A 57,671-nucleotide genomic window follows, 5' to 3' on the forward strand; every position below is an offset into this window, starting at 1 on the left:
TATTTTCCCAATCCTTATAACAGTATATTCGTGCTATTAAATGGAAAACTCACTTTTGTTTTAGTAAAAGCTATACAAAAAAGAAAGGAAGAATTCTTCCTTTCTTTCATACTGCTTTAAATTAACGAGTATACCCGCCACCAAGCTGTTGTTCTGCCATAGCTACAAGGCGTTTTGTGATTTCACCACCTACAGAACCATTCGCACGTGAAGAAGTATCGGCTCCGAGTTGTACACCAAATTCCTGTGCAATTTCATACTTCATTTGATCAAGAGCTGCTTGTGCTCCGTTTGATGCTAACTGATTTGAATTACGATTTCTAGCCATTACCGTTCACCTCCTTTATATATTAAAATGTTTAAAAATCACAAGTTTTATACTTGGTATTTATTGGTAAAAAAGTATACATTTTTTAATTCTGTAATAAAAGTCCTAGTATGAATACACCTTCCCATGGGCTAAATACATTCGTAAGCTGAAAACTTCATATTTTATTTTTATTCAATCCTACAATACAATAACAACAACTGTTAACATAATATAATTATTTTATTATGTTAAGCTCTTATACAGACTTTTAATATTTCTCCAACAATATGCTGTTTCTTCTACATCTAACCTTTTCAAAAATTTTGTATCAATGAGTTCTGGTCTAAATTTTTCATAAAAAAGCTTAGAAGGATTACTAGAAACAACCCATACTAATACAGAAGACATATCATTTTTTATAAATTCTGACACAAGTTCTTGAAATAATCTCTTTCCTAATTTATTTCCTTGATATTCTTTCAATAAGTAAATCGCATACAGTTCTCCGTCACAATTATACTTTCCTGTTCTTTCATGACCACCATCAATAAATCCTATAATTTTCTGATCAAACGTTTCTGCCACATACCTATATTCATTTCCTACTGCTTGTTTAAAGATATTTTCCCATTGCTTTTCCCGACTTTCATACGTTGCATTGTCTATGATTTCATCAGATATTATTCCTTTATATGTTATTTTCCAACTATCAACATGCACTTTTGCGATCCCTTTTATATCCTTTTCTGTTGCCTTTCTAATTGTTATATCCATTTCCTCTCCCCCTCTTGTCCCTCATTATACCAAAGGGGAACATAGGATCTATATCAATTAAGCAAATCATTTAATATTTCCCTTTCTTCCCTATATAATTAATTTCCTATGGCAATTCATATCAAAAACATTTTAAAGTTGGAATAGTTGGAACAAATACAATCACAACTAGATCTATCGAAGATTCACGTATATTATAAGACTTTTCTCTTACAGCGGTTTATTCAAGGTTAAAGCAAAAAAATTATGGGAGGCTAGACAACAAATCGGTCTTGTTTTCCCTGCTGATAAAGTGGAATTTTAATCATGGGAGGTTCTTCATCTTTCGCTTAACTTCTTTATTTTTTCTAAAACTAAAGGATGGTTATTACTACTCATAATAGTGTAAAAAAACAATACTTTTCAAATAAAAAAGGGTGAATTTCATCACCCTTTTTTGATTTAATCTTGTTTCACTCATTAAACTTTATAATTATCTACTTTCAACCTCAACCGAAACAATATGATCAATTTCCTTTAAGGAACTGTATAATTCGGTTGTATATAAATCTTCAGGTGCTAATATAACCATTTCTAATTGCTGAGATTCACTATCAATATCTTTAATTTTCACGCGTTTCACTTGCATGTTTAAGTTTTTAATTTGTTTAAAAATGCCATCTAATTCTCGGTGCTCTTTTACGATAATTTTAATCGCTAAATCCCTTTGTCTTAAAGAATAAGGACCTGCTATTTTAACAAGGTGTGGCAATACATTTATAGCCAATATAATTAAAATCATCGCAACTATTGCTTGTATATAAAAGCCTGCCCCAATTGCAATCCCTAAAGCAGATGCTGCCCAAACCATTGATGCTGTTGTTAATCCTGAAATCACATCATTATTTCTTCTTAAAATTACACCTGCCCCAAGGAAACCAACACCACTTACAATTTGTGCTGCTAAACGCATTGGGTCCATATTTGTATGTCCTGGTGAAGAGTAAACATTCACAGATTCAATCGAAACCATCGTAATTAAACAACTTGCTACAGAAATGACCATACTTGTTTTCACACCGAGTGGTTTATTCTTTAGTTGCCTGTCAATCCCTATAAATAAACCTAAAAAGAGTGCCAAACCTAATTTGAGTAAAAATTCATATGTCATTTTTCATTCTCCTTACTTATATGATGTTCATCATTTCTTTTCTGAAACATCTTTTTTCTCCTTAAACATTAAACTATAACTCTTTTAGAATTTCATTTCCAGTCTTTTCTGTCCTACAAGTTAAAAAAACCGAAAAACATTATATTTTAAATGTCTTTCGGCTTTTTTGTCTATATTATTTGATTAAGGTATTTCATTACCTTTTCGCATTTGAGCCTTACACCTTAAATTTACGTATTACCTAACATCATACTATATAAATCCACTTTGATTTTTCGACATATAAATCGCTGCTACAAAGAAAATAGGTGACTTGCACTCGTTTTCTCTCTCTGTTTTCACTTAGCATGGGGCAAGAAGAGGATCTGACCACTTCTATGCATGGCCGGATGCTCTCTCCCCCTAAAAAGAAAGGATTTATGGCAGTTTTTTAATTTGGATTTATGTACTTTATTTTTGTTCCTTAACCTTAATTTTCGCTTCCTTATAGAATGCTAGTTTTCCTTCATTATACTCTTTTGTATATCCATTGAACTTCTCTTTTTCTTTTTGCATTTCTTCCGTTAATTGATTTACAGCTTTCACTTTCTCGCCGATTTCTTTTAACTTTGTTTCTTTTACTTTTAACTCCGCATAAAGTTCTTTTTCAATCGCCATTGATTTCATATAGCTTTCGTTCATTTTTTGAAAAGCATCATAACGATTCTTATAAGCTTCTTCTACTTTTTTCGCTTGTTTTTGTATTTTTTTATCTTCAATTTTCTCTACATTACTTTGAACTGAGTTCGTCTCTTTCTGTGCTTTCTCTAATGCATCTTTTTCATTTTTTAATATTTTTTCACGCTCGCCCACATTTGAAACTGCTTGGTCTAATTTTTGGGCAACAGCCTCATTATGCTCTTTTCCTTCTTTTATAATTTGAGCATATAATTCCTGTCCTTGTTTTTCCAGCGTCTCTAATTTTTTCGCATCTTCAAACAATGACTTTTCTTGTTTAGCTGCGTTTTCAAATGCAACAAATAGATTTTCTTCTGGCTTTTCGCCAAAACAACCTGATAATAATCCTACTGATAATGCTCCAACTAGTGCTAATTTTCTATAATCCAACTTCTTTTCCTCCTATGTTACATACGTTTGTCATGCCAAAAATTCAACGGGAAGTGATCACCTTCATGATACGCTTCAAATTCATAACCTTTTTCTTTTAATCCTTTTATAATTGCCGGTACTGCTGCAACAGATTGCGGATGAATATCATGCATTAAGATAACTTCTTTAGGATTCGTTGCACCTGTAATTACATTTTCAACAATTTTTGCTGAAGCAGCATCAACAGGCATTTTATTATATCTCCAATCTAAAGAGTCAATCGTCCAATCCCAAACTTTTAAGCCATCTTCTACTACTTTATTACGAAGCGCTTCATTTAAACCAGGCATAGAACCGTACGGAGGACGTGTTAATTTCGGAAATTCTCCAATAATATTTGCTATTAAGCCTTGATCTTCTTTCATTTCATTCACATACTCGCCATTTGTATACAATTTTTTGAAATCATGTGTCATACTATGCATACCCACATAATGACCTTCTGCTTTCTCACGCTTTACTAAATCTGCAAATTGTTTTACATTTGCACCGATTAAGAAAAATGTTGCTTTCGCATCATTTTGTTTTAATATATTTAGTAGTTCAGCCGTATATTTTCCTGGCCCATCATCAAATGTAAGGTAGGCAACTTTTCTGACTTGACCATTAAATTGACTTGGTGCTGTTTTATTCATCTCCACTTTTGACTGCTCACTTGCAAGCTGTAAAGAATTCGCTTGATTTGCTACTGCCCTAGCTGGTGATGTGATTGATTGAAACATAAAATACCCCACTGCGATCGCAACAACAGCCACTATTGTGACTATAATGCTTTTTACATTAAATACATTTCCCATTCTATGAAATTCCTTTCTATTAATCTTATATAATTCTTCCATTCATATTAATCTATTCAATTTCTTTTCAATCTTCTAAAATGAACATTAATAAACTATATACAAAGGAAGTTTTACCCTAATTCGTGTACTTCGTAATTTCTCACTAACTATATATATGCATTTTATTATATATGTAAACATTTTTAAATAACTCCAATAATATTTTGATTTATTTAATACCCATATATATTATAAATCAAAAAAGGTTGGCCAGGCGCCAACCTTTTACAATTAGTTTCGTGCTGCTTTTGGCGTAACACCTAGATGTTCATTCAACTTTTTAGAAATGTCTTGCACATTTTTTTCGTTTGGAATGTAGTAATAAATACCACCGATACGTTTATCCGTACCTTCTATTTGCATTTTCTCCATCTGTAAATCAGTTCCGGCCATATTTCTTGTAATGGAAAGCATATCATCAAATGTTAAGTTTGTTTTCATATTGCTATCAACTGCATCTAAAAGGGAACCTAATTTACTAATTGATTGAACAGACATTGCTTTTTTCGCAATTGCTTCAATAACGAGCTGTTGTCTTTGACCACGCATTGCATCACTATCAATTTTACGAGTTCGTGCTAACGCAAGAGCTTGCTCTCCGTTTAAATGTTGGTAGCCTTTCTCTAAATGAATCATACCTGCTTGATCTTTACTATCTTGTTCTGTAAATGCAACTGGTACATCCACATCAATACCACCAAGTGAATCTACAATTTTCACAAAGGAATCAAAGTTGAATTTCACATAATAGTCAACTGGAACATTTAAAAATCTCTCTACTGTATCCCGTGTACTTTCAACTCCACCGAATACATGGGCATGCGTAATTTTATCCAATTTCTTTTTTGATGGAATATACACGCGAGAATCACGTGGAATACTTACTAATTTTACTGATTTATCACCTTTATTAATTGTTGCCAATAATAGCGCATCCGTACGAACAGCTTCTCCATATTGTCCTTTTCGAATATCACTTCCATCAACACCCATGATTAAAACAGAAATATTATCTTTTAACGGTTCAACCTCTTTATCGCGTTTAGTTGATTTCTCAATTTTTGCATACGCATCACTTACAACCGCATTTGCTTTATTATATAAAAACGAACCATATCCTACTCCACCAAAAATGAGTAGTAAAAATGGAATCAAAATGAACCACTTCACAGATTTTCTTTTAGAACGTTTCTTTTTACTTCTTGTGTTTTGTTCTAATTCAGAGCTCATGTCTATTCTCCTCTCTTTCTCTTTTCCTAGTATACTCCATGTCTATTAATCTTCATATTGAATTTCATTTCATTCACCTTACATTTTTGTAAGGTTTCGTTGTAAAGAAGTAAAATCAATATGTATTTCATTTCACATTATACTCTCGTGTTGGATTTTAACAAGACATCAAATGATAATTTCAAAAAATTTACAATCCTGTTGTATACTAGTAAAAAAATCCCCACCAGTTTAGCACTTTCGTTACCATACCAGTGGGAACCTGCTACATTTATCACTGTTTATTTATTTCAGGTTTGTAAATCATTTTCTTACCTTCGTCAAAAATAACAGCCGATTTTGCTGGTATTTTTTTCATCTTCTACACCTCCACCACTGAATATATAGGTGGTTTGTTACAGAAATATGGCAAAGAGCATAAAAAAGAAGCCTGTCTCAAAATTCTTGTATTACGGTCGTTACTACACCAACCTAAAACAAGAAAAGAGTTCGACTCCTTTATGTCTATTATATAAGAAACTTCTCTTCTTTAATCCCTTATCTATATACTATACTTCTCTTCTGTTCTACCAGCACTTTGTTCCCTTTTCACAACTGTTCCTTCATGATCAATTTCCAGCTCACAAACTTGCATCGCCGGAAATACTTTTGCTAATTGTTCAGCAACTTCCTCGCGTTTTTCATATGGAGTCAATATAAAAAGAGATGGACCAGCCCCACTAAGTGCTGTCCCATATGCTCCAAACTTTTTCGCATACATCCGAACTGCGTGTAAAAATGGAACAAGCTGTGAACGGTATGGTTCATGAAATTGATCTCTTTCCATCATTTCACCAACAATTTCCCACTTCTTTTGGCATAACGCTGCTACTAAAACATTGCTGACTGCACTTGCACGAACAGCATCATGAAACTGAAATGTTTCTGGCAATACAGAACGACTTTTATTTGTATTTAATTCTTCATCAGGAATAAGAGAGATTACACCTAATTCTTTACTCTCTATTCTAACAACAGATACATGATTCCCATCTATCGCGCCAATAACAGTACCTCCTAAAATAGAAGCAGCTACATTATCAGGGTGTCCCTCAAAACTTGTAGCAAGATGAACTTTCTCATCTGTTGTTAAATGTAATTCTCCAAGTTCATTGGCAAGTTCTATTCCTGCTACAATGGCTGATGCGCTGCTCCCCAATCCTCGCGTAAGTGGAATATTACTAGTAACTTCTATTATATAGGAAGATAACGAAGGACATACTTTAAGTGCTGTACTTACAATTAAATTTCTCTCATCATTTGGGATAGAAGAATCGAATGAATGTATAACATGCCAATGAGCTGATTGTTCCTTCACAGCCACTTCCAAATATAATGATAATGCTATTCCAACAGAATCAAAACCCGGACCTACATTTGCCGTACTAGCTGGAACACGAACTTTAAATGGAATCACGAAACAATCACTCCTTTAATATGTTCTTTTATTTGTTCCATATCGTTTGAAACACTTGCAATCTCTAGGTGATTAGAGGCAATAGCAATATCAGGATCTTTTAAACCATTTCCTGTTAATACTGCAACAACTGTCTCTCCCTTTTTGATTTTCCCTGCTTGAACATGTTTAATTACACCTGCTAGAGAAGCACTTGACCCTGGTTCTGCAAAAACTCCTTCTGTTTTTGCTAGCAACTGATAGGCACTTAAGATTTCTTCATCTGATACCATATCAATTTCACCGTTTGATTGCTCTGCTGCTTCTACAGCATAGGACCAGCTTGCTGGATTACCAATACGAATTGCAGTTGCGACTGTTTCTGGTGAATCAATGACATGACCTTTTACAATTGCAGCTGCTCCTTCAGCTTCAAACCCGTGAATTCTAGGTTTCTTGAATCCCTTTTCTTTCTCATATTCACAAAAACCTTTCCAGTATGCCGTAATATTCCCTGCATTTCCAACCGGAATAGCAAGGACATCTGGTGCTTTTTGCAACTGATCACAAATTTCAAACGCAGCTGTTTTTTGTCCTTCAATTCGATATGGATTAACAGAGTTTACTAATGTAATTGGTTCTTCATCTGCAATCTGACGTACAGCTCGAAGTGCGTCATCAAAGTTTCCTTCAATTGAAATAATCTCTGCTCCATACGCAATAGCTTGTGCTAATTTCCCATGAGCAATTTTCCCTTCTGGTATAACAATAATACACTTCAGCCCAAGACGAGCAGCGTATGCTGCTGCCGCTGCTGATGTATTACCTGTTGATGCACAAATAATTGCCTGTGATCCTTCTTCTTTTGCTTTCGCAACTGCCATGACCATCCCTCTATCTTTAAAAGATCCTGTAGGGTTAGCACCTTCATATTTTCCATATAAATGAATCCCTAATTCTTTAGAAATATTCAGAAGTGGAATGAGTGGTGTATTCCCTTCCATCAAGCTTACATCTGGTGTATTATCATTCACTGGTAAATAAGAAGCATATTGTTTTAATAATCCTTTATACATATTGTTTTTCCTCCTCAATAGCGTAATAACTTTTTATTTCATTTGCTACATTCTCTAGTAATGTTAAAACTTTCTCAAATTGGTACTTTGAAGTTTGATGCGTCACAATCACAATTTCCGCAAGCTCTTGATTTAATGGAAGTTGCACAATTTCTTCTAAGCTAATCGATTCACTGACGAAACATTCTGTAATTTCCTGAAACATCCCTGGTTCATCACGTAATAAAATGCGTAAAAAATATTTCGAGACAACTTCTTCATCCCCTTTTAGTGTATAAGGCACTGACTCTTTTAACACACCTTGACTTTTCACTATTTGATTCATATTTTTAACGATTGAAATAATATCACTTACTACAGCAGATCCTGTTGGTAATTTTCCAGCCCCTGGCCCATAAAACATAACTTCACCAACCGCATGACCGTGTACATATACAGCGTTAAATTCGTTATTCACACTGGATAATGGATGCTGACTCGGTAATAAAGTAGGTGCTACGCTTAAATTAATAGCTGAACCTTGCTTCTCCGCTTTCCCGACTAGCTTCATAGTAAAACCTAGCTTCCCAGCCATTTCTAAATCTTCTTTTTCTACATTTCGAATACCTCGAACGTGTACATCATCTAAAGAAACATTCATCGAAAATCCTAAGTTTGCAAGAATAGCTACCTTTCGTGCAGCATCCAGTCCATCTACATCCGCTGACGGATCTGATTCTGCAAAGCCTAGCTTTTGAGCTTCTTGAAGCGCCTGTTCATACGACCAACCATTTTGACTCATTTTTGTTAGTATATAATTTGTTGTGCCATTTACAATTCCCATAAACTTTTCAATATGATCAGAAGCTAAGCCGTCTACTAGCCCTCTTAAAATTGGAATTCCTCCAGCTACACTTGCTTCATAATACAACTGACAACCATTTGCATTCGCTAATTTTAACAATTCATTACCGTATACAGCCATTAAATCTTTGTTTGCAGTTACGACATGTTTCTTATTACATAACGCCCTTATAATAGCCTGTTTTGCTTCTTGAATTCCACCCATCACCTCTACTACGATATCAATATTGGGATCTTCTAAAATTTCATCTGCATCATTTGTTATCATGATTCCATCAATTGAAACATCTCGTTCTTTTTCCACATCACGTACTGCCACTGCCTTTACCTTTACTTCATATCCTGTATCAAGACTTATTTTCTCCTTGTGATCTTCCAAAATATGAACGACACCGCTCCCTACTGTTCCAAGTCCTAATACTCCAACATATACTACATTGCTCATTTTTTAATCTCCTCCTATTTTTCAAACTACTTGACCATTATCTTCTTCCTATTTGCGCAGTTAATGGTGATTCCCGTTCGGATCAATCGTTTCACTCCACTGCACCTCCTTTCAATTCAGTAATACACTTTATAAAAAAAACACACTCATCCCTATAAAAGGGACGAATGTGTTTTCGTGGTTCCACCCTTGTTCCAATCCAAATATACATTCGCTTCGGATTGCTCAAGATCAGATAACGGCTGAGACCGTCAATAATTACTAGATCACTCATTCACTATTGAAGTTCAAAGGTGGTAAGATTATTTCTCGTGTTAGGAAGCTCACAGCCTTTGGCCTCCCTCTCTGCAAACCGTAAAAATTATCTCATGTCCTTATCGTTACTTTTCGTTCATATCTATTTGTTAAATTATTATACGTACATATCATACAAAAGCAAGGAATATTTTTTATATTTTTAATTTTCAAATATTAACTTCGTATAAAAAAAACACACTCATCCCTATAAAAGGGACGAATGTGTTTTCGTGGTTCCACCCTTGTTCCAATCCAAATATACATTCACTTCGGATTGCTCAAGATCAGATAACGGCTGAGACCGTCAATAATTACTAGATTACTCGTTCACTATTGAAGTTCAAAGGTGGTAAGAGAATTCCCCGTGTTAGGAAGCTCACAGCCTTTGGCTTCCCTCTCTGTAAACCGTAAAAATCATCTCATGTCCTTATCGTTACTTTTCGTTCATGTCTATTTGTTAAATTATTATAATTACGGAAATTTTAAAAAGCAAGCCCGTTTTGAGAAAAAAAATTATACCTTTTATTCTCTACAAGATAATTACACTTTTATAACTTATTTCAAGATAATAATTTAAACTACTAAAAAAATGATTAAACCTACATAATTACCTTTTTAAAATTGGAATTCACATAAAGTGAAACTTTAATCAGTGGGGGTTTTCTTCATCCCCCACTGATTATTAGTTGAAACAATCGGGCTTTTGATTTTAAATACTGATTACCAATAGAATGAATGCTCTTTAGATTCCTAAATCATTAATTATATTTATATATTTTATCAATCAATGTACTATGCAATATTTTCAATATAATCTTTTTGTATAACTTTCTTCTAAAGAACGTGCGACTTCTTCTTCATTTGCATTTACTTTGGCATGATCAGCAAGCATTTTTGCTGCTGATGGTAATGCTTCTTTTTCTAACCAAGAATCTGGATTCCATAATTCAGAACGTATAAATGCTTTTGCACAATGGATGAAACACTCTTCTATTTCTACAACGATTCCGAGAAGTGGATTACGACCCCTTACTTGCATTTTCTCTAAAATCTCTTCGTCTTTTGTGATAGTTGCACGCCCATTTATCCGTAATGATTCTCCAAGCCCTGGAATAAAAAAGATAAGTCCCACCCGTGAATTAGATAAAATATTAAGGATAGAATCCACTCTCCGATTCCCCGGTCTTTCTGGAATTACAATTTGATTTTCATTTAAAACATATACAAATCCAGGTGCATCCCCTCTTGGTGATGCATCACAATGACCAAATTCATCTGAAGTAGACATTACTAGAAAAGGAGACTTAGATAGAAATTCACGACAATGATGATCGAGTGATGGGATCACTTTTTTCACCGCGCGTTCACTTGGATATCCTAAAATAAGACGTAATTCTTCTTCTGTTGAAATGAGCGAATTTATTTTTTTCTCGCCTAGTCCCATTCCATATACACTCCCTACTTAATTATCGTTATTTTCCCAAAATTACATACATTAATTGTATAATAAACTATGCAGAAAGGGGAATATCAATGGCAGAATGGTTAACGATATTTGATACAGAAGGAAACAAAATTGGAAAAAAACTACGTGATGATGTACATCGTGACGGTGATTGGCACGAAACATTCCATTGTTGGTTTGTAGAAAAAGATAATGAAGACATCTTTCTACACTTCCAATTACGCGCTAAAAACAAGAAAGATTTCCCAGGAAAATGGGATATTACATCAGCGGGACATATTATGCATGATGAAGATGTACGAATAGGGGGGCTTCGTGAAGTAAAAGAAGAATTAGGACTTTCCTTTCAAGCTACTGATTTAGAGTACAAAGGCATTTTTAAAATCAACCATGAAATCCCGCATTTCATTGACCGTGAAATGTGTCATATGTATTTTCATGCTGTTACAAAACCACTTCCATTTGCTCCAGGTGATGAAGTTGAAGATGTAATGAAAGTAAATGCGACTTCTTTTTTACAGCTTTTAAAAGGAGAAATCTCATCTACAACAGGCATTCCTGTTTTAAACAAAAGCACTAAATCTATTACAATAACATTTGAAGATATTTATCCATATGAGCTTGAATATTATGAATTTGTCGTAGAAAAAGGACGAGATATGCTAAAAATCAATAACTTCTAAAATTCAATTGACCCCCACTTAAATAGTGCAGGGGTCAAAACTATTTGTACTTCCTTAATAGAACAGCTTGAAAATTCCACAAGTAAAGTTTATTGTTTCTCCAGTACCTTTAATTTCTTCTCCACCCGTATAAACAAACGAATGATTAATACTATCATAAGGATTAAAATAGCAATCATTGTATGTGGGTACCAAAATAGCAATCCGATTAAACTTCCTATTAAAATCATTAAAAATCCATTTTGTTTCATAACTTCAGCGCTATATTGATTTCCAACATCCCATAAATCTTTATTTTTCATTGATCGCTTTGTTCGATATCCGTATACTGCGTTAATATCTGTTGGTGGATTTTTTTGCAATATGAGTGCGGCTAGTATAAATATAATACCGATTAACAAGCTCATCCCTATATTTACAAACGCATATGTCATCTTATTCCCTTCACATCCACACACATATTTTCAAATTTATTTGTCAGTTTATAGTTTTATTATACAACAAAAACCTATATTTCCCAAAAATAAAAATACACCACTCTTGTTTAAATGATGTACAAGCTGAATACAATATTTTATATTTATAGGTCCACCTTATCGGTCATTTACTTTCTCTGTTTCGACGTATGAAACATGTTAGGAAGCGTCACGAAACGTGACCCTTTCGCTTTCAGTTCAGGAATGATTCGATCTAGCGCATCCACAGATCCTTGCAAATGCCCTCCCGGTGTAGAATGCTGGAGTATAACACTTCCTGGAAACGCATTCCCTAACACAGTATTTGTAACCTTCTCTGCACTTACTCCTTTCCAATCAACTGTATCTACACTCCATTGTATGACCAGAAAATTCTGTTCTGTCGCCCACTCTAATTGTTTTTCACGTATTTCACCATAAGGCGGACGTATAAACTTTGGTGCATACCCTGTCAACTTCCGCAATATCTCTTCCGTTCTTACAATTTGATTGCGATATTCTTCATCACTTACTTTAACTAAATTGGGGTGATTATACGTATGATTCCCAACAGTATGACCCTCATTTGCAATTCGTTTTACTACATCAGGATATCTTTCTGCATTTTCACCAAGAAGAAAAAAAGTAGCTTTCACACCATAACTTTTTAACTTATCTAGTATTTGCGGAGTAAATACAGAGTCTGGTCCATCATCAAATGTAAGGGCAACTTCCGCTTTATTATATGGACCAGAAAATGCATAAGCATATTTTTCAACCCAAGAAAAAGGTGTCCACGAGCCTCTATCTTCTTCTGCACCTTGAACCTCATTCTTCAAACCAGCATTTAGCAAATCAGGCGTTACACTCAAATAGTTTTGATAATAAAATACATTTGAGTATGGCAAATAAGAATACATATTATATAAAGGCGTATTACGTTCTGAAACCCATTGAAAAGGAGTTAGTATCTCTGATGGATAAAAATAATACATAATTAATAAAACCTCCCTAAAATTTTATATGCAGTTCATTCTTATTTTGTCAAAATGATTCATGTTCCTGAACAGAAATAAGACCGTCCCATTTTGAACGGTCTTATTTCTATCTATCATACACTTAATAAATTGTTTGACTATCTTTTGGTAAAGATCTCACATATTTTAGATAGCTTGTCACTCTAGCATCGTCACCTTGTGGATATTCAAAACTAAAATAGCTAGCAATTCCAATTGCCGTCTCCCTAAATAAAGCTCCCATTATAAAGAACGACTTCCAAATATTTTCATAATCTGCATTTGAAAATGTCTCTATATATCGTTTCCACAAATCATCCTCAAGGTATTGTTCAAAATACTTCCCAAACTTTCCGGCGTTTACTGTAAAATTTGTTTTTATCCCAATATGCCATTCTAGCATTTGCATCAGCATATTTCGAACAGGACCTTCAAGCATTCCTTTTACATAAGGAAGTTCTTCTCTCCACAACCCTTTTGCTACATTTGTACTACACCACCAAAACTCATTACAGCAATCTGCAAATTCTTTTGCTGTTGGCCTTTTTATACAGTAATCCGAATCATTTGTTGGTGGAAATGGCTCAATAGCACCATCTTTATCAAAAAGAAGTACACTCAAACTATCTCTACCAAGAATCTCATCTATTAATTCTACTGAAACTAAAGTCAAATCGATTCGATTCCCGTCTATAAACTGCATCAAATAAGGAAATCTTCCATCCTCTTCGGGTGGAACTAAAGTGCTTTCTTCTGGCATTTGCACAATCATTATTTTTCCAAATCTATTTATCCAACTGTGATCAGATGTGAATGACTATATATCTTTCACAACATATACAATATCATAATCTTGAAAACAATCTCTCTTCACATTCGGATTCACACGAGAACCATTCATAATCACTGCGCGAATACGCTCATCTTCTCTTGCTGTATTTAATATTAAACCCATCATTTCTTTTTCACTTCTCATATTTTTATAACCTCCAAATTTTATTAGTGCATTGTACTGCATTCATTTTGGAGGAGCACGAGAAGAGTTCCCTGTTTTCCATCCATGTTATAACATATCAAACATTTTTTATTTCCCCCTCCTAGTCTAGTAGATCTATAATTGGCATCTAGACCTCATCCTTCTGTTACAAGCGCAATTACAAATCCATCATACCCCTTACTCCCTACAGTTTGGATCGCAGTAGCAGTAACACGCGGTTCAGCAGCAATTCGTTCATAAAAACGTCGTATCCCCTGTACACGAGCGTCTTCACTTAAACCATTGACCACCTCACCATCGCGCACTACATTATCACCAATAATTAAACTACCACACCTTGAAAGTTTAAGAGCCCATTCAAAATATGCAGGGTTGTTTTGTTTATCAGCATCAATGAAAATAAGATCAAATGGCTCACAGTTTTCAGTAGCCATTTGCTGCAACGAATCTATTGCCATTCCAGTACACACATGAACCACTTCACTCAAATTAGCTCGTTTGATATTAGCACGGGCAATTTCAGCATACTTTTCACTTGTTTCAAGCGTGATAAGACGACCATCTGTTGGCAACGCCCTTGCAAGCCATATTGTACTATATCCACCTAAAGTACCAATTTCTAAAATATTTCGTGCACCTTGAATTTGCACGAGCAATTGTAAGAACTTCCCTTGAGTTGGTGAAACATCATGTGCTGGCAAATTAGCTTCAGCATTTACTTGGAGTACCTCTTCAAGAATAGAATCAGTTGGGATAAGTAAATCCGCAATAAAATGATCAACAGCTTTCCATTTTTCAATATTATTCACGTAAATACCATTCCCTTCGAATTGCATGGGATAATCCTTCAATAACTTTCATCCCTTATTATAGTTCATAAAATTCAGAATTAAAAAGAAATAAATAAAAAAAGATTTGGCTTTAAACCAAATCTTTTTTATTCATATACAACTTCTTATGGATTAGTAGACCAAAGTCCTGCAGATTTAATAAATGCCACAAGTTCTCCAGTTGTTAATGCTCCACTAGAAACTCGCATTCCACCATATCCTACAATAATGACAAGTAACGCCATTAAAACAAATGACATAACTGGTGTAATTAAAGCTTGAACCTTGCCTTCTTTCAAACCAAACGGTTATTTCTAAAATTAGAATACGATATGAATGTAAACTGAATATAAACAGTCAAACGATTAATCTACTGATTTGGTAATAAAACACATCAAATCTTATCTTTACAACAGATATAATCATCTGATATTATTACCTGGTACTTAATAAAAACATTACCATTCTATAGTCTACGCAAAAAGAATTTAGAATGCTTACCCATATATAACTATAAAAATATATATTTTCATAGCATACGCATCTCACTAATCTTCATTCACCGAAAGGGGTATACCGTGCAAGCAAAAAAGAATTCTAAAAAGAAGACCATTATATTCATTCATGGATTAGTCGGAAATCGTCGTGCCTTCAAAAAAGAATATAAACGATTTTCTCCTTCTTACAATATTATAACGTATGATTTACTAGGTCATGGTGAAGACAAAGGGCAAGCAATAGACTTTTCTTTAGATCGATTAGTACAGCAATTATCAGACCTGTATGAGAAAGAAGGTATTCAGCAAGCTCATATTTGTGCCCTAAGCTATGGCTGTTACATTGCTACTATATTCGCTCACAAATATCCAGAGAAAGTATTAAGTCTTTGTCATATTGGAGGTCATTACAATAATCCCTCCCTTTTATATAACGTCTTTCGAAAGTTTTGGGACAACCGTGAAAATGAATATTCCACTTGGCTTTATCAATATGCGAGTACAATTTTCCCAAGTGGTATACTAAAAGCAAGTCCTTTTGCGGTTATTTCAAAAAACATTTATTATCGGTTTGGATTACAATTGCATTCATCGATTATTGTCGAATCGCTCAAACACCGTCTAGAATTCGATTTAAAATCTCGACTACGAGAACTATCACAACCTATTCTATGGGTAATGGGTGAACACGATCATCTCTATAAATCCTGTTTATTTGATTTAAAATCCATTCTTCCAAACGTTTTATATAAAGAAATCCCACTAGCCGGCCATGCCGCAAACTTATTCCGTCCTAGCTACTTCCATGATTTATATTCCAATTTTTTACTGGACGCATAAAGACATCTAAAACAAAAAAAGCTTTCTAGTTTCCTAGAAAGCTTTTTCTTATAATATGTAAGAATACAGTTCTTATTATGCTTTTGTGTAACCTGCTAGATGTTTACTCCAGTAAGAGTTATTTACTGAGCTAATTCTTACACCAGTTTTTTCAGTTTCTGCACTGATGAACTGACCATTACCTAAGTAAATACCCATATGAGTCATACCTGCACCAGCACCAGTAGTATCTTTAAAGTATACTAAATCACCTGGTTGTGGATTACTAGTATGTGTCTTGCTGCCCCAGTAGCCAGCAACAGTTTGACGTCCACCAGAATGACCTGCTTTATTTAATACGTAGTAAACGTAGCCACTGCAGTCAAAACCAGATGGTGTTGTACCACCATATACATATGGTGAACCATTTAGCGATTGTGCAATAGACACAATTGATGAACCATTAGCAGATGGTGTTGTCGGTTTTTCTGTTTGTGGTTTTTCTGTTTGTGTATTTCCTTGCTCACCGCCAGTAGTTGGACGAGAAGGCGTAGTTACATTTGCTGTACCACCTTTTACAAACTTAACATGGTCTGCACTTACATAGCCAGTTCTTCCTTGGTGGTTAATTTTATACCAACCGTTTTCCCCACCAATAACTTGTAATGTTTGGCCTTGTAATACGCCACCAATTACAGCATTATATGTAGCCGGGCCTGTACGTACACGTAAAGCTCCTGTATCAACAACATATGAGCCGTCTTTTCGGATTGTCATTTCATTGTTGTTTGGCTTTTCTGTTTCCGTACTTACATTTGTAGTTGTACCGCCTTTTGTTACAAAGTCTTTACTTACATAGCCAGTTCCGCCGTTGTGGTTAATTTTAAACCAGTCTTGTACTTCACCGACAACTTGTACAGTTTGTCCTTTGTCTACAGTACCTACAACTGTATGAGAAGCACTAGGACCTGTACGTACATTAAGTGAAGAAACATTTACCGTATAGTTACCTGTTCCTTGTTGAACAGCAGTTCCTGTTTTCTCACCAGTTGTTACAAAATCACTGCTTACATAGCCAGTTTTACCGTTTACATTTACTTTAAACCAACCATTTTCTTCACCAGTTACTTGTAGAACTTGTCCTTCTTGTACTTTAGAAATAATATCATTTCCTGTACCAGGACCTGTACGTACATTCAATACATCAGCTGTTACTGTGTATTTAAGGTCAGATTTTTTCTCTACTGTTTGTGTTTCAGTTACTTTCGGATCAACTGTTTGTGTTTGTTTTTGTGTTTGTCCATCGATTTCTTTTAGCGCGTCTGTTGAAACTTGTGCGTGAGCAGCATCCATTCCAGGAACTACTGCGCCGGCTACAGAAGCTGCCGCTAAACCTGCTAGTACTTTTTTCATAAGTTGTATTAACTCCCTTTCCCTACTACCCTCTTAAAAAAATGATTTTAATATCCTACCAAAATATTGGAAATGAATTCATATTAAATTCCATTTTTATACAAGGGCTTTCTTTTTCACACGTCAACTATTTTAAATTACCGATGTGAACTTCATGTGAACTTCATGTGAATTCCAACTTCATACACAGCGTTTTCGTAATAAAACATTTAATTTTTTCTATTACAAAACGAATCAAAGCTTCTAGTAGTATCCATTCTTTACTTACTCCACTAATAAAATCATGATATCTAAGTAAACAATTGGTTTTTCTACTGGTCTTACAAAATAGTTCTTTTCATGAGTCACCTTCTTATCATTACAAAAATCCCGCCATTTATCAACTATATAGTATCCTAAAAAATTATATTTATATGAAAAAGAACTTTTCTCGTTCTGGAGCAATCCAAGAATCCATGTTTTGATCGCTATCCCTTACTAAACGATTTACTAATATATCATGCCATATATAATTTTCTAGTAAATATATATGAACAGGATCATCTGTATAAAAAGCATTTCCTTTTTGTTCTATCGAGTGACCATATACCATTTCTTTTCCATCAATTGATAAGATAAACCATTTATGACCTCCAATATTATTAACGTAACTTGTTTTTCTATGAATTTCTAATCCTTGCAACGGATCGTCAACTTCAAAGACAATCCCCTTTAAACTACATTCTCTTTCTTTTTCTTGTAAGTCTACTAATAATTTTTCATACATAGTATCCCGAATTGACAAAATAATCTTTTTTTTCGCTCTTCGAATTAATATTCTGCAGAAAGCTAGTATATTTTCTTCACCTTTCAAAGTGGTTACTCTCGGATCCACCTCAGGTTCTTTTTTTTCAAATACTTTTAATTCTTTTTCTACATACGTGTATGTCTCTTCCCATTTCTCTCTTACTGCCTCTAAAAACACATCTACAGGTAAAGGAGAATATTGTACTGCTTCATTTATTTCTTCCTTCATTACAATGCCTTTTTGTTCAAGGGTATTCAATATTTCATATATTCGTGCACGAGGGACTCCAGAATTTTTGCTAACTTGATAAGCACTAGAAGCTCCCTGTTGAACTAATGAAACATAGGCTTTTGTTTCATATTGATTTAAGCCAAGCATTTGAATTTTTTGTAGTAAATCTTCCATTGAAGATCTGATTATTTGGAATCTTTATGCTTATATTGTTAAAATAACCAATATAGTTCAAATATTAGGAGGTTCATTATTATCTATGGAGCAAATTATTGATAATAGTTCGAAGCATTATATCGATTTTCACTATGCATTGGTTCGTACGCTATCCTTGGTAACGTTCAGAAAAATCCCAACCATTGAAACAAAAAAATCCGAATTAAAAGTTACTATTGAAAATCAAAGTAATAATTTATCGCACAAACAGGGAATTGCTAATAACCGCATTCCCTGTTTGTCTGTTTCATTTATTTTGAAACCACTGCGTCACATGATGGATTTCGCTATCTGTCATTCCATACCCATAATGATACCTTAAATTGAACTTCTAATGACTAGAATTCACGAGATTTTAAAAATCTTTTATTGGTCCTGTACAAAACAAAAAAGAATTACCTATATAGGCAATCCTTTTTCCATTTTATTTATGAAATTTCACACGAGTTTCTAACGACTGAAATTCTTTTTCTCCTGCTGGTGCAACTGGTTTACCAAATGGCATTTGAGCGATTAACTTCCAAGTTTCTGGAATATCCCACTCTTTTCTCACTTCGTCATCAATTAATGGGTTATAATGCTGCAGCGTTGCACCAAACCCTTCAATTTCTAATGCTGTCCAAATCGCAAACTGCAGCATTCCCGATGATTGCTGGGACCAAGTCGGAAAATTGTCTTTATATAACGCAAACTTTTCTTGAAGATCTTCTATTACTTTACTATCTTCAAAGTATAAAACTGTTCCATAGCCACTTTTAAATGCATTCATTTTTTCTTCTGTTGGTGCAAAATTATTTTCTGGTACAATTTTTCGTAATGTTTCTTTCGTAATATTCCATAGTTTATCATGTTGCTCATCTAATAAAACAACAACCCTTGCACTCTGAGAATTAAAGGATGAAGGTGTATACTTTACGGCATGATTCACTATTTCTTGAATTTTCTCATCAGAAACAACCTGCTCTTTACTAATTGCATAAATTGATCTTCTGTCTTCAATTGCTGAATAAAAATCTTTTGCCATACTAATTCCCTCCAATTTTTATTTTGAGGCTTACTAATATGTATTATGGTATATCCCGCCTCTTACTTATTAATAATAAGTTTATAACTTTATTATATCTACACAGAAAAACATTTTCAAACAATAACACTCATACTTTTTTAGTTTTTGTTTTTAATACTTTTTATATTCCCTTAAAATAAAAAACAGCTTATTTTCTACTCAATTCGAGTTTCAAACAAGCTGTCTTCCTTCAAATTAGATTCCTCACTTACTTAACAATCTGGAAGCCATAAGACATTAGTTTATGCGTTTCTGTAAAACGTTTCATTTTACTTTCCGTACCCATAACAACTGTTACGAGTCGTTTATCACCTTGTTTTGCAGTCCCTGTAAAACAATAACCTGCACTATCAGTGAAGCCTGTTTTCAGTCCATCCATTCCTTCTAAGTAAAGTCCTTGGTTGGCCGGATTCAACATTTCATTTGTACTCGTAACCGTCGTACTTTTAAATGCTAATTGACTTTGACGTAAATGGGTAACATCTAATATCTCCGGGTAATCTGTTACAAGGTGATACGCTAACTTTGCTACATCAGCTACAGTCATCTTTGTTTCACTTCCATCAGCTTCTTGCAATCCAGAAGCATTTGCAAACTTGGTTGCTTCTGATAACTCCAGTTGTTTTGCTGTTTGATTCATAAGTTGAGCAAACTCTTGCTCGGTCTTTGCTATATGTTCCGCTAAAGCAACTGCAGAATTGTTGGCAGATTGTATCATTAACGCATGATATAAATCTTTAATCGTTAATACATCTCCCGCTTGCACTGGAATTCTAGCGCCTTCTGCTTGTGCTGATTTAGCACTTATTTTCACTTGATCCTCCCAATGGACCTTCCCTTTATGTATGCTTTCTAAAAGAATATATGCTGTCATCATCTTTGACATACTCGCCGGGGCAAGTAGCTCTTCTTCATTATTTTTATACATTACTTGTCCATCACTTGCATCAATGATCATTGCTGCTTTCGCTTCAACTACTGGTACATATTTTTGTGGGATTATCTTTTCAGTTAATCCTGTTTTGGGTAACTCTGCTACTTGTAGGGGCGGACCATCTATTGTCATTTTTTCTTTTGCTTTGGAAACATTAGTACCATTCTTCTCTAGAATACTCCCTTGGAAAAAGAACCAACATGAACCCAAAATAATAGCACAGAGTATTGTTACGCTTCCCCATCCTAACCTTTTCATCAATAAAACTCCTTTTACTCTACCTATTATCATTTCAAATTTAACCATAACAACAATGTCTTTAAACCGTCAAGGTCAAACAGTAAATAATCTACGATAACTATTTTTTCAAGATTATTTGTTAAGAATATGTTATACTACCAAAAATTTAATAATATAAATTTTCAAATATTAAATCCTGAAACTACTTAAATTCCTAATCGAAACAAGAAAGGTTTGATACAATGATACTACTTAATCCCTTAAAAAAAGGAGATACTATCGGCATTTACTCTCCTTCTTCACCTGTAACATATACATCTCCCAAAAGATTTAATCGAGCTAAAAAATATTTACAAGATAAAGGGTTCTATATATTGGAAGGTCGCCTTACAGGTAAGCAGGATTTTTATCGTTCTGGAAGCATTCAAGAACGTGCTGAAGAACTAAATGCATTAATTAGAAATCCGAATGTTACATGCATCATGTCAACAATTGGCGGGATGAATTCAAATTCTCTTTTACCTTATATTGATTACAAAGCATTGAAAGAAAATCCAAAAATTATGATTGGGTATTCAGACACTACAGCTTTACTACTTGGAATCTATGCAAAAACAGGCATTACTACATTTTATGGACCAGCACTTGTTCCTTCTTTTGGTGAATTCGAACCTTTTGTAAACTCTACTTATACATACTTTGCAGAAGCTTTAATGGAAGAACAAGAAATTCCTTACAAGGTAAAGAAACCTTTATTTTGGACAGATGACTTTATAAACTGGGAAGAAAAAACAAAGGACAAAGAACTAAGAAAAAACGAGTGGATTTGTGTAAATGGCGGAAAAACAACTGGAAGACTAATTGGCGGCAACTTAAATACAATACAAGGTATATGGGGTAGCCCATTTATGCCTTGTATTAAAGAAGGAGATATTCTCTTTATTGAAGATAGCTCCAAAGATGCAGCTACCATTGAAAGAAGTTTTTCATTACTTAAAATTAACGGTGTATTTGATAAAGTTTCAGGAATCATTCTTGGAAAACATGAGCAATTCGATGATTGTGGTACAAATCGTAAACCATATGAAATATTACTAGAAGTCCTAGAGAATCGTAAATTGCCATTTCTTGCAGACTTTGATTGTTGCCATACCCATCCGATGATGACGATGCCAATTGGTGTTCAAGTAGAGCTGGATGCAACAAATAAGGAACTACGTATTCTTGAACAATGGAAAAATTAATATTTACATTCAATGATTCTATGAACATCTTTATTTTCATTATGAAAGTAAGAAACGAGTGGCTTTCAGTATAAAAGCCACTCATTTCTTTACTGTCCTAAATTTTGAACCTTATCTTTTAAATCCTGAAATTGTTGAACTGTCTGCATAAGCTCTGAGTTTTTAAATTGTTCTACATCCATTTTCCCTTCTTCTATCTTTTTCATGGTTGTATCAATTAATGCATTTAATTTTTCGTTATATCCAACAATTTGCTGATGGATGTCCTTCGCTACATCCGGGGGTGTCAATTCATTAAAAGCTGGGATATCCTTTTGAATGTCTCCGAGCTTAGTCTCTAATTCTTTTCGAGCAGCACTATCATTGATTGCTTTTTCTACTAATCCCGGCGCTTCATTTGCAAACGCACTCACTTTATTAACATAGTCTGTCGCCTTTTGAGCATAATCAATTGAATTCTTACCCTCTTCAATCATAGAGCAGCCCATTAAACCGATTGTAATTAAAAACACAAGTAATATCGTCTTTTTCAACTTCATTTTTTACCTCCTAGCTGAATACTAACCTATTGTTTCTTCTATTATATTTATAAACACTTATCCCTTTCGTTATACTGTCATTCTAAAATACTAGCTACTTCATTTTCATTTTCATTACCTCAACTTATATATTCTAGCAGGACTTTTCAATTTCCTTTTCATAATCAATTTTGAAAAACATATGGGGTTTTCATGGAACGAATTTCATATACAACAAGCTCTTTTGTTGATTTTTCTCTAGCTGTTAACACTCCTTGATTTCCATAATTGTGTTTCTAATAGTAGTATTTCTCCCATTCCATCTATTAGTAATACGGTATAACCTGTTAACGATTCAGAAATCGTACCTTCTACTACATCACACTCTTTCATGCTACCTACTGTTAGTACATAGTTTTTCAGAAACTCCTTCATTTCTTTACTTGTCGCAGTGCCCATTTCAAATTTGTATACATCCGAAAAAAGACATACTTAAGATACAATTAAGTATGTCGATTCCTTTATAATAACGTTTACTTCCCTACATATCCTATAACTGTTACAAGTTCTGATTCTATATGTACACCGATAATTTCCTCAATAATATTTGTGTATCCTTCCCCTATAGGCGCTCCATATTGTAAGGAAATTTCTTTTTTCTTATAAACTGACTGAGGTATAGTCAAAATGAATTTCCTAAGATCTCTTTCATCCACAGGTTCCATAATTAAAACTATGCCTTCTTCCTCAAACATACAATCATCCTTTCACATACATTCCTAATATGGCTCAGTATTGCCTTTACCTGCTGAGTTCTAAACCCCTTTACAAATAGTACGATACTCTTCATTCAATAAAGTGAAACTTTAATCAGTGGGGGTTTTCTTCATCCCCCACTGATTATTAGCCCTCATCAATCGGGCTTTTACGGGCAGTAATACTCCCACCTAGCTTCTTTGTATTCACTGAATCTTGAGGTGGGAGTATTACTGCCCGTTAATGCGGGATAAAACGCCCATTTCCCATAGTCATACTAATCACTCATCTAAAAATCTCCAAAATAAAAAGCACAAACCTTGAAACATCAAGAATTTGTACTTTTATTACATACGATTTCACATTCCTTTATCCATCTCATAAGGTGATATCTTCATCAACGGAAGGTTCCACCGCTGATGGCTAACTTTCACCTATCTTCCACATTTCTCTCTAAATCTCAAGGGCGGAGTTTCATGTACTATGCTCAACTTCCTTACTTTTCTCTGCCCCCTTCTTTTTTGTTATACTTCTTATTTTTTTAACCGTACCAGTTAACCCTGTTGGAAATCCTAATAACACAATAATATATAGTAACCCAAGAAAGATCGTCCATCGTTCAAAGATTGGATACTGCGTCGCAAGTTCTGATAAATAATACTTTAGAGATTCAATCATCCCGGCACCAGCGATTGCTCCAACTAATGTCCCAACTCCCCCAATCATTGTCATTAACAGAGCATTTAAAGTCATTTCAATTGAAAAAACAGTTGTATTCACAAAGCGTAATGTGATAACAAATAAACCACCGCTAAGCGCTGCTACTACTCCCGCAACTACGCTCGCAATAATTTTATAGTGGAGAATTTTATATCCAAGTGCTTCTACACGTTGCTCATTTTGCGAAATTGCCTTTAACACTTTTCCAATAGAAGATTGTGTAAATACGTGAAGCAATAGAAAGATGACGACTAAACATATGAGTGTAATATAGTAAAATGTGAAACGGTCACGAAACATATCAGGTACACGGAATGTAAAGCCATCTCCTCCATGTGTGAAAGACCGCCATTTTTCAGCAAGTACGAAGAATAGTTGGGAAATCGCAAGTGTTAACATTGCATAAAAATGACTTTTTAATCGTAAAGAAAGCATACCGATTATATAACTGATTATCGCTGATAGTACAACAGCTATCCCAATACCGATTAAAAAGCTTGCTATAGAAACCTCTTGTCGATCTAGTAAGAGTGCAACACAATAAGCACCTATTCCAAAAAACATACAATGACCGAATGAAACAATTCCTGTATATCCAAGAAGAATATCAAAACTCATTGCAAATATAGCAAAGATGAAAATTTGTGTAAACAAAATGAGTAAGCTCCGTGAATCATTTACGAAAGGGAATACACTTAAACAAATCAATACAACTAGTCCAAAATATATCCCGGCCCGATTAAATGTATTATTCACCTTTTCACCCCTTTTCACCAACGAGCCCCGTTGGCTTGACTACCAAGAAAAACAACAACATTAACATATTTATTGCGAGTGATAAATCAGGTAAATAATAAGCCGTAAACGCTCCAGCCAATCCAACAATTAAAGACGCAATCGCTGAACCTTGCACGCTTCCCAATCCTCCGATAATGACAACAATAAAAGCTAAAATTGCATACTGCATACCCATTTCAGCGAAAATAACTCCTGAATATGGGGCAAGGAGAAATCCCCCTAACGCGGCCATTCCAGCCCCTAATAAAAAGACAAATGAAAATATCGCCTTTATGTTAATACCAAGAGCTTGAACCATCTCCTTATCTATTACACCCGCACGAATCATAAGACCAATTTTTGTTTTACGTAGTAACAACATCAGGCCAATATAAATAAGTACCCCAACAATAATAACAAACAATCGATACTTTATTAATATAATTCCATCGAATGTCAAGCTTCCTTGTAACCATGTTGGTAATTTAGCACTAATTGGATTCGGTCCCCAAAATACTTTTATACATTCACTAAGTACAAGCATTCCACCAAGTGTAACGAGAAGCTGACGAACATGATTTCCATAAACAGGACGAATAAGGAATCTTTCTAAAACGAAACCAAGAAACATTCCTATCAAAATCGCACCTATTAATGCAAGTACATAGCTACCCGTCATATTGAATAACCAAACCCCTGTAAAAGCTCCCCATGCAAACAATCCACCATGGGCAAAATTGAGCACACTCATTAAACCAAAAATAAGTGAAAGTCCCGATGCTAATAAGAAAATAAGCATACCTGTTGAGACGCCATTTACAAATAAGTTAACTAACACATCCACGTTCCATACCTCCTCCGTATCAATGTTAAGAAATCCCTAGATACTTATGACATGTTTCCTTATCTTCTTTCAGTTCATTCATTGGACCGTTATGCACGATTTTTCCATTGTCCATAATGTAAAAATAATTACCTATCTGGCTTGCCATCATAAAGTTTTGTTCTACAAGCAAAACAGTCGTTTTCTCTTTCATTTTCAAAATAGCCGACATTAACTTTTCAATCATAATCGGCGCTAATCCTTTACTTGGCTCATCAATTAATAGCAATCCATCACTATTAATGAACGCTCTTGAAATCGCCAGCATTTGCTTTTGTCCTCCGCTCAACAGCCCACTTTTTTTATTCCAATATTGTTTTAAATCTGGAAATAAATCGAGCATCCATTCTACCTTTTCTGCATATTCTATCCCTTTCTTTACTCCAGCGAGAGCAAATGTTTCTTCTACCGTTAAATTATGAAAGATCCCTTGATTTTCTGGCACATAGCCCATTCCTTTTCGCGAAATCAGATGAGTAGATAGACCATTTACTTTCTCATCACAATAATAAATTTCTCCATTAGAAATCCGATTAAACCCCATAATTGAACGTAAAGTCGTTGTTTTTCCAGCCCCATTTCTTCCGAACAATACGGTGATTGTTCCTTTCTCAACCATAAAAGAAACACCTTGCAAAATATGAAACTGATCCAAATACGTTTCTATATTATCCACTTTTAATAGTGTCACCGTATAATCCCCCTAAGTATGCCGTTTGTACACGTTCATCCTTCATAATCTCTTCTGGTAACCCTTCGGCCAATAACTCGCCATGAAATAGTACAATTAAATGATCTGATAAATGTAGAACCATATCCATTTTGTGTTCAATAAGTACAATTGTATTCTCACGATTTTTCTTTATATTCTCTATCACTTGAAGAATAGCTGGGACTTCCTCAACAGAGATACCCGCTGTTGGTTCATCAAGTAGCAATACATCTGTTCTGAGTGCTAGCAGCATGGCCAGTTCTAATTTTCTCTTTTCCCCATGTGCTAAATCTTTCGCTAGCACTTCTTCTTTTTCGTGAAGCAATACTGTCTTCAAAAGACGTCTCGCCTCCCCCATCTGCTGCTTGAATCGTGAGAAGTTTGGAAAAAAACTATAATAATCTTGAACAAACGACTGTACACTTAAGCGTACATTTTCAATCACTGTTAATTCCGGAAAAATATTTGTAAGCTGGAAAGAGCGCCCCATACCAAGGCGGGTTCGCACTGGAATCGATAACTTTGTAATGTCACGTTCTTTAAAATAAATCTCACCTTTTGTTGGAGAAATCTGTCCACTTAACAAGTTAAATAGAGTTGTCTTCCCTGCTCCGTTGGGTCCAATAATAGAAATAAGTTTTCCTTTTGGTATCATCAAATTTACGTCTTTAATGACATGATGTTCTCCAAATGAGACACAAAGATTTCTAGTCTCTAACAAGTTCCTCACTCTATACCCTCCTCAAAAAATTCATATTTTCAGGGTGAAAAAGAGAAGTTGATGTAAAGAGAGATAACCTCCTCTCTTTACATCTTTTAATTCCGGGATATTCAATCTATTTATTTTGAATTGGTGGCTCTGTTTCTTTCATTGTTAATTCTCGCTCTAGAACAGGTACTGGATAATCAACACCCTCTTGTTTTTGTAACATTATAGAATAAAGCGCTTGCAAAGCTTGATGGTCTTTCTCTCTAAATTTCATTTTTCCTTTTGGTGTCTCAAATTCCATTCCTTCCATTTTCTTAATAAGCACATCAACATCTGTATCGCCTTTTGTTTTCTTTAACCCTTCAACGATGGAAATTGCCGCTGACATTCCTCCAGCTGTAAACAAATCTGGAACTGTTCCATTGAAACGTTTCTTATGTTCTCCCACTAGCCAATCGTTCACTTTATTTTTCGGAAGTGTATGATAATACACTGAAAATCCTTGCATGCCTACTAATGCATCCATCGTCTTTAATGCTGGTATATCCGGTGCCCCCGTTGAAATCTTAATCCCTTGCGCTTCTACATTCATATCTTTTAATTGCTTCCATGGTGAATTCGCACCAGCCCAAACAACAAATAAATAATCTGGTTTTGAACTAATGATGTTTTGAATATTTGCAGTAAAATCAGTAGAATTCGTATCAGCATATTGTTCATTTACAATATTTGCCCCTAGCTTCTTCGCTCCCGCTTTAAATGCAGCAATTCCTTCACGACCAAAGGCGTTATCTGGAGCAAATGTTGCAATCTTTACATCTTTCTTAGCGATGGATGCAGCACCAGCAATTGCATCTTGAGATGAATTTCTGCCTGTTCTAAAAATATATTTATTCCAGTTCTTCCCCGTAATACTATCTGCAACCGCAGGTTCAACAATCATTATTTTTTCATATTCTTCCGCTAGTGGTAACACTGCTAATGTATCACTTGAACTCGAAGATCCAACAAGAAAATCAACCTTGTCTTCCTCTAATAGTTTCGTAGCTTTTTTAACTGCTACATCCGCTTTTGTTTCCGTATCTTCTACAACAAACTTAATCTTCTTCCCTTCTACTTTCCCTGTTCCGCCTGTTGCGTAATCTAGCCCTAGTTCAAATCCGTTTACCGTTTGTTTCCCATATGATTCAAGCGGTCCTGTTAACGAAGCAAGAACACCTACCTTAATGGTCTTCTCATCATCTGTACTTGCTTTCTCCCCTGAACATCCTGCTGTTACTAACAATGAACCAAGAATACATCCCGTAAACACCATTTTTAGCCACTTACGTTTTTTTGCTGACATTGTGATCCTCCCCATACTTTACTTTCTGATAGAATCAAATACACCAAAGTAACCATCCGTAATCATGACTTTTTGTTTTTAACAATGTGAACTATGTTGTCAATAGAAATTTCTCGAAGTACCTCTACATTCGCCAGACATTTCCAAATCCCTTCCAATACATTTGTAAATATTCATACGATTATATGAATTATACATATCATTCCTTGAGCAAATACATTTAAATAACTGTGCTCTTCCTCTAATATATTAGCCCACAAAAAAAGACTAACTTCCAAAATGAATTAGTCTTTTCCACCAAGCACACTACTCTTAAGACTCTTTACGTAAAAAGTCTACTATTGCACGATAAACAGCATACATTTCGTAGTGATGTTTTTCAAAACTAGGATCAGCACTTGTTCTCACAATAACAAGGTTTTCTGGTTGGTTTATATAAATATTCTGACCCCAAATTCCTATAGCAAGAAATTCTCCGACTATATAATCTGGTCCAGGAGTCCACCATTGATACTGATAATTATCAGTGAAATGAGATTGATTATCTTTCAGTAGATTATACCTTTCAGGTATTGTTGATTCTCGAATCCACTCTTGAGAAATAATCTGTTTCCCCTTCCAATTTCCATTCTGTAAGTAGAGTAATCCAAATCTAGCAAAATCTCTCAACGTAGCATTCAAGAAAGAATAAGGTATCATGCTCCCATCACTACCTATATTCCAAAATGCATGGGACTCCATTCCAAGCGGTCCCCATATTTTCTCTTGTAAATATTGTGCTAAGTTCCGTCCAGTTGCTTTTGCAATCAGCATGCCTAACACTTGCGCATCTATACTTTTATAAGAAAATTCCCTAGAAAATTCTTTATACTTAAATTGATTTATATACTCATTCACACTCTTACTTGCAGTCAATGACGCTTGCATCAGCATATAAAAATCTGATGACAAATTATGATAATCTTCATTAAAATAAATACCAGAACACATCTGTAGACATTCCTTAATAGAAACATTCTTATATCCCGAGTTCTTTAACTCTGGCAAATAAGCAATGATTGGATCCTTTACTGATTTAATATCCCCTTCATCAATTGCTATACCTACTAAAGCAGATAAAAAAGATTTTGCTACAGACCATGAAGTATTAAGAGATTTACACGTATTTCCATGAAAGTATCGCTCATTTACAACTTTATGATCTTTCATAATGAAAAGGCCTGTCGCCATCGTGTTTTTAAGAAACTCATCAAGAGTTGATTGTTTTCCATTATAGCTGTACGTAACATTCATATCCTTCAAATCATAATCAAATCGAGAAATATGTCCTTTACGTTTCACCTTTTGGGCTGGGTATACTTTAGAAAGATTACGGAAGTTTTCAATTGTTTTTTTCTTATCAAATAGTATATGAAAATCCACAAAACGCTTCTTATTTGTAGTATTCTTATTCCTTAAATTTAGTAAATCGTTTAAACCAACGGCTATTGAAGCTGGAATCATAATAGTTCTTTTAAAACTATACTTCTTATTCATCTTATTCTCCTTGGATCAAAACATATTACTTTCAACCTTCTTAACCTATACTTAAAAAAACTCATATTCACCCTAATAATGTCAATTATGAACAACACAGAAAGATTACTCCCTAGCTAATTCTAATATAATTATAATCCACTTCAAAAACCCAAAGTATGCAGTGCGATTTATAGTTCATGTATGAATCTATTCATAAAGCTCTTAGCTGCTTTAGAATTGGCTCGGTACGGTATTGGCGTGGTTGCAGTAGCACTTCGAGCGTCATTATCGATACACCCATTATTCAATGGCTATAACGATTCATGGTTAATTGATATAATAAAAGCAACAGTAATAGGAAATAAATTAACTCAACCTGAGCAGATCGTAGATACTGTTTATCTTATTTCATGGGAAGTAGTAAATGTAATTAATGATAGAGTTGTTATGGTGGATGAAGGTTACGCTTCCTTTAAATAATATTAACTTTCCAATCACTATCATTTTTATACATGCAAAAGCAGCGTAGAATCTATAATTCTACGCTGTTTTTCTACATCAACACAAATTATGAAATCGAGTTACTCTCTAAACCACCTAATCCTTCTGCCAATTGTTTCTTATCTAAATTCTCACCAATCATCACAAGATTTGTGGGAAATCCGAAGTCCTGCTCCAGTAAAGTTGGTACACCAAATGAATATTGTAATAAGTGTGGATATTTATCCCCATGAAATTTCACAAATCCTTTTACACGATAAATCTCCTGTGGTAAATTTGAAAGCCATTCGTATAATTGATCTTGATCGATTGATTTTGTAAATTGATATGTCATCGTTTGTATATGTAAATGCTGCTTCATATGTAATGTTTCATGTTCTTCATTTTCTGTAAGTTCCACATCTTCTATATCCTCTAAAGATATATTACAATACTGTGTTTCATACAATTTCGCATGTTTATTAATTGCTGCTACTTCTTCTAAAACTTTTTTCTTCTCCTCATCTTTTAATAAATCTGATTTATTAATGAGGATATGACTTCCGTATTTGATTTGTTCATTTAAAAGTTGTTGAATATTTTTACTTAGTGTATCACGATTTAACCATCTCATCGCATCTAATACAACAACGATGGATTTCACGTCAAGATAAGGAGCTAAAATAGGTGACAGGCATGCATCTAATACTTCAATTGGGTGAGCAACTCCTGTTGTTTCTATATAAATTACATCTGGTCTCTCTTGTTGATATAAAGAATGTAACTGAATCTCAAGTTCATCTTTTAACGTGCAACAAATACAACCTTTTAAAAGTTCTCTTAAAATATTCTCTTTCCCTATAATATCTGTATCTACCGAGTATTCTCCTATTTCATTCATTAAAACAGCAACTTTTCGAGTTTTCTTCTTTTCTGCTAGTAGTAAATTTTGTAGCAATGTGGATTTCCCACTTCCTAAAAAACCACCTAGTATATGAATTTCTACTTTACTCATATGACCGACCATCCATTTCTATGCTTTTAATATACTTTAAAGCGTAATTATTACGATTTATATTTATTATTTTATTAAAATAAATGCAATTTGTAAACAAAACACTCCGATTGTTTTGTATTCCTATATATATTTCGGATCTTCTGTCTTCATAAGCCCATTATGAATAATATAAATTATCTGTTCCATTGTTAATGGATTCGGCATCCGAAGTTTCTTCTTTTAATAAGGATTACATTCAAGAAAAGATGCCCCTGTTTCATTCCCTATGATTCACAACTATATAAACGGATTTATTTTCAAATACTTGAATATCTTTTGTGAAATGGAATAAACTAGGTTAGAATCTGTAGAAGTAAGACCTGTTTTTTCTTACATATCAAAATTACTGAAATAGTGAGGAATTGTCATATGAAAAAAGGTATTAACCGTGTTGTATTAGTAGGAACCGGCGCAGTAGGATGCAGCTATGCCTACTGCATGATTAACCAAGGTGTTGCAGAAGAATTTGTTCTCGTTGATGTAAACGAAGCAAAAGCAGAAGGAGAAGCTATGGACTTGAGTCATGCAGTTCCCTTTGCTCCAGCACCAACAAGAGTTTGGAAAGGTAGCTATGAAGATTGTAAAGATGCGGATCTTGTTGTAATTACTGCTGGTTTACCACAAAAACCAGGTGAAACACGCTTAGACTTAGTTGAAAAAAACACTAAAATCTTTAAACAAATTGTTCGTAGCATTATGGATAGCGGATTTGATGGCATCTTCTTAATCGCTACAAACCCTGTAGATATTTTAACTTACGTAACTTGGAAAGAATCTGGATTACCAAAAGAACGTGTAATTGGCTCTGGTACAACTCTAGATTCTGCTCGTTTCCGCTATATGCTAGGAGAATATTTCAATATTGACTCTCACAATATTCATGCTTACATCATCGGTGAACATGGTGATACAGAACTTCCAGTTTGGAGCCACGTATCAATCGGAATTCAAAAACTACAAACGATTCTTGAAAAAGATAATGACCTTAATCAAAAAGGTTTAGATGAAATCTTTATAAATGTTCGCGATGCTGCTTATCACATCATTGAACGAAAAGGTGCAACATACTACGGAATCGGTATGTCCCTTTTACGTGTAACAAAAGCAATCCTAAATGATGAAAATAGCGTATTAACTGTATCTGCATATCTTGAAGGTCAATATGGACAAAAAGATGTTTATATCGGTGTTCCCGCAGTCTTGAATCGTCAAGGTGTTCGTGAAATTTTAGAAGTTGAATTAAGTGAAGATGAAGAATTAAAGTTCGATCACTCTGTTCAAGTACTAAAAGAAACAATGGCTCCTATACTGTAAAATACATGCTACTTATGCCCTTACAAAAAAAGCAATCCAAAATACTTGGATTGCTTTTTGCATAGCTTAAAAATTCATTCCGTATTTAGATCCGATTTCTCTCCATCGTGCACTTCAAGCACATCAAGTAAAAAGATAAAGATTGGAATTCCAATAATGAGTCCCCATATTCCTAAAAAATGCTCTGAAAAGATAAGAACCATAAACGTATAAAAAATGGGTAAATTCGTTTTTGCGGACATAAGTTTCGGATTTAAGAAGTAACTTTCAATTGCATGAATAACTGCAATAAAAATTAATATGTATACGACATATGCAATTCCACCAATATTATACGCAATGATACAAAGTGGAAATAGTGAAATAATAACACCTGCAACAGGAATTAAACCAAGCAAGAATATCATAACCGCTAATACAAGTAGCTGCGGGAAACCTAAAAATACTAGTGCAATGACAGAAAGAATACAGTTTACAACGGCAATTAAAAACTGTGCCTCAATGACTTTTCCAAATGAACGCGCAAATTTCTGACCAAAATATGCAATTTCCTTATAAAAAATACTAAGTTTACTATCCTCAAATTTTGAAGTAAAAACAATGATACGCTCTTTTTCTAATAAGAAAAATAAACTTAAAATAAGGGAAAGTAAAATTTGCAAACTTAACTTTCCAATATTCGCCAAAGATTGATAAATAACATCCACACCTTGTTCAATATATTTTGATACTTCCATCTGATTAATTACAGAAAACACATATCTTATCATTTCGTTATCAGGGGGATTTTTAAAAAACAATTTGAACTGGTAAATCAATTGTGAAATTTGTATCGTTAATACAGGTAAATATTTATATAACGTAGTAACAATAAACGTAACTACAACAATGTATAAAAAGGCGATAATCACTTTCCTATTTATCCGTACAAAACGACTAAGTTTTTCAGAAATAAATCTTTGAAAGCGATCCATTAGAAACGTAAGGATAAAGGTAATCAATATTAAATTAATCATACTTTTTAGCCCGTATAATATAAGGGCTAAAATGACTAATATAAGAAGCCTCTGAACCCCTCTACTTTGAAAGAAATTTTTCATTTGAATCATTAAGTCTCACTCTCCCCCTTCGACGGATGGAAATTCCATATATTCATGAAAGTACTAACCGTTTATTCGTTACTATATTAAGACATTTTATGAACTTCTAAAGACAATCTTTCTCACTAATTTGAAAGTATCCTCTTTTTCTTTTTAATTGTCTTATTTTCTTAATCCATTTCGAGGGGGATAACTATATCAATATGAACAGTACGTCACAAAATCCAGTCGTTTTTCATTTGTTCGTGTTACTACTCATATACACATCCTATTCAAAATACAGGACTAACTAGGCTATAAAATATAGCTTTCATGGACAATCATCTCCCTCGCTTTTCTCTAAAGTTTGAAGTGACGAGACTTACTGCTTACGAATAGCCGATTAACGTATTTATTTGTAGCTACTATGTCTTTCCTTATTTCTGCTTCATCCGCTTCGCTAATAATTCCTTTACTTGATTATACGTTAGCCCGGAATTTTTATTTAAGCGTTTTACTTCATCAATATCAGTGCCTACAACTGTATATTTCTTCTTTTTATTCATCACGACACATCCTTTTATAAAATTCTACTAAGTCGAGCACATATTATTTGTTATATTTCTTCCCTAAACTAAGAATTCATACTCGTGAAATCCTAACTGCTAAAATCATTGCATGAAAAAAAGAAGCTATTTGGCTAATAGCTTCTTTTTCTACTATATATATTTTCCATCTTAATAAAATTTCACTACATCTTCAGTAGGTAAGAACGTTCTTTCACCCGGTTGTTCATTCGGTTCACCAAATGGCATTTGTGCTACTAAGCTCCATTCTGCTGGAATATCCCATGTTTCTTTCACTTCAGCATCCACAATTGGATTGTAATGTTGTAATGACGCTCCGATTCCTTCTGCAGACAATGACATCCAAACCGCATATTGTAACATCGCACTTCCTTGGTGAGACCAATATGGGAACTGCTCTTTATATAAAGGTGCATTTTCTTGCATTTGTTTTACAGTTGCTTGATTTTCAAAGAATAATACTGTTCCTATCCCGTCACGGAAACCTTTTAGTCTTTCTACAGTTGCTTCAAAATTTTCTGCTGGCACGCGTGTTTTAAGTGTTTCTTTTACGATATCCCAGAACTTTTCATGCTCTGCATCCATTAATACAACCATACGACCACTTTGCATATTGAAAGATGATGGTGCATGTAAAGCTGTCTTTAAAACATCTTGGATTCTTTCTTTTGTGATCATAGCATTTTTTGTTACTTTACGGATTGAACGACGGTTTACGATTGCTTCTTTTAAATTTGTTGTAGTTACTGACATGTTAATTCCTCCAAGTATATAAGTTGTATAATTTATATAAACAAATAGATTTGATTCTTCAATTGAAGATAAGTATTAGCAATATCCATCAGTTGTACATTGCATTCCATCAAATGAATTTGTTTTTTCCTTTTGTATTTCTTTATCAATTACTCTTTCTAACATTTCCTTACTAGCAAGTCCTTGAATCACTTCTTCCCCAATCATTACAGTTGGAACAGCCATAATATTTGCTTCATCGTATGCATGTTGGATTGCTTGTTGGTGCTTCTCTTTATATTTACGAGTTACTAAAGCTTCTTTAAATTCAGCTTCAGTAAGACCCACTTCACCTGCTAATTTTGTTAGTACATCTATCTCTTCAATATTTTGTTCCTCCTGAAAAAATGCTGTGAACACTCGATGATGAAAAGCATTTTCCAAGCCATGTTCCTTTGCAAATTGATATCCCTCAAACGCTAAATGCGTATATGGATGAGGAGAAACACGTGGTAAACGCATCTCAACTCCTAATTTTTTCGCAGTAGGAAGAATAAAAGAATCCCAAGAACTTAATTTATCCGGCTCTTGCCACGGATCAATTTTTAAATATGGACTTGGACGTAATTCAAATGGCATCCATTCAATTTCTACATCTTTTTCCTTAGCTACTTCATCCAATGGGCCCTTTGCTAAAAAACAAAATGGACAAATAAAATCAGAGTATACTTTCATTTTTACAGTCATGTTATTACACCTTACTTTCTTTTAATTTTATAAGATGTAACAAATTAAGTTACATCAATAAGAAAAAAATATGCATTCTCTTTTTATCGAGCTTTGCATTTTTCAAGCATTCATTTTCTCTTGTAGCGATTCAAACAAATGCCCCATCGTGATATTTTTTAAAACTTCTTCCATTGCAGATTGCGCTTGAACTAAAATTACTTCTAATACGGCTTGAATATTTGCTCCAATAGGACAATCTGGATTGGGTTGTTCATGAATATGGAATAACTTATCTTCCTCAACTACATTTACTGCATGATACACATCTAATAATGTAATTTCATTGAAATCCTTTAATAATCCAGCCCCACCTGGCCCTCGATTTACATAAACAAACTTAGCCTGTTTTAAGTAAGACATTATTTTTCGAATTACAACCGGATTTGTATTTACACTCTCAGCCATAAATTCCGAAGTACAAATAGAAGATGGATTATTTTTCAAAATTGATAACATATGAATAGCTATAGAAAAGCGGCTACTAATTTTCATCGTGATCACCACCTTGATGTAATCATCATAGTTACAACTCGAAAATAAGTCAATCCTTTTTATAGATTTTATTTGAACATTATTATAGTTAAAAACAAATAAGCATCTCATTATCATATATGAGACGCTCTTTATCATTCTGCGAATAGCCCTTGGAACTCTTCAATAAATAGTTGAACAGCTAGTGAAGATTCCTTGAATGAAGGAACAGCTAAAGCAATTTCTCTCCATACTTGAGGTGCTAATTCTCTCGTTTTCACATTTGGAGGTAAATTCGTTAAAGATAATTCAGCTAATATCGCTAAACCTAACCCCTCTTGGATCATATTTAAAGACGTTGTAACAGTAGACACCGCATACTCAACCCGAAGTGGTACGCCCGCTTGTTTAAACATATCAATAATTGGCGGTTCGTATCCTCCCTTAAATAAAATAATTGGTTCATTTTCTAAATCACTTATTGTAATAGCTTCTTTTTCACAAAGAGGGTGATCATCACGCAGGACAACAACCATTTCTCCCTTCGTTAACGGCACAATCTCCATTTCTTTATTGGGCAAAATAACAATTCCAACATCAATTACACGTGATAATAGCAACTCTTCCACTTCTTTAAGAGTTCCTTCATAGAGAACCAGCTCTAAATTCGGATATTTTTCACGAAAGATATTAATCATTTTAGGCAAAAAATATGCTGATGCACTTGGAAAACTTCCGATTCGAATTGTACCAACTTCATGCCCTTTCTCCATCGCTACTTCTTGTTCTACTTTCTCAACACCATTTAAAATTTCTCGAAAATGAACTAAAATACGATTTCCTACATCAGTGAGAATCAAACCTTTTCGTTTATCACGTATGATAAGTGTCACACCTAATTCCGATTCTACACTAGAAATAGCATGGCTGACAGCTGGTTGTGTCATGTTCAAAACTCCAGCCGCCTTCGTAAAACTTCCCAGTTCAACTACTTTTATAAAAACTTGAAGTTGTGTAATGGTCATAACAAATTACTTATACTCCTTATAAAAAAGATTCATTTTATTTATCATGTTCAATATCATATCATAGTGAAATGAAATACAACAAGGAGGTACTATTGTGACGCAGCTTTCGCGAACAAAAACGGCCATAATCCTCTCATTTCTCGTTCTTATGTGGGGAATTAATTGGCCTTTATCTAAATTCGCTCTGCATTATACGCCACCCGTATTATTTGCAGGAGTTAGAACATTAATAGGTGGATTGATTCTACTTATTTTCGCATTACCAAAATACAAACAACTAAATCTAAAAGAAACTTGGCATTTATACTTTATTTCAGCTCTACTCAACATTATTTTATTTTACGGACTACAAACCGTAGGGCTTCAGTATATGCCCGCTGGACTCTTTTCCGCTATTGTATTTCTTCAGCCTGTCTTACTTGGAATTTTCTCTTGGATTTGGCTGGAAGAAGCAATGTATGGCTTGAAAATTTTTGGTCTTATTCTTGGATTTACGGGTGTTGCCGTTATTAGCTCTAGTAGCTTAACTGGACATATTTCTGTCATCGGCATCTTACTTGCTTTAGGATGTGCAATTGGATGGGCGCTTGGTACAGTGTTTATCAAAAAAACTGGAAACCGTGTAAACGCAATTTGGATGGTGACACTTCAACTTATTATCGGAGGATTTTGCTTAATTGGCTTTGGTTCAAAATTTGAAAGCTGGTCCAGCATCGCTTGGAGCATACCATTTGTAATCGTACTACTATTCATCTCAATCTTTGTTATCGCAATGGGCTGGCTTGCTTATTTTACACTTGTCGGAGCTGGAGAAGCAAGTAAAGTTGGTGCCTATACATTTCTTATTCCACTTATCGCAATTATTATAAGTTCTATTTTCCTACATGAGGCGATTACAATTAGCTTATTTGTTGGCCTTCTATTTATTGTCGTAAGCATTTGTTTTGTAAATATAAAACCGAAATCGCTCATCATGAAACTGGATAGGCTACACTGAACTAGACAAAAAAACTAAGGCCAAGTAGATTACAACTAATATATTTGAGCCCTGTTCAGTACAGGCAGGAACACCTAAAAAAATTGTCTAGTTTCGTGTTGACATACCACACGTATTTTATAGCAAAAGAAGAGGATTCATTTTGAGTAAAGTTTAATCAAAATGAATCCTCTTCTTTTCAAATAAACTTTCAGTTTTATAAAAAAGTTTGATTAAAACTTGCTCATGAAATATTCTAACGAATTACTCTTTTATAAAAAATTTAATCCGAACTCACTATAAGTCTTACTTCAAACTAGATTCAAACCAACTTAAAACAAAGAACAATAAGAAACCAATATAAGTAATGCTTATCATTACAAAATTCATTATTTTTATAAATTTAAGTATTTTATTAAATAGTTTAAGTTCTTTAAAGTGTATTATTGCCCATGATATTATATAGTATCCAAAAAGAAATTGGTTTAAAACGAAACTAATACTTAAAAACCCTAACGTTGTATGAGTTAAATGTAAAGATTCGTATAAAGACATAATTGCCCCTACACCAAGCATTGTCACAATCGAAGAAATCCAAATTAACGCTGACCCGTTTATGTATTTCTTTTGAATCAGATATTTTAATGCTAATGATATAATGAACGTTTGAAGAACAAAGAATACAGTTCTAACTGCATAATCTAATACTGTAGGTAACAATTTAATACCTTTTTTCTACCTATTTGTTTATTGCGTGCCTAGATTATATTTCAAAATGAATTCTATTGTTGTACCTTCATACAACAAAAAAAACACCCTATTATTTGTGTGATAAGGAAGTTTTTTATTAGATTTATTAGTCGGTTGTAATTTTAATTATATTCCTGTTTTAATGTTCTAAATGCAAATGCACCTGAAATGATTTGTAAAACCACTGGAAGAAATAATATAAATAATCCTAAAAACAATGAAATTATACTTAATACAATCATACAAATACCATAAGTTTTATTATTTATTTTATTAACACAACAAGCTAATACTAATAGGCCTATTTGAATAATTAAGGCGATGCTAGAAGTAATGATAATATATTCTTCAATACCTCCAGAACTAGTGTGAGAACTAGTGTAGGAAATACTACCAATTACAATAAATAAAGAAAGTAAGAGTCCTAAGATTCCTCCGATTAAGCCGATTACAAATTCTACAGTGCGTTTCAAATTACAATACCATCCTTCAAAAATATTATTTAAATTAATCCTTATATATATTTACCATTATTTCGTAATAACTAAATGTCTTAATGAGATTCTTGCTTTAAAGATCGAAATGCAAATCCACCAGAAATAATTTGAAGAATTATTGGAATAAGTAAAAGGAATAATGACATAACCAATGTTACTAATGGGAGTAATATCATACAAAGTCCATAGGCTATATTGTTAACCTTATTTACTGAACATGCTAAAACTAACAGCCCTATTTGAATAATTAATAAAATAGAATAATAAGTTAAAAGTTTATAATCAATATAACCATCCATAGCAGTTATAGCTATCATCAATATAATAAAAGAACCTATAACTCCAAAAATACCACCAATTAAACCTAGTATAAATTCAGGTGTTCTTTTCAATTCTAATACCTCCCTAACTATTAATATATTATGTATTTAATGTCCATTTATCTATATTATCAAATATAATTTGGAAAAACTATGCATAAATGTATTTGGTTTAATAAATAATTGTGCACTGAGGAGACAAAGAACGAGTTAAAAGATATGTTAGAGGACTCTCTAAACAGAAAACTTTAACAAAATATAGATTTGATATGTAAGGGAACTTCGGCTCTATTTTTATTTCCCTCCGACAGGATATGACAAAATAGCGTTATTACATTTGCTATGATGAGGTGTGAAATCTTACGTTTTATATATTCGGAGGGAACAAATATGTTTAAGAAAATGAGTACAATCGCTTTAGGAAGCGCTTTAGCATTTAGTTTAGCTGCTTGTGACGATTCCACAAATAAAGCTACTACAAACACAAATGACAAACCAAAACAAGAAGAACCGAAAAAAGGAGAGAAAAAGAAAATTACTGCTGCTGATGTAGATGCAATCAAAACTGGAGATTCTTCAACTGGTGAAGGCGGAGATACATACGAAGATTTAGTTACGAAATTCGGTGAACCTAATACAAAAGGGTACAGTTCATTCATCTCCTATAATAATAAAAAAGTTATAGAAACGAATTCTATAACTTTTTTTGGTACATATAACTACTTATTTACTCTCGCTACGTTAGAATGAATTTCACTTTTCATTCGTAAATAACTAATCCCATATCCAATAAGTCCACCAATAATAGCTGGGAAAATCCATCCGATCCCTACTTCATGCATCGGAAGAATTTGAGTGAACAGCTGATTAACTACTTGAATATTTACTCCAGCTGCACCAAGTCCATCAAATAAACTTATAATAAATGTTACAAGTAAGCTTGCTTGATAAACTTCTGATCTCCCTTTAAATAATGGATGTAAAAACGTTAAGAAGATTAATACAATTGCTAATGGATATATAGCTGTTAATACAGGAACAGAAATAGCAATTAATTGTGTTAATCCTACATTCGCAACAATTGCACTAAACACAGATAACATAATCGCGATTTTTTTGTAAGATACTTTTGGAAATAGTTTATGGAAAAATGAAGAGCATGCTGAGACAAGCCCTACACTAGTCGTTAAACAAGCTACTGTAATCATTAGTCCTAACAGTATTCCGCCATATGAACCAAAGTAGTAATTTGAAACCTTCGCTAACACTGTTCCTCCATTATCTAAATGTCCAAGCTTCGCTACGCTTGAAGCTCCCATATAAGAAAGCGCTGTATAAATAACCGCTAATGTCGTTGCTGCAATAATTGTTGCTTTTGCACAAACAACCATAATTTGTTTTTTCGTCTTTGCACCTTTTTCTTTAATAGCATTAATGATAATAATGCCAAATACGAAAGATGCAAGCGTGTCCATTGTTAAGTATCCTTCTTGAAAACCTTTAAAGAATGCGTGAGATGTATAATTTTCAACAGGTGCTTGCATATCCCCTATTGGGTGAATAAAAGCAACGATTACTAAAATTCCAATGAACGTTAATTTGATTGGCGTCAAGATTTTTCCGACAATATCGACAATTTTCGCAGGATTGAGCGAAAAAAAACATGTAATACTAAAGAATATAATTGTAAAAATGATTAAAGGCATTGAACCAAAATTCTCTGTTAGAAAAGGTTTAACACCAATTTCAAAAGAAACATTACCCGTTCTCGGTATAGCAAACAAAGGACCAATTGCTAAATACAAAACTGTTGTAAACACAACTCCGAAAACAGGATGAACACGACTTGCCAGCGATTGTAAATCCTCTTTACCTGAAATTCCAAATGCTAATACACCAAGTAACGGTAGTCCAACTCCAGTCACTAAAAATCCTGCATTCGCTGACCAAACATTCGTTCCCGCTGATTGTCCAAGCATCGCAGGGAAAATTAAATTTCCTGCCCCAAAAAAGAGAGCAAACAACATTAATCCAATAACTACTATGAACGAAAATGGTACTTTGTTCGTCATCATAAAACCTCCATTAAAAATAACGTATCTCATTTCCAAATTTAACTAATTGAAGATTCTGAATATTTAACTTAAAAGTTAGATATTCTTTTTATTTATTATAGCCCCAAGGATAATATATTGCAATACTACTTTCGAACTTTTCTTTCATTTTTAGATATACAAATATTAATAGAGACTCAATTTTCCTATTATTATATAATTCCACATCAATATTTAAGAAGGTGTTGCGTATCATCACAACACCTTCCCTCTATCGTTATATAAACAGTTCTTTACTAATAAATAGCAAAATCAACATGTTTTCCAAGTAGTAAAGATTTTTTATCTTTTATTACAAAGCAACACTTATATCTTTTTAACAAATTCAGATTTTAATTTCATTGCTCCAAAACCATCAATTTTACAATCAATATCATGATCTCCATCAACTAAGCGGATACTCTTTACTTTTGTACCGATTTTTATAACTGATGAAGTTCCTTTTACTTTAAGATCTTTGATGACTGTTACAGAATCACCATCGTTTAGTACATTTCCATTTGCATCTTTGATTACCTTTGTATCTTTGATTACCTTTGTATCTTCACTATTTTCAGTTTCTGATTCTAAAGTCCACTCATGAGCACATTCTGGGCAAACGAAAAGATTCCCATCTTCATAAGTGTATTCTGAATTACATTTGGGACAATTTGGTAAATTAGACATATTTTATTTCCTCCACTTGTTATCATTCTAATATATATGAATTATTTTCAATTTCCTTTTTACGACTTCATAAGAAAAACACTTACGAAGTTAAACTGTTTCTTATCCATTTCTCAAACTTCTATTTTTATCGAATTTCTTTCAATTTCTTAATAATCATGTTTGGTGTCGCCCATTCATCGCGATCAAAATCAGAGATAGACACTTCAATGTTTAAACGTTCATGAAATTCTACTAATAAAGATACCGTACCAAAAGAATCTAAAATCCCTTCTTCAAATAATTGCACATCTGGGTTATCTTTTACGATATCATTTTCACATACTTCTTCTAAAATGTTTAATACTTGATCTTGAAATTCAGACATTATTTATTCTCCTTTATATCCATGATTTATAATACATTTCTTCTTAAAAATCTAGTGCATTAGCTTTATTATTTATTGTATTCCCTTCCTGGGATTGCTGAGAAAGCCCGGTACATTCACGAAAAGCGAAATGCTTACACCCTATACATTTTTTCGTATTTAAATGCTCTAGAGCGTAGTTAATCGCTTCTCCTGTATGATCAAAAAAGTTTTCTTCTCCAATCTCAGCGTATAATCCATTCTTGTCTAGAGTTGTTTTTAATTCTGATTGAACTCCCGAAATGAGAAGTACGCCACCTTGTTTTTTAAAATGCTGGACAATATTCCTAAAGTATGATTCTCCTGTTGTATCAATAAAAGGAACTTTTCCCATACGTAAAATTAAAACTTTAGGTTTATAATGAATGGTTGCTAAAATGTTTTGTTCAAACGTCTGAGCAGCGCCAAAAAATAATGGGCCTTCTATTGTATAAATACTAATTTGCGGACAATCATGAGCTTTACTTACCACATGTGGTAGCAATTTTTCGTTCTTTTTTGTGTGATCAGGAAGCACTTTAGATATAACGAGCATATTGCTCATACGTTTTGTAAACAAAATAATAGCTAAAATAAGACCGATTTCTACAGCAGTTGTCAAACTAGTAAATACAGTGAGTAAAAAAGTTACAAGTAATACAAGGGAATCCCCTGTCTTCATTTTCAGTATGTGAACAAAGTGTTTTTGCTCACTCATATTCCAAGCTACTACCATTAAAATGGGAGCCATACTAGCAAGAGGAATATGCGAAGCATATGGAGCTAACAATAGAAGCGTAAATAACACAAATCCCCCATGAATCACACCTGACATCGGAGATACGGCTCCACTTTTGATATTGGTTGCTGTGCGGGCAATCGCTCCAGTTGCAGGAATTCCTCCAAATAACGGTGTAACAATATTAGCAATACCCTGACCAAACAGTTCTTTATTACTGTTGTGTTTACTATTTGTCATACCATCTGCTACGACAGCAGATAAAAGGGATTCAATACCACCCAGCATTGCAATAACAAATGCTGGACCAATTAACTGTTGTATCCGCTCTAATGTAACTTCTGGTATACCAAAATGAGGAAGTGTATTTGGAATCGTACCATATGCTGTGCCAATAGTAGGTATATGCCCTGAGAAAAATACAGCAGCAATTATAGTTGAAATAACAACACCTACTAATGAACCAGGTACTTTTGGAAAAATCTTTGGTGTTATCAATATAACAAAAAGGCAAATCAAAGCAGTTATAATACTATAAAAATTGATGGTATCAATATGGATAAAGATTTCATTTAGATTTGCTATAAATGCCTCATGCTTTTTTATACCTGTTAGACCTAAAAAACTAGCAATTTGTCCCGTAAAGATACTAACAGCAATACCTGATGTAAAACCAATTGTTACAGGGCGCGGGATAAATTTAATTAAAGATCCTAGTTTAAAAATTCCCATAAGGCATAAGATAATTCCGGCTAATAAACCGGCCAGTAGTAAATTTTCATACCCATAGGTAATTACAATCCCTAAAAGAATTGGAACAAAAGCACCTGTAGGCCCTCCAATTTGATACTTTGAACCACCAAATAACGAAACGAGTATCCCGGCAATACATGTTGTATAAATTCCATACTCCGGCTTAACACCAGAAGCTATAGCAAAAGACATAGCAAGTGGAATCGCGACAACTCCGACAATCATTCCAGAAAGAAGATCCTTTTGAAAATGTCCTAATGAATATCCTTCAAACCTTCCTGTAAATAACCCTTTCATTACAAAACCTTCTTTTCTATTTTTAATAAATCTTGCTTCTTTTCTTCTGAAAGAATATTTTCTTGTGATAAATTTGAATCCTAAATGTATGTTTCATACTTTTGTACAAGAGTTCTTTATCTCGTTACAAGAAAATATCAGTCTAGTATTGGCTATACGTTTTGCTTAAATGTCGTTCTAATTTCCCTATGTCTCCACCTTCTTGCATGTAGGATTTTAACCTTTCTGCTAAAAGTAATCCATCTCGATTATTTAATTTTTTCATATCTATAAACGATGTAACCTTTACTATATCTGGGGTAATATCTCTACGAAACATTTGCCCTGGAACTTCATTCCAGAAACGATTCCACTCGTCCAATATTCCGATTTGATCAAATAAAAAACATTGCATCCCACATAGCCAAGCTGTGCAAGCCGTATTTCTCTTTTGACATCCTACTCCTTCTTGCAAATGTTGGCATAAAAAACAACAAGAATTCCCACTTTCAATACAAACTTTACAAACGTGATGAGCTCCTATTGAGCGAAATAGTTCCATTCCGTATTGAATAATATCCTCTTTCTTAACTTCAATACTCAATCTAATCCTCCTTACTCATCACTTCACGTTCTGTTTCATCCAACTCTTCTAACATTGAAATTGTATCGATTAAATGATTGTTAAAAATTTTCTTAGCAACTACCAGTAAATCCACAATCATAGGATCTCGCAAGGAATATAAAACTCGTTTTCCATCTTTCGTACCAACAACAATGTTCTTTGAGCGTAGTACACTAAGTTGTTGAGAAACAGCTGAACCTTCTTTATTAAGAATCGTTTGCATTTCATTTACGCTTTTTTCGCCCTCTGATAATAATTCAAGAATACCTATTCGCAAAGGATGTGATAAGGCTTTAAAAAAATCAGCTTTAAATTGTTGCATTTCATTTCCCATTCAAACGCCTCCGTTATTTATCCTTAATTTGAAAAACCATCATATACATCTTCAAATGTTTGAATATGTATATGATACTTCTAAAACTTACAAGTTTCAATATAAATTTCGAAACTTTAAAAACCTAACTGTTTTTTGTACCAGAACAAAGTTCCTTATTTTAATTCGATAAGGTTTTTAGTATTAGTTTGATAGGAATTGGGACAAACAATTTATCCATTATTTTCTTTTAAATCATTGCGTCTATTCTCATTTATAATTCCCTCTAAGTAAAATATTTCAAACGAAAAAACCTCACATCCTTAATGATGTGAGGTTTTGAAATGAGGACAGTATATATTCAAATTTGACTTTGCCACGTTTCTTCTACCCTCATTTGTTGCCTAACAAGAATTTTAAATTATTCTCTACAATCTCTTATAAATCATTTCCTTTAGATTTGACTAGCCTATTATGCAATTCAACTTGTTCTTCTAAATATTTTTCAAGCTCATTTCCAAATAAATCAACACCATCTTCTTTAGAAATTAATCCATTCAATATCTTTTTCACTATAGAGTTTTACAAGTTTATGATGTAGCTCAGGAACAAATGCTTCTGCATCAATTCCTTTTGTCTCTATTGTTTCTATCATCTTTTTGATATCCATAAGATTCACCCTTTCCGAAAAGCTAACTAAAGAAAACACAAGTTAAATACTGCTGTAAATTCTATTAATTAACTTATAAGTAACATTAATTGTTCATTTCTTTTCTCCCGTTCTTCTTTAGATGCTAGGTCGTACTTTTTTAAAAGGTGAAATATTTCATTTAATATTTGCTGTGAATGATTGTTTTTTAGAAATTCATGTAAGTCTTCAACCAAAAATTCGGATAAAAAGCATTGCTGCGTTTCAAGTTTATTGATTACATCTTCAAAAGAATGATCTATATTACACATTCTATTAAAATCCCTCCTTATATCCCGCTCTTTTAAAAGTTGCGTTCTTTTACTATGTTGATATTTAATTTCCATTTGTAGATAAGATCTTGAGCTAAAGATGTAAACATCTCTCCAACAAGCGAATCTTCGTCATATACGGACGAACCTTTATTTTCTTCAGGCTTTGCAAAAGGTATTTGTGCCATCACTTCTGTTTGCAGTTGTTCTGCTAACATTTCGCCGCCACCTTTCCCAAAGAGATAATTCCTTGAACCATCTTGTTCCTCATAATATGCCATATTCTCAACGATACCTAAAATATCGTGTTTTGTATACTTTGCCATTACCCCTACTCTGGAAGCAACAAACGAAGCTACACTATGAGGAGTAGTAACTATAATTCCCTTCGCATGAGGAATCATCGCAGCCACATCAATCGCGACATCTCCTGTACCAGGAGGCAAATCAAGAAGAAGATAATCTAATTCTCCCCAATGAGTATTGGCAATGAAATTTTGAATCCATTTGTTTAACATTGGCCCTCGCCACATAACTGGGTTATTACCCTCTGTAAAAAATCCCATTGACATAATTTTAACGTCGTGGCTAACGACCGGAATCGCTGTCTGATCTATCATTATTGGCTTTTGATTAGCTTCCATCATAGCAGGGATACTGAATCCATATATATCTGCATCTAAAATCCCAACCTTTTTCCCCATACGGGCTAAAGCAGTAGCAAGGTTAATCGTCACAGTTGATTTTCCGACTCCACCTTTTCCACTTGTCACAGCAATAAAACGTACACCTGAATCTGGTCGCAATATACTAGGCATGCCGGTTTCCGTTCTAGAATTTTTCTTTAAAATTTCTGTTAATGCAGCTCGTTCTTCCGGTGTCATGGAGCCGAAAGTCAAAGAAACCTTAGAGGCTCCAATGTTCCGAAGAGAGTCTTCAATATCTTGTTGAATTTTTGCCTTTAATGGACAACCTTGAATAGTTAAAATAACTTCAAGGTAAATATGTGTGCCATCAATTTGAATATTTCTTACCATGTTTAATTCCACGATACTTTTGTGCAACTCTGGATCCTGAACATGGCTTAAAACTTTCATAATTTGTTCATGAGTAAACATAAATCTCAGTCCTTTTCATTTTTATTTGATAATTTTTAGTACAAATAAAATTATCCGTGAATTCAACACCTCATATTTAATACTGGAGATGGATTAGTGCATATTTCCTCCCTCCGGTATTAATTTGTAAACAAAAAAACCACCATGAGTACCCGAACCCAATTAAATAGGCTTGTGTACTCATGGTGGAATAGATTACTAGCAATACTTACTAATATACCAATCCAACCACTTATAACATAAATAAAAAATGATAAAATGATAACAGTCCATTATTATCATTCCATCTATTATTATCATAAGTATAGCGTTAACTTTAATAACAAACAACGCCATTTAAAAACTTTATTGAAAATGATTTTCCTCTTTTCCCCTTGAGTTGTTAATGTATGGATCACCCCTAGGTAGGAGCGCTTTTAATCTATCTAAAATCATTCGCAGATTTAATGATAGTATCCGTAAACTTCACAAAGATTTATTTGAAATTTTGAAAAGACATTAAGAATAATAATTACAACTTATGAAAAAAATCTCCGCTACAAAAATCAAACAACATTATCCTCCACTTACAGGAGGGATAAACGCAACTGTATCTCCATCTTTTACAATATCCTCGTCAATTGCAAATTCTTCGTTGATAGCCGTCAGGACTTGATCCAAAGATTGTAAACGGTAGCTATCCTTGAGCCATTCTTTTAATTGATGAACTCTTATCTCTTTTTTTCTATTATTAATAATTGGTCTGAGCCGACTTCCTCTCGCAAATTAGCGAACAATAAAATTGTAATCATCTTCTCACTCTTCCTTCTTTGGTTCCCCTTTCGGGTACGGCGTATTTTCGAGCTGATCTCCAATCCACATTGTTCCATCTTCCCAAAATTCTTTTTTCCAAATTGGGACGACTTGCTTAATGCGTTCAATTGCGTATTCATTCGCTTTGTAGGCCACTTTACGATGTGGCGACGAAACTGCAATTACAACTGCAATATCTATTATTTCTAGTCGTCCCACCCGGTGTGTAATTGCTATCTTTGCACCCGGCCAATTCTTCTTAATTTCTTCACCAATTTGAGTAAGCATTTTTACTGCCATTGGTTTATACGCTTCATACTCTAAATGCAAAGTTCTTTTTCCTTTTGTCAATTCTCTTACTGTTCCAATAAAGGTTGTAATAGCACCCGCTTCTCTTCTTGCTACCTTATTCGTTATTTCTTCGACTAAAATAGGAGTATCTACTATTTCAAATAATACTTGTCCCATCAACATGATCCTCCTCTTGTTTTAAAGCTCTATTATTTATCCCGCTATTTGCGTGCAGTAAGATTCCACCTCAAAACTCAGCGAAAACAAAAAGGTTAGGTGGGAGATCAACTGCCCGTAAAAGCCTGATTGGTTCAACTAATAATCAGTGGGGGGCCATCCCCCACTGATTAAAGTTTCACTTTATAGGATGGAATAATATTGCTCCAAGGCCATTCACTTCCTTGATTATCTTCTAATAAGAGAACATCTACAAACATCCCTTTTTTATATCCTCTTGTACCGCCTGGGAGTACGATAAAAGCGTTTGATTCTGCTAATAAAGAAACCGCACTAGACTTATCAAATCCTGATGGATAGACGATTACTTGTCCTTCGTTATATATGAGCTTTGCTCGTACAAATCTTGTAAATGGATTAGGTTTTAAAAATTTTTCTCCCAGTAATGCTTTTTCTCTTTTTAAATGTGGCTTTTCACTGAACATATAGGTACGAATGCTAGGTCTTACGAATAACTCAAAGCCTACATAACAAGCAGAGGGATTACCTGATAATCCAAATAATAATTTTTTATTTAATTGTGCTACAGTCGTCACACTGCCCGGCCGCATTGCAACTTTGTTAAAAAAAACCGATGCCCCTAGTTTTTCGTAGATAGCTGGCAAATAATCATAATCCCCTACCGAAACACCACCGGTTGTAATTAGCATATCCACTTGGCTTAACGCTTCTTTTACCGCTGCGTGACACGTATCAAAATCGTCACTAAACTTACCAAAGTATTTCACTCTTCCTCCTGCTCTTCGAATTTGAGACAATATCATGTACGTATTACTATTTCGAATTTTTCCAGGTTGTAGTGATTCATTTACATCAAGAAGCTCACTCCCAGTCGCCAATACTCCAACTACAGGCTTTTTTGCAACTGGCACTTCACTGTAACCAAATGTAGCAAGGAGAGCTGAAATGCCTGGATTAATGTAAGAACCTCTCTTCGCAAGAATCGTCCCTTTACGTGTATCTTCACCTCGAAAGGAAATGTTGTCTCCTTTTTTGAATGAGCGTTTCACTTCCATATAGGTTTTACCGACATCCTCATATTGACGAGTCAATTCTAGCATCACAACTGCGTTACATCCTTTTGGAATTTGTGCCCCCGTCATAATTCGAACCGCTTGAAATTGCCCTACCTCTTGAGCAAATATGGAGCCTGCCCCAATTTCGCCAATTACTTCAAATAAGATTGGATTCTCATAACTTGCCCAGGCAGTATCTTCTGCCTTAATAGCAAATCCATCATAGGGGGAGCGATTGAAAGATGGAACATCATGATCAGCTACTAAGTCCTCAGCTAATATACGTCCGTAAGCTACTTCAAGTGGTATAAGTTCTTTTAAACCCTGTTCAGCAAATCCCATTACTTTATGGATGGCCTCTCCAACTGCAATCGGTATTCTTTTTTCCATCATTCCCCTCACTCCTTCTGTTATCCTAATAAACGATAGTATGTTTTTTTCGCTTTTTGAATTTCATTTGTCCCGTGAATAAATACACGACCATCTTGGAAAATGACCACACGGTAATCGTCTAGTTGGCAAGATAGCAAATACGGGTTTCGCTCTACTTTCCCGTGTTTTTTTAATACTTTTTCTAAATCGTCAAAGTTGTAATGACTATTATGCATCGGTCTAATTTGAACCGTATTTCTTCCGCATAAAACAACTGTCTTCGTTTGATTTTCATAAGATAAATAAGGATAAGTTCTATGCGGTCCGCACGAAGGACAATTGTCCGTTTTTATTTTTCCTAGTTTGATAGAATGATGTTGATTACTCCATATATCAAACATTAAAAAGGTTTTTCTAATTGCTGAGTAATCTTCCACTAAAATTTTGAATGCTTCTGCCACTTGATATGCTGCAACGATTTGGACAGCCGGACTAATAATTCCAACCGTGTCACATGTCGCTCCTGTAACAGGAACACTTTTTAGTACACAATGTAAGCACGGTGTTTTCTTCGGAATAATCGTATAGCTCATGCCATACCCCCCAACACAAGAACCATAAATCCACGGAATATCATATTTTTGTGATAGATCATTTATTATAAATCGAATATCAAAATTATCTGTTGCATCGATGATTATATCGACATCATCTAATAAAGCTTCCATATTTTCTACTCTTGCATCCATCACGAAAGCATCAATTTGTACTTCTGAATTGATTTGTTTTAGACGATTCTGTGCTGCGATTGCTTTTGGCAATTGTTCTATCGCATCTTGTTCAGCATAAAGCTGTTGCCGCTGTAAATTACTCCATTCTACGTAATCACGATCAATAATCGTTAATTTTCCAATACCTGCACGTACAAACGCCTCTGCACTTGCACTTCCTAATGCACCTGCCCCCACAATCAACACATGCTTATTTCTAATCTTCCCTTGTCCTTTACTTCCAATAGGAGTGAACAACTGTTGACGTGAATACCGCTCTATCATTAGATAGCCTTCCTTTCATGTACACACTCATCATTTAATTAAAAAAACATGCTTCATATTCGATCATTTTCTCAATACATCTTTCTCTGTAGCACTTTGTTTCTGATAACAAGAAAAATAAGCAAACCCAACAAATCCAGCTCCACCAATTACATTTCCGATAAAGACAGGAACAAAGTTTTTAGCAAGATCCATCCACGTAAGATGACCAGCAAAAATAACTGCTGAAATAACAAACATATTTGCTACTACTTGCTGAAATCCAATTACTACAAAGGCCATAATCGGAATCCAAATTCCAACAATCTTTCCAATCAAATCGTTCGTTCCATAAGCTAACCAAATCGCAAGGCAAACGAGCCAGTTACAACCAATTGCTAAAATTAACGTTCTCCCAAACGATTCATGTAACTTATCTTGAGCTATCGCGATCGTTTTATTTAAATACGCCCCCTCTGTTAGCCCGCCAAGGTGGCCAAAACAATAAGCTACGAAAAGTGCACCAACAAAGTTAGTTAAAGTTATCCAAACCCAGTTATTCAACACATTTTTCAATGAAATTTTCCGTGCATAAAGTGCCATGGACAGTGACATCATGTTTCCCGTAATTAATTCTCCTCCTGCTAAGACTACGAGCATAAGACCTATAGGAAAAACCGCTCCTCCTATAAAATTCACTAAACTTCCCCATTGCTGAGGTACATTACCTAGAACGCGAATATTAAGCAAAAATCCTAACGAAATGAATGCTCCTCCTAAAAATCCAAGAATAAGCATTGCGGATAGCGATTGCCTTACCTTTTGAACACCGGATTCAATCACAAGCTCAGCGATTTGTTCCGGTTTATGAAATGACATAACCAATTCCTCCATTTTTCCAATTAAAAAAGCAGCTTCAAAAACCCTTAACATAATAAGGATTTTTGAATGCTGCTTAATCTCCCTGCATTTCTCTTACAGAGATATCAATCATCACTTTTACTATAAAATAGAAAATCTGCAAAACTTGCACACTTTCCACTACTTACTTTAACAAAAAGAAGCTACGAACATCCTTCTTTCATAGTGATTTCTCAACCACCAATATGCGACATTTCAATTTTCGGCAATGCTTTTTTATTTGTATTACTTAGCCGTTCATCTGAATAGCGATCTGAACGATTATTCCAAATGTCACGAATAACATCAGTAATCTCCTCATCGGTATATCCAGAGCGAAGTAATTCTCTAAGATCGTTTCCTTTAGAAGCAAACAAACAAGTATACAATTTTCCTTCTGCAGAAATACGAGCTCTTGTACATGATGAACAAAAAGAATCTGTTACAGATGAAATAATTCCTATTTCCTCATCGCTACCGATATAACGATAGCGAGTAGCAACTTCACCAGGATAGTTCGCTTCAATTCGTTCAAGCGGCATAACTTTATGAATCATCTCTAATATTTCTTGTTTAGAGACTACCTCGCCTAATTCCCAGCCGTTAAAATTTCCGACATCCATATATTCAATAAACCGAAGAATATGCATATTCTCTTTAAAGTATTGCGCCATCTGAACGACGTCTTGTTCATTTTTTCCTTTTTGAACAACCATGTTCATTTTAATTTTCATCCCGACTTCCGCTGCAGCCTGTATTCCTGCAAGAACCGTTTTTACTTTACTTCTATTCCCATTTAAATAAGAGAAACGCTCTTCGTCTAAAGAATCTAAACTAACTGTCACACGCGATAAACCCGCCTTATATAAATCCGGTGCAAACTTCTTAAGTAGTGATCCATTTGTCGTTAAACCGATATCCTCTACTCCATCAATTTTGTTAAGTCGCTGTATTAATTCAGGAAGATTTTTCCGAAGTAAAGGCTCTCCCCCAGTAATACGCAACTTTCTTACACCTAAAGAAACGAAAATACGCGCTACTCTTTCAATTTCATCAAAAGATAAAATTTTATCATTAGACAAAAAAGAATAATCACGACCAAATATTTCCTCCGGCATACAATATCGACAGCGAAAATTACAGCGGTCAGTAACAGAAATACGTAAATCCTTTAAAGGACGGTGCAATTTGTCTAATGTGACAGATTTCATGTTTATTGCCTCGCTTCTACTTATTTTATATTTACAACCCGCTCTGGATGCGTATATACATTTAAGGATCCATTACGAATAAAGCCTATTGTAGTAATCCCTAACTGTTCTGCTAGCTCCAGTGCTAACTCAGTTGGAGCGGATTTTGACAATATGATTTCACAACCAATTTTCGCAACTTTTAATAGAATTTCTGAAGATATACGGCCACTAAAAACAATAATTTTATCACCAATAGAAATGTTGTTTTTTAAACAATAGCCGTAAATTTTATCTAAAGCGTTATGTCTTCCTATATCCATTCGGCTTAAAACAGTCCCATTCACATCACATAAAGCTGCATTATGAACCCCGCCTGTATGTTGAAAAGTAGACGCAGATTGCTGCATATCATTCATTAACCGAAAACAATCCTCGGCAGATACTTTTACGCGAATATCATTCATTTTCTTCGCAGTCAGCGCATCATTTGCGAAAACAAATCCTTGTCTACTCATTCCACAGCATGAAGTAATATAACGTTTATTTTGCATGTCACGATAATAAGGATTGATTTTTGTCGTTTTTACATGTACATATCCTTCTTTCTCCTGTACCCATATTTCATCAATATCTTCATACTTTCGGATAATACCTTCAGATGCTAAAAAGCCTATTACCATATCTTCAATATACTCTGGAGTACTAACCATTGTAACAAATTCCTGTCCGTTCATTTTAACCGTAACAGGAAACTCTGTTACAATGCTGTCCTCTATATGCTTAAACTCCCCTTGCTCATAACGAAAAATTTCCCGTTCCACCTGTATCGATTTCACGATGAGTATCCTTCTCTCACGTTATATTTTTATCAAAAACAAACACTGAAACTGCAATATCTTCGTCCACTTTCATATCAGAAAATAGATGAACTAATTTCGCCCCAACAAGTTCCTCTAAATGTTCACGAGAGTTAACCGCATAAACCTCCTGAATCATTTTCGTTCGAGCCATATGAACCATTTCCGCACCATCCATAGTTCCCGAAATAAACTTCTCAGTAGGTGTCAAATTTCCATAAAGTGTGGCAATAGCCATATTCTCAGCAAATACAGTATGAATTCGTTCCGGTCCTTTTCCAAACAAATCTTTTCGAAGTTTTCGTATCATATCATTAAACTCATGTACCATTTTTGACATACTCGCATTCCTCCCCGATTCATTAATAATACTTTTCAAATACTACTTCATCATAAATATTTTAACAAAATGACCTTTTCGTCTAAATTATTCACTCAAATAATTAAACGAAAAGGCTCATCTTTTGGAATTATTTCAAACATGCATACAACATATGAAATAATATTATTGTTGCTTACCTATTCGTCTTTTAACCCTTTACCCATACCTTTTAAGAAATGAAGACCGAATCCGATAGCACGGTTAATATCTGGATCCTTAAGTACCTTCATAAGGTCCAGTATCCCTACTTTTTTATTACTTTGCAGATGCTGATTACCTTCATCCATGCCTGTTAATACACTACCTACAAGCTTTTTAGTAAGTTCCGGATTAAGCTCTGTTAAAGCTCCTGCAGCGCCCATCATATTATTAATTAAATTTGTAACTGGTTCACGAGTGACTTGTCCTAAAACAATTTTTGCAATTGGTTCTTTCGCTTTAAGCATAGAATTTGCAGCTTCCAGCATCCCAATATCATTCAGTTCACCTACAATATTAAACATTTGATTTAAAGCTTCTTCATTATTAGCTAGAAGTTCTTTTAAATCTTCTAGCTTTTGTTGTTTTTGTTCTTCCTCAGTTAGCCCCTGCTTCTGGATCGCCTTAATAGGTGCTGCCATATTCTTTTCTCCTCCCTAGTTATCCGTTAAATGTACGTATCCTGGACGAGCCCACTTACGATTTACCTCAATCCCATTTTGAGGATGACGCTTTTTGTTACGTGGATTCGCTTTTGGCATCGGATTTTCACCTTCTACTTGTAACACTTCCATACGAACCTTCGTTTGTTTATATGCAGGTGTATTCGTACGTTGATCGACCGCCGGACCAGTTAAGAAATTAATCGCCGATTCTTTATCAGTTGAGTTCATCGGTAAATAAAGCTCATTTTCTTTTACGCGATCCGTTACAAGTGCACGTAATTTAAGTGCTCCAAAAGGAGAAACAAGGCGCACTAACGAACCAGTTTTAACTCCACGTTCTTTTGCAAGTTCTGGAGAAACTTCAACGAATACACCAGGCACTTTCGTTTGAATACCAGTTGATTTATTTGTCATATTACCTTCATGGAAATGTTCAAGCATACGACCATTATTAATGTGAAGATCATATTCCGCTGGGAATTCAGCAGGACGTACCCAATCAGCTATCGCAAAACGAGCTTTTTTGTCTGGGAAGTTAAATCCATCTTGGAAAAGAAGCGGCGTATTCGTTCCTTCAAAGCTTCCCCAATGGAAACTATTCCAGCCTTCAAGTACTTCATAGTTTGCTTGTGCGAAAAGTGGCGATAAACTTGCCATTTCAGCAAAGATTTCACTTGGATGACTATAGTTCCAATTTGCGCCTAATTTATTGGCAACCTGTTGTACAATCCACCAATCTGGTTTCGCATCACCTAGCGTTGGAAGAACTTGATATAATCTTTGTACACGACGCTCTGTATTTGTGAAAGTCCCTTCTTTTTCAAGAGATGGTGCTGCTGGTAACACTACATCGGCATATTGAGCAGTTTTAGAAAGGAAAACATCTTGAACGACAAAGAATTCAAGACTTGATAAAACTTCATGTACATGATTTGCGTTAGAGTCTACAAGGGCCATATCCTCCCCAACTAGATACATTGCTTTCATTTTCTCTTCTTCAATTGCGTGAAGCATTTCAATGTTATTAAGACCTGGTTTGTTATCAATTTTTACCCCGTAAGCTATTTCAAATTTCGCACGTTCTACATCGTCAGTAACGTGCTGATATCCTGGAAGCCAGCCTGGGAGAGTTCCCATATCACAAGCACCTTGTACGTTGTTATGACCTCGTAGCGGATATGCACCAGCACCTGGGCGACGATAATTTCCTGTTGCAAGCAGTAAGTTTGAAATCGCAGCGGAAGTATCTGAACCGCCCGTATTTTGCGTCACACCCATTCCCCAAAGAATACACGTACCATCTGCATCACGAATCATTTCTGCCATTTTAATGAGAGTTTCTTTTGAAATGCCTGTAATCTCTTCTGCATATTCAAGCGTATATTCCGCCAGGCTATCTTTGAAATCTTCAAAGAAGTTTACATTCTCGTCGATGAACTGTTGATCATGCCAACCTTGATCAATCATATATTTCGTAACAGCCATTAACCATACTTGGTCTGTTCCTTGCTTTGGACTAATAAAGATATCTGAACGCTCTGCCAT

General features: G+C 34.3%; 63 protein-coding genes, 2 pseudogenes and 2 other annotated features (1 of these 67 running past the window's edge). Of the genes and pseudogenes, 8 read left to right on the top strand and 57 right to left on the bottom strand.

The window, feature by feature from the left end:
* Nucleotides 1-121: 121 nt before the first annotated feature.
* The 10 genes from MHH45_RS06415 to MHH45_RS06460 all read right to left on the bottom strand — a co-directional run bounded on the left by MHH45_RS06415 (nucleotide 122) and on the right by MHH45_RS06460 (nucleotide 10,992).
* Entirely contained in the window at nucleotides 122-328 is a 207-nt protein-coding gene (locus tag MHH45_RS06415) for an alpha/beta-type small acid-soluble spore protein (RefSeq protein WP_016114545.1), read from the bottom strand.
* A gap of 225 nt (nucleotides 329-553) precedes the next feature.
* Nucleotides 554-1,084: a GNAT family N-acetyltransferase gene (locus tag MHH45_RS06420; protein ID WP_016114544.1), complete on the bottom strand. Its 531-nt coding sequence runs from the start codon at nucleotides 1,082-1,084 to the stop codon at nucleotides 554-556.
* A gap of 472 nt (nucleotides 1,085-1,556) precedes the next feature.
* Complete coding sequence (locus MHH45_RS06425; RefSeq protein ID WP_003197014.1) at nucleotides 1,557-2,234, bottom strand: MgtC/SapB family protein; 678 nt, start codon at nucleotides 2,232-2,234, stop codon at nucleotides 1,557-1,559.
* 450 nt (nucleotides 2,235-2,684) lie between these two features.
* Complete coding sequence (locus MHH45_RS06430) at nucleotides 2,685-3,341, bottom strand: YkyA family protein (protein WP_088094499.1); 657 nt, start codon at nucleotides 3,339-3,341, stop codon at nucleotides 2,685-2,687.
* A 17-nt stretch (nucleotides 3,342-3,358) separates the two neighbouring features.
* On the bottom strand, nucleotides 3,359-4,180 hold the full coding sequence (locus tag MHH45_RS06435) for a peptidoglycan-N-acetylglucosamine deacetylase (RefSeq protein WP_016114542.1): 822 nt from the start codon (nucleotides 4,178-4,180) through the stop codon (nucleotides 3,359-3,361).
* A 273-nt stretch (nucleotides 4,181-4,453) separates the two neighbouring features.
* Nucleotides 4,454-5,452, bottom strand: a complete 999-nt coding sequence (locus MHH45_RS06440; protein ID WP_016114541.1) for an LCP family protein — start codon at nucleotides 5,450-5,452, stop codon at nucleotides 4,454-4,456.
* Nucleotides 5,453-5,993: 541 nt separating this feature from the next.
* Nucleotides 5,994-6,908, bottom strand: a complete 915-nt coding sequence (thrB, locus tag MHH45_RS06445; protein ID WP_088094500.1) for a homoserine kinase — start codon at nucleotides 6,906-6,908, stop codon at nucleotides 5,994-5,996.
* Nucleotides 6,905-7,963 carry a threonine synthase gene (gene thrC / locus MHH45_RS06450; RefSeq protein WP_088094501.1) on the bottom strand — a complete coding sequence of 353 codons (1,059 nt, stop codon included), beginning with the start codon at nucleotides 7,961-7,963 and terminating at the stop codon, nucleotides 6,905-6,907. Before thrC ends, thrB begins: the two co-directional genes overlap by 4 nt.
* Nucleotides 7,956-9,251 (bottom strand): homoserine dehydrogenase, encoded by a 1,296-nt coding sequence (locus MHH45_RS06455; RefSeq protein ID WP_088094502.1) that lies wholly within the window; start codon nucleotides 9,249-9,251, stop codon nucleotides 7,956-7,958. The genes thrC and MHH45_RS06455 overlap by 8 nt, the downstream gene beginning before the upstream one ends.
* 156 nt (nucleotides 9,252-9,407) lie before the next feature.
* Nucleotides 9,408-9,641, bottom strand: a binding site (T-box leader).
* A 116-nt stretch (nucleotides 9,642-9,757) separates the two neighbouring features.
* Nucleotides 9,758-9,991: a binding site (T-box leader), on the bottom strand.
* 362 nt (nucleotides 9,992-10,353) lie between these two features.
* The gene (locus MHH45_RS06460; protein ID WP_088094386.1) at nucleotides 10,354-10,992 is read right to left on the bottom strand and encodes a pyridoxamine 5'-phosphate oxidase family protein; all 639 of its coding nucleotides are present in this window, start codon (nucleotides 10,990-10,992) and stop codon (nucleotides 10,354-10,356) included.
* A gap of 89 nt (nucleotides 10,993-11,081) precedes the next feature.
* Between MHH45_RS06460 and MHH45_RS06465 the strand changes: the two genes are divergently transcribed.
* A complete protein-coding gene (locus MHH45_RS06465) occupies nucleotides 11,082-11,696 on the top strand; it encodes an NUDIX hydrolase (RefSeq protein WP_088094385.1) in 615 nt (204 codons plus the stop codon).
* An 89-nt stretch (nucleotides 11,697-11,785) separates the two neighbouring features.
* Here the strand turns inward: MHH45_RS06465 and MHH45_RS06470 are convergent, their stop codons facing one another.
* The 5 genes and pseudogenes from MHH45_RS06470 to MHH45_RS06490 form a co-directional block, all read right to left on the bottom strand.
* Nucleotides 11,786-12,130, bottom strand: coding sequence for an SdpI family protein (locus MHH45_RS06470; protein WP_088094384.1), 345 nt, complete (start codon nucleotides 12,128-12,130; stop codon nucleotides 11,786-11,788).
* A gap of 170 nt (nucleotides 12,131-12,300) precedes the next feature.
* Nucleotides 12,301-13,146 carry a peptidoglycan-N-acetylglucosamine deacetylase gene (locus MHH45_RS06475; RefSeq protein ID WP_088094383.1) on the bottom strand — a complete coding sequence of 282 codons (846 nt, stop codon included), beginning with the start codon at nucleotides 13,144-13,146 and terminating at the stop codon, nucleotides 12,301-12,303.
* A 124-nt stretch (nucleotides 13,147-13,270) separates the two neighbouring features.
* Nucleotides 13,271-14,143 (bottom strand): annotated as a pseudogene (locus MHH45_RS06480) (aminoglycoside 6-adenylyltransferase).
* A 155-nt stretch (nucleotides 14,144-14,298) separates the two neighbouring features.
* Nucleotides 14,299-14,973 (bottom strand): O-methyltransferase, encoded by a 675-nt coding sequence (locus tag MHH45_RS06485; RefSeq protein WP_088094388.1) that lies wholly within the window; start codon nucleotides 14,971-14,973, stop codon nucleotides 14,299-14,301.
* A 146-nt stretch (nucleotides 14,974-15,119) separates the two neighbouring features.
* Nucleotides 15,120-15,293, bottom strand: a complete 174-nt coding sequence (locus MHH45_RS06490) for a hypothetical protein (RefSeq protein ID WP_170927958.1) — start codon at nucleotides 15,291-15,293, stop codon at nucleotides 15,120-15,122.
* A gap of 279 nt (nucleotides 15,294-15,572) precedes the next feature.
* Between MHH45_RS06490 and MHH45_RS06495 the strand changes: the two genes are divergently transcribed.
* Complete coding sequence (locus MHH45_RS06495; RefSeq protein WP_088094382.1) at nucleotides 15,573-16,331, top strand: alpha/beta fold hydrolase; 759 nt, start codon at nucleotides 15,573-15,575, stop codon at nucleotides 16,329-16,331.
* A gap of 75 nt (nucleotides 16,332-16,406) precedes the next feature.
* On the opposite strand, the gene entFM is transcribed toward MHH45_RS06495, so the two are convergent.
* Together entFM and MHH45_RS06505 are read right to left on the bottom strand one after the other, a co-directional pair.
* A complete protein-coding gene (gene entFM / locus MHH45_RS06500; RefSeq protein ID WP_016131325.1) occupies nucleotides 16,407-17,723 on the bottom strand; it encodes an enterotoxin EntFM in 1,317 nt (438 codons plus the stop codon).
* 409 nt (nucleotides 17,724-18,132) lie between these two features.
* Nucleotides 18,133-18,915: a TrmB family transcriptional regulator gene (locus MHH45_RS06505; protein ID WP_016114512.1), complete on the bottom strand. Its 783-nt coding sequence runs from the start codon at nucleotides 18,913-18,915 to the stop codon at nucleotides 18,133-18,135.
* A gap of 85 nt (nucleotides 18,916-19,000) precedes the next feature.
* On the opposite strand from MHH45_RS06505, the gene MHH45_RS06510 reads away from it, so the two are divergent.
* Nucleotides 19,001-19,279 (top strand): hypothetical protein, encoded by a 279-nt coding sequence (locus MHH45_RS06510; RefSeq protein WP_088094381.1) that lies wholly within the window; start codon nucleotides 19,001-19,003, stop codon nucleotides 19,277-19,279.
* A 102-nt stretch (nucleotides 19,280-19,381) separates the two neighbouring features.
* Here the strand turns inward: MHH45_RS06510 and MHH45_RS06515 are convergent, their stop codons facing one another.
* A complete protein-coding gene (locus MHH45_RS06515) occupies nucleotides 19,382-19,981 on the bottom strand; it encodes a nitroreductase family protein (RefSeq protein ID WP_016114510.1) in 600 nt (199 codons plus the stop codon).
* 250 nt (nucleotides 19,982-20,231) lie between these two features.
* Nucleotides 20,232-21,215 carry a D-alanyl-D-alanine carboxypeptidase family protein gene (locus tag MHH45_RS06520; protein ID WP_016114509.1) on the bottom strand — a complete coding sequence of 328 codons (984 nt, stop codon included), beginning with the start codon at nucleotides 21,213-21,215 and terminating at the stop codon, nucleotides 20,232-20,234.
* Nucleotides 21,216-21,439: 224 nt separating this feature from the next.
* Between MHH45_RS06520 and MHH45_RS06525 the strand changes: the two genes are divergently transcribed.
* The gene (locus MHH45_RS06525) at nucleotides 21,440-22,441 is read left to right on the top strand and encodes a S66 family peptidase (protein WP_016131324.1); all 1,002 of its coding nucleotides are present in this window, start codon (nucleotides 21,440-21,442) and stop codon (nucleotides 22,439-22,441) included.
* 89 nt (nucleotides 22,442-22,530) lie between these two features.
* On the opposite strand, the gene MHH45_RS06530 is transcribed toward MHH45_RS06525, so the two are convergent.
* The 9 genes from MHH45_RS06530 to MHH45_RS06570 all read right to left on the bottom strand — a co-directional run bounded on the left by MHH45_RS06530 (nucleotide 22,531) and on the right by MHH45_RS06570 (nucleotide 30,397).
* Entirely contained in the window at nucleotides 22,531-22,980 is a 450-nt protein-coding gene (locus MHH45_RS06530) for a DUF6376 family protein (RefSeq protein WP_016114507.1), read from the bottom strand.
* Between the two features lie 237 nt (nucleotides 22,981-23,217).
* Complete coding sequence (locus tag MHH45_RS06535) at nucleotides 23,218-23,418, bottom strand: spore germination protein (protein WP_016114506.1); 201 nt, start codon at nucleotides 23,416-23,418, stop codon at nucleotides 23,218-23,220.
* Between the two features lie 74 nt (nucleotides 23,419-23,492).
* A complete protein-coding gene (locus MHH45_RS06540; RefSeq protein WP_016114505.1) occupies nucleotides 23,493-23,714 on the bottom strand; it encodes a hypothetical protein in 222 nt (73 codons plus the stop codon).
* A 475-nt stretch (nucleotides 23,715-24,189) separates the two neighbouring features.
* A complete protein-coding gene (locus tag MHH45_RS06545; protein WP_016114504.1) occupies nucleotides 24,190-25,191 on the bottom strand; it encodes a branched-chain amino acid ABC transporter permease in 1,002 nt (333 codons plus the stop codon).
* Between the two features lie 4 nt (nucleotides 25,192-25,195).
* Nucleotides 25,196-26,056 carry a branched-chain amino acid ABC transporter permease gene (locus MHH45_RS06550; protein WP_016114503.1) on the bottom strand — a complete coding sequence of 287 codons (861 nt, stop codon included), beginning with the start codon at nucleotides 26,054-26,056 and terminating at the stop codon, nucleotides 25,196-25,198.
* Between the two features lie 25 nt (nucleotides 26,057-26,081).
* Nucleotides 26,082-26,786, bottom strand: coding sequence for a branched-chain amino acid ABC transporter ATP-binding protein (locus MHH45_RS06555; RefSeq protein ID WP_016114502.1), 705 nt, complete (start codon nucleotides 26,784-26,786; stop codon nucleotides 26,082-26,084).
* The gene (locus tag MHH45_RS06560; RefSeq protein WP_016114501.1) at nucleotides 26,764-27,537 is read right to left on the bottom strand and encodes an ABC transporter ATP-binding protein; all 774 of its coding nucleotides are present in this window, start codon (nucleotides 27,535-27,537) and stop codon (nucleotides 26,764-26,766) included. Before MHH45_RS06560 ends, MHH45_RS06555 begins: the two co-directional genes overlap by 23 nt.
* 106 nt (nucleotides 27,538-27,643) lie before the next feature.
* Nucleotides 27,644-28,861 carry a substrate-binding domain-containing protein gene (locus MHH45_RS06565; RefSeq protein WP_016114500.1) on the bottom strand — a complete coding sequence of 406 codons (1,218 nt, stop codon included), beginning with the start codon at nucleotides 28,859-28,861 and terminating at the stop codon, nucleotides 27,644-27,646.
* A gap of 312 nt (nucleotides 28,862-29,173) precedes the next feature.
* The gene (locus MHH45_RS06570; RefSeq protein ID WP_016114499.1) at nucleotides 29,174-30,397 is read right to left on the bottom strand and encodes a serine hydrolase domain-containing protein; all 1,224 of its coding nucleotides are present in this window, start codon (nucleotides 30,395-30,397) and stop codon (nucleotides 29,174-29,176) included.
* A gap of 219 nt (nucleotides 30,398-30,616) precedes the next feature.
* Here MHH45_RS06570 and MHH45_RS06575 point away from each other — a divergent pair, with 219 nt between their 5' ends.
* On the top strand, nucleotides 30,617-30,859 hold the full coding sequence (locus tag MHH45_RS06575) for a hypothetical protein (protein ID WP_229161591.1): 243 nt from the start codon (nucleotides 30,617-30,619) through the stop codon (nucleotides 30,857-30,859).
* An 88-nt stretch (nucleotides 30,860-30,947) separates the two neighbouring features.
* On the opposite strand, the gene MHH45_RS06580 is transcribed toward MHH45_RS06575, so the two are convergent.
* Nucleotides 30,948-31,874 carry a CobW family GTP-binding protein gene (locus MHH45_RS06580; protein ID WP_016114497.1) on the bottom strand — a complete coding sequence of 309 codons (927 nt, stop codon included), beginning with the start codon at nucleotides 31,872-31,874 and terminating at the stop codon, nucleotides 30,948-30,950.
* 411 nt (nucleotides 31,875-32,285) lie between these two features.
* On the opposite strand from MHH45_RS06580, the gene MHH45_RS06585 reads away from it, so the two are divergent.
* A complete protein-coding gene (locus MHH45_RS06585; RefSeq protein ID WP_016131323.1) occupies nucleotides 32,286-33,230 on the top strand; it encodes an L-lactate dehydrogenase in 945 nt (314 codons plus the stop codon).
* Nucleotides 33,231-33,304: 74 nt separating this feature from the next.
* Here MHH45_RS06585 and MHH45_RS06590 read toward each other — a convergent pair whose 3' ends face one another.
* The 6 genes from MHH45_RS06590 to MHH45_RS06615 form a co-directional block, all read right to left on the bottom strand.
* On the bottom strand, nucleotides 33,305-34,339 hold the full coding sequence (locus tag MHH45_RS06590) for an AI-2E family transporter (RefSeq protein ID WP_016114495.1): 1,035 nt from the start codon (nucleotides 34,337-34,339) through the stop codon (nucleotides 33,305-33,307).
* A gap of 407 nt (nucleotides 34,340-34,746) precedes the next feature.
* On the bottom strand, nucleotides 34,747-34,875 hold the full coding sequence (locus tag MHH45_RS06595) for a hypothetical protein (protein ID WP_016114494.1): 129 nt from the start codon (nucleotides 34,873-34,875) through the stop codon (nucleotides 34,747-34,749).
* Nucleotides 34,876-35,046: 171 nt separating this feature from the next.
* Nucleotides 35,047-35,649, bottom strand: coding sequence for a nitroreductase family protein (locus MHH45_RS06600; RefSeq protein ID WP_016114493.1), 603 nt, complete (start codon nucleotides 35,647-35,649; stop codon nucleotides 35,047-35,049).
* A gap of 75 nt (nucleotides 35,650-35,724) precedes the next feature.
* Nucleotides 35,725-36,375, bottom strand: coding sequence for a DsbA family oxidoreductase (locus MHH45_RS06605; RefSeq protein WP_016114492.1), 651 nt, complete (start codon nucleotides 36,373-36,375; stop codon nucleotides 35,725-35,727).
* A gap of 102 nt (nucleotides 36,376-36,477) precedes the next feature.
* On the bottom strand, nucleotides 36,478-36,909 hold the full coding sequence (locus tag MHH45_RS06610) for an Rrf2 family transcriptional regulator (protein WP_016114491.1): 432 nt from the start codon (nucleotides 36,907-36,909) through the stop codon (nucleotides 36,478-36,480).
* A 134-nt stretch (nucleotides 36,910-37,043) separates the two neighbouring features.
* Nucleotides 37,044-37,913 (bottom strand): LysR family transcriptional regulator, encoded by an 870-nt coding sequence (locus MHH45_RS06615; RefSeq protein WP_016114490.1) that lies wholly within the window; start codon nucleotides 37,911-37,913, stop codon nucleotides 37,044-37,046.
* Between the two features lie 97 nt (nucleotides 37,914-38,010).
* Here MHH45_RS06615 and MHH45_RS06620 point away from each other — a divergent pair, with 97 nt between their 5' ends.
* A complete protein-coding gene (locus MHH45_RS06620) occupies nucleotides 38,011-38,913 on the top strand; it encodes a DMT family transporter (protein WP_016114489.1) in 903 nt (300 codons plus the stop codon).
* An 851-nt stretch (nucleotides 38,914-39,764) separates the two neighbouring features.
* On the opposite strand, the gene MHH45_RS06625 is transcribed toward MHH45_RS06620, so the two are convergent.
* A complete protein-coding gene (locus MHH45_RS06625; RefSeq protein ID WP_016114488.1) occupies nucleotides 39,765-40,115 on the bottom strand; it encodes a DUF4064 domain-containing protein in 351 nt (116 codons plus the stop codon).
* A gap of 80 nt (nucleotides 40,116-40,195) precedes the next feature.
* Complete coding sequence (locus tag MHH45_RS06630) at nucleotides 40,196-40,531, bottom strand: DUF4064 domain-containing protein (protein WP_088094379.1); 336 nt, start codon at nucleotides 40,529-40,531, stop codon at nucleotides 40,196-40,198.
* A 318-nt stretch (nucleotides 40,532-40,849) separates the two neighbouring features.
* Here MHH45_RS06630 and MHH45_RS06635 point away from each other — a divergent pair, with 318 nt between their 5' ends.
* Nucleotides 40,850-41,209 carry a hypothetical protein gene (locus tag MHH45_RS06635; protein ID WP_249922724.1) on the top strand — a complete coding sequence of 120 codons (360 nt, stop codon included), beginning with the start codon at nucleotides 40,850-40,852 and terminating at the stop codon, nucleotides 41,207-41,209.
* Here the strand turns inward: MHH45_RS06635 and brnQ are convergent.
* The 20 genes and pseudogenes from brnQ to fdhF form a co-directional block, all read right to left on the bottom strand.
* Complete coding sequence (gene brnQ, locus MHH45_RS06640; RefSeq protein WP_088094378.1) at nucleotides 41,179-42,531, bottom strand: branched-chain amino acid transport system II carrier protein; 1,353 nt, start codon at nucleotides 42,529-42,531, stop codon at nucleotides 41,179-41,181. The genes MHH45_RS06635 and brnQ overlap by 31 nt on opposite strands.
* Nucleotides 42,532-42,879: 348 nt before the next feature.
* Entirely contained in the window at nucleotides 42,880-43,239 is a 360-nt protein-coding gene (locus tag MHH45_RS06645) for a zinc ribbon domain-containing protein YjdM (RefSeq protein WP_016114482.1), read from the bottom strand.
* A gap of 127 nt (nucleotides 43,240-43,366) precedes the next feature.
* The gene (gene dltC / locus MHH45_RS06650; RefSeq protein ID WP_016114481.1) at nucleotides 43,367-43,606 is read right to left on the bottom strand and encodes a D-alanine--poly(phosphoribitol) ligase subunit DltC; all 240 of its coding nucleotides are present in this window, start codon (nucleotides 43,604-43,606) and stop codon (nucleotides 43,367-43,369) included.
* 43 nt (nucleotides 43,607-43,649) lie between these two features.
* A complete protein-coding gene (locus tag MHH45_RS06655; protein ID WP_016114480.1) occupies nucleotides 43,650-45,413 on the bottom strand; it encodes a SulP family inorganic anion transporter in 1,764 nt (587 codons plus the stop codon).
* Nucleotides 45,414-45,555: 142 nt separating this feature from the next.
* A complete protein-coding gene (locus MHH45_RS06660) occupies nucleotides 45,556-45,996 on the bottom strand; it encodes a hypothetical protein (RefSeq protein WP_003196901.1) in 441 nt (146 codons plus the stop codon).
* 1 nt (nucleotide 45,997) lies between these two features.
* Nucleotides 45,998-46,351 (bottom strand): ArsR/SmtB family transcription factor, encoded by a 354-nt coding sequence (locus MHH45_RS06665; RefSeq protein WP_003196899.1) that lies wholly within the window; start codon nucleotides 46,349-46,351, stop codon nucleotides 45,998-46,000.
* Nucleotides 46,352-46,768: 417 nt separating this feature from the next.
* A complete protein-coding gene (locus MHH45_RS06670; protein ID WP_255255182.1) occupies nucleotides 46,769-46,891 on the bottom strand; it encodes a hypothetical protein in 123 nt (40 codons plus the stop codon).
* Entirely contained in the window at nucleotides 46,872-47,000 is a 129-nt protein-coding gene (locus tag MHH45_RS06675) for a hypothetical protein (RefSeq protein ID WP_257129071.1), read from the bottom strand. Before MHH45_RS06675 ends, MHH45_RS06670 begins: the two co-directional genes overlap by 20 nt.
* A gap of 68 nt (nucleotides 47,001-47,068) precedes the next feature.
* Nucleotides 47,069-47,290, bottom strand: coding sequence for a group-specific protein (locus MHH45_RS06680; protein ID WP_088094377.1), 222 nt, complete (start codon nucleotides 47,288-47,290; stop codon nucleotides 47,069-47,071).
* Nucleotides 47,291-47,322: 32 nt separating this feature from the next.
* A complete protein-coding gene (locus tag MHH45_RS06685) occupies nucleotides 47,323-48,408 on the bottom strand; it encodes a P-loop NTPase (RefSeq protein ID WP_088094376.1) in 1,086 nt (361 codons plus the stop codon).
* 555 nt (nucleotides 48,409-48,963) lie between these two features.
* Nucleotides 48,964-49,199, bottom strand: a pseudogene (moaD, locus tag MHH45_RS06690) (molybdopterin converting factor subunit 1).
* A gap of 4 nt (nucleotides 49,200-49,203) precedes the next feature.
* The gene (locus tag MHH45_RS06695; protein ID WP_088094375.1) at nucleotides 49,204-49,668 is read right to left on the bottom strand and encodes a molybdenum cofactor biosynthesis protein MoaE; all 465 of its coding nucleotides are present in this window, start codon (nucleotides 49,666-49,668) and stop codon (nucleotides 49,204-49,206) included.
* Between the two features lie 170 nt (nucleotides 49,669-49,838).
* On the bottom strand, nucleotides 49,839-51,134 hold the full coding sequence (locus MHH45_RS06700; RefSeq protein WP_088094387.1) for a molybdopterin molybdotransferase MoeA: 1,296 nt from the start codon (nucleotides 51,132-51,134) through the stop codon (nucleotides 49,839-49,841).
* 20 nt (nucleotides 51,135-51,154) lie between these two features.
* Complete coding sequence (locus MHH45_RS06705) at nucleotides 51,155-52,171, bottom strand: molybdopterin-synthase adenylyltransferase MoeB (protein ID WP_088094374.1); 1,017 nt, start codon at nucleotides 52,169-52,171, stop codon at nucleotides 51,155-51,157.
* Nucleotides 52,172-52,234: 63 nt separating this feature from the next.
* A complete protein-coding gene (locus tag MHH45_RS06710) occupies nucleotides 52,235-53,029 on the bottom strand; it encodes a formate/nitrite transporter family protein (protein WP_029427105.1) in 795 nt (264 codons plus the stop codon).
* A gap of 215 nt (nucleotides 53,030-53,244) precedes the next feature.
* Nucleotides 53,245-54,261, bottom strand: coding sequence for a GTP 3',8-cyclase MoaA (gene moaA / locus MHH45_RS06715; protein WP_088094373.1), 1,017 nt, complete (start codon nucleotides 54,259-54,261; stop codon nucleotides 53,245-53,247).
* Between the two features lie 20 nt (nucleotides 54,262-54,281).
* Nucleotides 54,282-55,079, bottom strand: coding sequence for a formate dehydrogenase accessory sulfurtransferase FdhD (gene fdhD, locus MHH45_RS06720; protein ID WP_088094372.1), 798 nt, complete (start codon nucleotides 55,077-55,079; stop codon nucleotides 54,282-54,284).
* Between the two features lie 16 nt (nucleotides 55,080-55,095).
* Nucleotides 55,096-55,440, bottom strand: a complete 345-nt coding sequence (locus MHH45_RS06725; protein WP_002168730.1) for a DUF2294 domain-containing protein — start codon at nucleotides 55,438-55,440, stop codon at nucleotides 55,096-55,098.
* 179 nt (nucleotides 55,441-55,619) lie between these two features.
* Nucleotides 55,620-56,102, bottom strand: a complete 483-nt coding sequence (locus MHH45_RS06730) for a DUF1641 domain-containing protein (protein WP_003196878.1) — start codon at nucleotides 56,100-56,102, stop codon at nucleotides 55,620-55,622.
* 15 nt (nucleotides 56,103-56,117) lie between these two features.
* Nucleotides 56,118-57,671: the 3' portion of a formate dehydrogenase subunit alpha gene (gene fdhF, locus MHH45_RS06735; RefSeq protein WP_088094371.1), read on the bottom strand. The gene runs 1,386 nt beyond the window's last position; 1,554 of the gene's 2,940 nt are visible here — the last part of the coding sequence; its start codon lies off the right edge, out of view; it ends in the stop codon at nucleotides 56,118-56,120.

It is taken from the genome of Bacillus sp. FSL K6-0042 (genome assembly GCF_038006685.1).
Classification (GTDB): Bacteria; Bacillota; Bacilli; order Bacillales; family Bacillaceae_G; genus Bacillus_A; species Bacillus_A pseudomycoides.

Coding starts and splice junctions, on each gene's coding strand:
- MHH45_RS06415 (WP_016114545.1), bottom strand. CDS start 328: ATGGCTAGAAATCGTAATTCAAATCAGTTAGCATCAAACGGAGCACAA.
- MHH45_RS06420 (WP_016114544.1), bottom strand. CDS start 1,084: ATGGATATAACAATTAGAAAGGCAACAGAAAAGGATATAAAAGGGATC.
- MHH45_RS06425 (WP_003197014.1), bottom strand. CDS start 2,234: ATGACATATGAATTTTTACTCAAATTAGGTTTGGCACTCTTTTTAGGT.
- MHH45_RS06435 (WP_016114542.1), bottom strand. CDS start 4,180: ATGGGAAATGTATTTAATGTAAAAAGCATTATAGTCACAATAGTGGCT.
- MHH45_RS06440 (WP_016114541.1), bottom strand. CDS start 5,452: ATGAGCTCTGAATTAGAACAAAACACAAGAAGTAAAAAGAAACGTTCT.
- thrC (WP_088094501.1), bottom strand. CDS start 7,963: ATGTATAAAGGATTATTAAAACAATATGCTTCTTATTTACCAGTGAAT.
- MHH45_RS06455 (WP_088094502.1), bottom strand. CDS start 9,251: ATGAGCAATGTAGTATATGTTGGAGTATTAGGACTTGGAACAGTAGGG.
- MHH45_RS06460 (WP_088094386.1), bottom strand. CDS start 10,992: ATGGGACTAGGCGAGAAAAAAATAAATTCGCTCATTTCAACAGAAGAA.
- MHH45_RS06465 (WP_088094385.1), top strand. CDS start 11,082: ATGGCAGAATGGTTAACGATATTTGATACAGAAGGAAACAAAATTGGA.
- MHH45_RS06470 (WP_088094384.1), bottom strand. CDS start 12,130: ATGACATATGCGTTTGTAAATATAGGGATGAGCTTGTTAATCGGTATT.
- MHH45_RS06475 (WP_088094383.1), bottom strand. CDS start 13,146: ATGTATTATTTTTATCCATCAGAGATACTAACTCCTTTTCAATGGGTT.
- entFM (WP_016131325.1), bottom strand. CDS start 17,723: ATGAAAAAAGTACTAGCAGGTTTAGCGGCAGCTTCTGTAGCCGGCGCA.
- MHH45_RS06505 (WP_016114512.1), bottom strand. CDS start 18,915: ATGGAAGATTTACTACAAAAAATTCAAATGCTTGGCTTAAATCAATAT.
- MHH45_RS06510 (WP_088094381.1), top strand. CDS start 19,001: ATGGAGCAAATTATTGATAATAGTTCGAAGCATTATATCGATTTTCAC.
- MHH45_RS06515 (WP_016114510.1), bottom strand. CDS start 19,981: ATGGCAAAAGATTTTTATTCAGCAATTGAAGACAGAAGATCAATTTAT.
- MHH45_RS06520 (WP_016114509.1), bottom strand. CDS start 21,215: ATGAAAAGGTTAGGATGGGGAAGCGTAACAATACTCTGTGCTATTATT.
- MHH45_RS06525 (WP_016131324.1), top strand. CDS start 21,440: ATGATACTACTTAATCCCTTAAAAAAAGGAGATACTATCGGCATTTAC.
- MHH45_RS06530 (WP_016114507.1), bottom strand. CDS start 22,980: ATGAAGTTGAAAAAGACGATATTACTTGTGTTTTTAATTACAATCGGT.
- MHH45_RS06535 (WP_016114506.1), bottom strand. CDS start 23,418: ATGGGCACTGCGACAAGTAAAGAAATGAAGGAGTTTCTGAAAAACTAT.
- MHH45_RS06540 (WP_016114505.1), bottom strand. CDS start 23,714: ATGTTTGAGGAAGAAGGCATAGTTTTAATTATGGAACCTGTGGATGAA.
- MHH45_RS06565 (WP_016114500.1), bottom strand. CDS start 28,861: ATGTCAGCAAAAAAACGTAAGTGGCTAAAAATGGTGTTTACGGGATGT.
- MHH45_RS06570 (WP_016114499.1), bottom strand. CDS start 30,397: ATGAATAAGAAGTATAGTTTTAAAAGAACTATTATGATTCCAGCTTCA.
- MHH45_RS06580 (WP_016114497.1), bottom strand. CDS start 31,874: ATGAGTAAAGTAGAAATTCATATACTAGGTGGTTTTTTAGGAAGTGGG.
- MHH45_RS06585 (WP_016131323.1), top strand. CDS start 32,286: ATGAAAAAAGGTATTAACCGTGTTGTATTAGTAGGAACCGGCGCAGTA.
- MHH45_RS06590 (WP_016114495.1), bottom strand. CDS start 34,339: ATGATTCAAATGAAAAATTTCTTTCAAAGTAGAGGGGTTCAGAGGCTT.
- MHH45_RS06595 (WP_016114494.1), bottom strand. CDS start 34,875: ATGAATAAAAAGAAGAAATATACAGTTGTAGGCACTGATATTGATGAA.
- MHH45_RS06600 (WP_016114493.1), bottom strand. CDS start 35,649: ATGTCAGTAACTACAACAAATTTAAAAGAAGCAATCGTAAACCGTCGT.
- MHH45_RS06605 (WP_016114492.1), bottom strand. CDS start 36,375: ATGACTGTAAAAATGAAAGTATACTCTGATTTTATTTGTCCATTTTGT.
- MHH45_RS06610 (WP_016114491.1), bottom strand. CDS start 36,909: ATGAAAATTAGTAGCCGCTTTTCTATAGCTATTCATATGTTATCAATT.
- MHH45_RS06615 (WP_016114490.1), bottom strand. CDS start 37,913: ATGACCATTACACAACTTCAAGTTTTTATAAAAGTAGTTGAACTGGGA.
- MHH45_RS06635 (WP_249922724.1), top strand. CDS start 40,850: ATGTTTAAGAAAATGAGTACAATCGCTTTAGGAAGCGCTTTAGCATTT.
- brnQ (WP_088094378.1), bottom strand. CDS start 42,531: ATGACGAACAAAGTACCATTTTCGTTCATAGTAGTTATTGGATTAATG.
- MHH45_RS06645 (WP_016114482.1), bottom strand. CDS start 43,239: ATGTCTAATTTACCAAATTGTCCCAAATGTAATTCAGAATACACTTAT.
- dltC (WP_016114481.1), bottom strand. CDS start 43,606: ATGTCTGAATTTCAAGATCAAGTATTAAACATTTTAGAAGAAGTATGT.
- MHH45_RS06655 (WP_016114480.1), bottom strand. CDS start 45,413: ATGAAAGGGTTATTTACAGGAAGGTTTGAAGGATATTCATTAGGACAT.
- MHH45_RS06665 (WP_003196899.1), bottom strand. CDS start 46,351: ATGGGAAATGAAATGCAACAATTTAAAGCTGATTTTTTTAAAGCCTTA.
- MHH45_RS06675 (WP_257129071.1), bottom strand. CDS start 47,000: ATGGATATCAAAAAGATGATAGAAACAATAGAGACAAAAGGAATTGAT.
- MHH45_RS06680 (WP_088094377.1), bottom strand. CDS start 47,290: ATGTGTAATATAGATCATTCTTTTGAAGATGTAATCAATAAACTTGAA.
- MHH45_RS06685 (WP_088094376.1), bottom strand. CDS start 48,408: ATGTTTACTCATGAACAAATTATGAAAGTTTTAAGCCATGTTCAGGAT.
- MHH45_RS06695 (WP_088094375.1), bottom strand. CDS start 49,668: ATGGGACAAGTATTATTTGAAATAGTAGATACTCCTATTTTAGTCGAA.
- MHH45_RS06700 (WP_088094387.1), bottom strand. CDS start 51,134: ATGGAAAAAAGAATACCGATTGCAGTTGGAGAGGCCATCCATAAAGTA.
- MHH45_RS06705 (WP_088094374.1), bottom strand. CDS start 52,171: ATGATAGAGCGGTATTCACGTCAACAGTTGTTCACTCCTATTGGAAGT.
- MHH45_RS06710 (WP_029427105.1), bottom strand. CDS start 53,029: ATGTCATTTCATAAACCGGAACAAATCGCTGAGCTTGTGATTGAATCC.
- moaA (WP_088094373.1), bottom strand. CDS start 54,261: ATGAAATCTGTCACATTAGACAAATTGCACCGTCCTTTAAAGGATTTA.
- MHH45_RS06725 (WP_002168730.1), bottom strand. CDS start 55,440: ATGTCAAAAATGGTACATGAGTTTAATGATATGATACGAAAACTTCGA.
- MHH45_RS06730 (WP_003196878.1), bottom strand. CDS start 56,102: ATGGCAGCACCTATTAAGGCGATCCAGAAGCAGGGGCTAACTGAGGAA.